We start from the raw sequence: 57,671 nt of genomic DNA on the forward strand, positions 1-57,671 counted from the left end.
GAAGTAATTTCAAAACGTGTGTCGCATGCTTTTGCTTTTCTGTCTGGATTACCTTTACTAGTTAACAACGACATCCACGTGTTAACATCAAGTGCTCCGGTGACTGGAAGCTTGTAGTCTTTCTGGAATTTGGTGAGTTGCTCAGCAAAATCATCATCCCAATTCTCATTTTGAAGACAATCATATCTAATGCAATTAAGTACAGCTTTTGCTAACCATACCCACTTACCATAGGAAGAAGCGTTTTGTCTGCTAATAGTTTTCAAATTACGTCGTGTACCATGTCCAAAATTACCCGTGGCATCATCAGGCGAATAACCTTCTAACGACTGTAAAATTTGGATAAGTGCGGTATTCATTTCTCGACCATACAAACCATCACAAGGAATAATACCCGTATAGTTCTTATAGGTTCGGTTAATAGTTTGTTGAATAATCCTAACAACGCCAGTACCACCGTAACGATTTAGTAAAACAAACTGTTGCATGGAAAGAAGTGCTTTCATTACATCAATTGTTACAGTAGAATCACCACCAATACCCATATCATTCTTCAACTCTTTAACAGCACGCCCTGTTCCACTATAAAAGTGTTGCGTAATATTATTACTTGTCGAATAGCCCTTGCACCATAAAGCACCTTGAATAATCGAGTAAACATTACTTTTCGACTCATCACTATCATCTTGTTGTTTAACACCGTGTGGATAACGTTGATTAAATTTTCGTGTTGTACCCGCACCAAAATTAGCAGCTGTATGCTGAATTCCTAATTCAATTTGCAATGCAACAATCAAACCATTGATAGTGTCCCAGCCAGTATGACCACTCTCTTTTACTTTCGTATAACGAGTATCATCACCATAGGTTTTGTTTAACCATTGCTGTGTTTGCAATACCATCTGATCCATGTTATGTCCTCCTTTTGGGCATGAAAAAAGCCCTGAAAGATTACTCTTTCAAGGCTTAGTATTTATAATTTTTGCTAAGTTTATAATACCATATAGAAGGCTGTAACATCTCGTATCAGAGCGTACCAAACCGTACCATTTTTTCAGATTTGGATTAGATTATCTGGTAAAACCATGTGCTCTAACGCTTTACCATGCCATCTTATAATCGTCATTCTGCTAGCATGGAGTTCGTTACCAATATCCTCCCACGTCATGTTACTCATGTAACGGTAGCGTAAAATCATCTGCTCATCCACGCTTTCAAGTTTAGAAATCACTTCTAAAATCTGCTCTTTCAAACTGATAAGCATCGTAATCTCCATGTTAATCTTGGCTTCTAAATCCATAACCCTTATAAGAGCTTTCACAAACGGAGCTTCCACGCTTCGAGTCGTCTGCACATACTCTCTGTCGTATCTTAATGAAGAAACACTTGTAGCAAGCTCACGCAGTCTTACCACCTCGTCCATATCAGCCTTAATCCGCTTATCAAGAAGATAGGCTTGCCGTAAGTATTCTTTTTTGTTCATTCTTACCTCCATTTTGAGGTAAGTTCTCTCTAGAACCCCTTTCCCTCACTTCATTAATTGATAGTCTTGCCTTAACCGACTCGATTAAAGCATCCTGCACTTTAGCCTTCATGCTTAAAGCCCTCATCACATCCTCATCAATCGTGTCCTTAGTGATAATGTGATGGATTACAACCGTGCTGGTTTGACCCTGACGGTTAAGTCTAGCGTTTGTTTGCTGGTAAAGTTCCAAACTCCAAGTCAGGGAAAACCAGATAAGAGTAGAACCGCCAGCCTGTAGGTTAAGACCATGACCCGCGGAAGCCGGGTGAATCAACGCTACAGGAATCATGCCGGCATTCCAGTCCGCAATATCAGCACTCGTTTTAATCTCACGCACGTTAAAACGTTTCTTAATCCGCTCAAGATCATGCTTAAACCAGTAAGCTACAAGCACCGGTTTACCGTTAGCAGCCTCGATTAAATCCTCTAAAGCATCAAGCTTACGATCATGAATATGAACGCTTTCTTTTTTCTCGTTATAAACCGCGCCGCATGCCATTTGAAGAAGCTTATTTGAAAGAGACGCTGCGTTAATCGCATCAATCTCTTTACCCTCCAACGACACCACCATATCTGCTTTAAGCTCATCGTAGAGTTTTCGCTCCTTACCGGATAACTCTACTTTCACCTCGTTTATCACACACGCTGGCATTTTCAAATAGTCTTTTGACTTCATCGAAATCGTAATATCAGCTATCTGCTTATAGATTAAACTCTCAGCACCATCTTTAGGCTTATAGGAAAAAATCATGTGCTGGTTACGCTTATCAGGATTAAAAAAGTTCTGCCGATAATACGTAATATATCGGCCTAGCCTTTGACCCATATCAAGCAGCCTAAACTCAGCCCACAAATCCATAAGCCCGTTAGAAGAAGGAGTTCCTGTAAGACCAACAATCCTTTTAACTTTCGGCCTAGCCTTCAGTAATGCTTTAAAACGTTTCGCCTGATACGATTTAAAACTTGAAAGCTCATCTATCACAACCATGTCAAAATTAAACGGCAGGCCGCTTTTCATTATCAGCCACTCCACGTTTTCACGGTTAATAATATAAACGTGAGCAGGTGTCTTTAGCGCTTGAATCCGCTCCTTCTCACTACCCGTCACAACAGAATAAGTCAAGTGTTTTAAATGCTCCCACTTTTCTAACTCTAAAGGCCACGTAGTGTTCGCAACCCTAAGAGGAGCAATAACAAGAGTCCTGGAAACATCAAAAGAGTCAAGCATCAGCTCGTTAATCGCTGTAAGACTTATCACACTCTTACCAAGTCCCATTTCAAGCAAAACCGCTGACACCGGGTGTGTGATAATAAAATCAGTCGCATACTTTTGATACTCATGTGGCTCGTATCGCATCAATCACACCTCCAATCTAACTCTTGTCATCAACCACGAAAACCTTAAAACCTAAAGCCTGTAAATCCTTCATCCGTTTCACCTGTAAAACTCTAGGCTTTTTACCTGGTGCTTTAAGCTCAACAAAACCAATCTTCCCGCCGTTAAGTAAAACCAGCCTGTCAGGAAGCCCGTCAACAGAAGGACTCGTAAGCTTTAAACAAAGTCCTCCCACAGCTTTAACATCACGGACGAGTTTTCGCTCAGTTTCCTTTTCTCGTAAAAAGCCCATCAGATACCTCTTTTGCCATCTCAATGATTTTCTTATCAACTTCGTTTCTAGGCTCATCAGAAACATCGCCATAAAACACGTCAATATAGTGATTGCTTAGCTGTGGGTGATCTTTGAACATATTGTCCTCAGCATGCGAAGATACTTCATCAATCATGTTCATGGCTTTTAACAGTCTGTCTTGATCTTTCGCTAAAAGCACCGGGCTGATATCAACCACTAATTGGCTAATCAGACTCTTAGTCAGTCGCATTGCTGCTCCTGCTTGCTTGTAGGTTTCTACTGTTCTCTCTTGTTTGTTAATCATGGTTTATTCCACCTTTCTCAAATCTTATTTTTCATTTATTGAATAGAGTTGTTTCATTCGTTGGTTTTGCCCGTTTACATCAGGCGAATGTTCTTTGTGTAGCCATGTATGCTTTAGACCCATCTTTTACTTTTCTCTATATATACTTATATTTCTTTTATTTTTTTCTCTTATATAAAAAGTAAAGAAAAAGGGTACACTACAATACAAAACCCCTATTTATCAGGCTTTTCTTTCTTGAAAACGTGCATGGTAGCGTGTAGGCAAAGACTATTTTCGTGTATGAAAAAATCCTATAGAACATTTTTCTCTGAACCCAGTTTTTACCATGTAAAACATTTGCCTACACGCCAATACATTTTTCAGGAAGTATCTTTCAGTTTTACCGTGTTTTCCATCAAAGAAAATCCTCCTGTGCCTGCAAATTAGGATTAATGGAAAGCCCACACCACTGATAGCCTTTACCCGTCCGCTTTTTGCTATAACCCGCTAACAGTAAAGCCTTAGAAAAATCCCTATCGTTTCTAACATATTCACCGTTAAGGTTTGCCCACTGGCGGTAAGACAAGTAAAGACTCCTACTCATCTCCGTTTCATTCACGCCCTTAATGCAATAATCAGTGATGAAATGACCTATCCAGTCGTTTTCAGCCCGATAAGCGTCCTTAGCCTGCTCTACCACCTTACAAGTAGGGAATTTATAACTGTTTTGGATATAAAGCTTGGCTCCTTCAATCATCCATTGAAGTATTGCCCCACCTGCTTTTTGCAAAAGTTCATCAACATAGTCTGTTTTCGGATTCTTGATTTCTTTCGTAAACGGTGCAACAAAGATTCTCCGCCACGTTCCCTTATCGTTTGAACCGACCTTCGGTAGATGGTTCGTGTAGAGAATAGTTGAGTGGCTTGGTGTAAACGTAAAAGGAGCATAATATTTCCTCTCAGCTGAAATATCATCCACGCTTGCTATCTGTTTCAGCATGGAAATAGATAGCCTTTGTCCTTCCTCGGTTTCCGAGGCAAGAATAAACCTTTTACCGCAAAGCTCCGCTAAATCCACTTTCACGTTTTTAGCCCGAGTGGTTAAAGACTCTGCAGGTATTTTCCCCGCATAATCTCCAAGCACGTGTGCTTCCGCATTAAACACGGTCGACTTACCGTTACCGCCTGACCCGTACACTAGCAAAAGCGATTCTTCAAACACTTGACCTATAAGCGTACTACCCGCATGGCTTTGAAGAAATGTTTGAAACTCTTTATCACCTGCGGTAACCATATCAAGCGTTGTCTGCCACAATCCCATGTTCTCCTGTGAAGGGCAAACAGCGGTCATTTTCGTGCAGTACAAACACGGATCATGTGCTTTTAGCATGCCTGTCTTTAAATCCACGATTCCGCAAGGCGTGTTTAGAATGAAAGCATCACGGTCCAGTTCTTCGTTTGCAACTTCCAGCATGGATTTAGCAAGTTTCAATATTCCGGACACTTTGCTGTGATCATTCATCTTCTTAGCAAACGAAAGATACTGTTTTGCCTGATTCACTTCACTTTTCGCTTTATCCGCCTGCTCTTTATCACCTGATGATTCGGCTTGAACGAACTCTTCGTAAGCTGTCTTAAACTCGATACCAGCATTTTTCAAAACCTTTTTAGCAATAAGCATGTAAAGTTTCATAACTTTAAGCTCAGACGCTTCCCACTTCTTGCCCGTCCAGTAAAGCCAGCCGGCAGACATCGTATAAACAGCCTTATTCTTGTTATGTTTGGCAAAAACCTCAGCCATCGCAATATCTGTTAAATCATCCGGCTTATACTCCTCATAGCTTTTGCCATACTCGCTAGGCGGAATATAACCTTCTTGACTTGCTACTTTAAGCCCGAACTTTTTAGCCGAATACCAGATTTTAGATAATTCTGCGTCAGGCAAAGGAGGATTACACCGTTCTGCTTCACTCAAAAACTTCTCATGTGCTTCATCTGTCGCCCCATAACGTTTGATGAGTTTTCCGGCAATATGACTAAGCCTAGAGTTTCTCTGCCCTGATGGTATTTCTTCTGTTTCTGCATCAAATTCACTAAAAGCTTCTTCCGAGAGAAAATCAACGACTGTTTTTTCACCCTCATAAAGTTCTACCAGCGGAGTTTTAACACCGTAGAGGAAACGTGCCGCATCAAGAGCGTTACTGTCAAAATACGGGAATACTGATTGAATCCTTGTTTTAAGCTCCACATAAGCTTTAGCATCGCTTACTTCTTCAATTGGAAAATACACGTGGAAACGTGGTCTTGCACACTTCCCATGCTTGTCTTTCATGTGGTTTCTACTATAAGACGCGTAAAAGCACACGTTCGGAAACGCTAAAGCAACATCAAAAGGTGTCACCCAGTCTTTACTAACATCAGAATGGTCGTTATCACAGTCCATCGGAATACAGGTAGATGAAATGAAATTATCTTTAGACCTATAACAGTTAGTAAATTGTGCTGTGACATGATCAAAAGAGATAGCCTTATTAAAACTATCTCGATCACAGACTTTTACTTCGTCAGGATACAAGCAGTTACTACTGTTTCCCACACAGGAAGCTGTATAAATTTTGCATTCAAGCATCAACATTCACCCCCTAAATCCTTATCCGTAAAATACTTAATCGGCTGCCTGCGTTTTTCAGCCAGATTGATTTCTACTTGCATGCCGCCTGTGATTTTTTCTCCAAACACCCACAGCTCGTTGCATTTGCCTAAGAGGATAATGTCCATAAACATCGCATCCCCTCTATGCTTTTGATTCTCATCATCCATGAACGGGAAAAGCAGGTGTGGAGTGATAGGGATTGCCCCGCGTGAATACGCGTAAGCCGCACACCGAATAGCATGTTGCACGTTTTTCTCCTTATCTCCACGGTAGGGAGCACAAATGTAGACGATAGGCTTAAAGTTCGGTGTCGTTTCTAAATGTTTTTTATAAGACTTACTCATCTTTAGCCTCCTTATCTATCTTGGTTAAATACCATTCAAGCTGGCGTTTTCTAGCTTGAAAATCTGGTGTTGAGATAAGAAGACCTGCATCAATTTTCTGCAAACGATCAATTAGATACATTTGCCCTGATGTGAGGTAAGGACGTATGCTTTGCCCTTTTTCAAGGCCGTTTGTTTCTCTTACTTGTTTTGCAGGCATCCCTAAAACAAGACGGTTGATCATGTCGCACTCGTTGCTGTAGTGATAAGCTTTCGGGTGGTCATAAACAAGACTTATATTTTCTGTAAGAACCGGAAACATCTCTCTTGCAGACACAAGGGTTGTTATGAAATCTTCCATCTTATTGAACTGCTTAATATAGAGTTCCTTGAACTTCATTGCTTTAGGACCTGTATAGCCCATTGCTAAAATGGTGAATCCATCTCTCGTTAGCAAGTAACACGGAAGCTTTCTGCCTGTTGAATCCTTATAACTACTGAGCTCAAAGTTGAGTTCAGTAAATTCTTCACTGAGCCCAGATTTGGGCTCAGTTATTGCTTGGATATCACGAATCACATTAGAATGCCTTTTTTCAAAGAACTGTGCGATAAATCGGCTGTCTACTCTGGCGGTGTTGTTCTTGTCAGCCATAATGCCGTAATTATTCATTGGAATCATTGCTTGCATGGTGAACACCTCCCTTTAATCTCTGCGATAGCTCGCTAACTGAATATTGAAGTTCTTTGATTTGCTGATTTTGGATCTTGGCCATCAGCTCTAACTGTTCAATTCTTTTCTTGATTGTCATCTACATGACCTCCTTCGGATTATTGGAGGAGTTGGTTCCTCCTATGAAGTAGCCACGGCGGATGCCAAAATCTGACGCTTTTTTGAAATTCTTTACTAATTTTTTCTCAGCCCGCTTAAGTTTCTGTGTAATGTTGTTAGCCAAGCGATCCACGGCTTTTTTATAATCGACATCCGTTTCAAACGCATCACAGCTAAGCATGGATGCAGCCTTTTCGTTAATCGCCATCTTCCTAATACGGACAGCCATAAAAAGATCCGCCACATCCGGCTTTAAAATCGAGTAAACAAATGACTCAACTGCCCTATATTCTTCTGAAGCTTTAATCTGATTTACTGTTTTGAAAAAGATGCCAGAGTCTCTAACATCACTCATGCAAGACTCATAATCATCAGTTTCCTCACCGTCTTCACAGCTGTAAGGTTTAGTAAAACCTTTATGCCTCTCATATTTATGCAGAGAGTTATACTCGGGACGGTTAAACTCAACATCTACTTTTTCTTGTGCTCTTTTCTCAAACTCTTCTTCGCTTTCATCGGGAAGAAGGTCGATATTAAGCCAGCCTTTAACCTCATCAAGCTTGAGGTCGAATGTTGTAAAATGCTTGTCACAACGAACTCGAATTTTCATAAAAAATCCTCCATCTGATTTCCGATGAAGGAATTTCTTGAATTCAGCTCAAATAAGGCATGACAAAACACCACAAGCTAGAATGAAGAATTCCTTCATCTTGACTTGCAGCTGCCTCATTCAGTAAGACCGCTGACATTATTAAGTTGTTCTACACAAGCTCTGAATAATCCTGTTGATCAAGTAGGCATACTTGTGTAGACGGCTTGAGGCTGATGCCTCGCGTTTAGAAAGAACAAGAATGCTTTTGCATTAAAAGACTTTCAATACGCATCTTTTTCCTTTAGTTCGGTCTATTAAAAACCAAACTTTTTTGATAAAATATGCGTGAAAGACTTTGAATATTTGCATAGCTCGTATCTTTCAATCTCTAACCTATAGTTGACCGCGTTGTATGTGTAGGCTGATTAGAGTTACTAAGGAGGAAGAGAGTTACTATTTTTCAACAAGGGGGTTATTTAAGATGACTTCAATAAAAAACATATCGGTTAATATTCCGTATCTCAGTGGTGGAATCTTATTTAACCTGCTTACTGAATCAACAAAACAAAAAATAACTGCTCGTGCAAAACATAATGGCTATAAAGACTTATACAGTGACACTAATTTGATGGCTTCACTGATTACCTTAACTATTGGGGACTCGTTTATTCCGACGGGGGATACATTTAAGAAAAACACCAGCGACTATAAACGATGCCTTATAAGCAAATCCACATATCTTGACTTTGACAATGTGGCTAAAGTTACCTCATTGCACACTAGAGTTACCTCTAAAGATCCAAATGTTTATGAAAGTATGAAAGATCTAGTAAACAATTTCCTGTCTGAGTCACGACATATTTGGCTTGTTAAAGCTTTAATGGAAACAATTATGCAAGACTCAACAATTGCTTCTGATACCGAGTTTGACATTTCTGTTGAAAAAGCAATAAAAAAAGAGCAACTTAATGAAGTTACTCAAATAAGCATAGATTGCTTTCTAGTTAGCATATGGGATTATATTTTGCAGAAGAGAAAAGATAATACACTTGGACGTTCTACATTTGAAGCTTGGTACAAACAAAGCAGCACCAACGGTAAATGGAAATTGATTAATGAGGATATAGGCACAACAATTACTCAAAATATCGAGATTACAAGGTTTGAAATGCCTGTTTATAATAATGAAAAAGTTGCTGAGTGCAGCAAAACTCTAGACATGAAAGAAGATAATGAATTTTTTAACCCAGAGACAGATATACCTGTCGTTGAGGCTGATGATATAAGTGATGAGGAAGAACAGTCACCTAAACAAATAACTCAGACTATTAACAACCCTAAAATTGTTAATCAGTATGCGGATAAAATCTACAACATCGAACATGTAGATCATTTAGATTAGAGGTGTCTGTATGGGAAATGAATTAGAAAAAATCATCGCTAATCCGTTGCCTGACACAGGCAAAATAAGTCAACATGCAAACAAACTCTACAACATAAATCATGTAGAGCATATAACTATTACACCTTATCCAACAGTTCCCACTCTAGATAAAGGAATAGCTACGCCTACTGATGGTTTAATGTATGATTACTATAATCTTGTTGTAGGCAGTTCTGTTATTGATAGTGTTTTTGTAAAGGTAGATAAGAAAAGAGCCATAGAAGCCTTTTATACAGAAGATGAACTACGAGACAAGTATGCCTATTTATCCGTTGACGCAATTAAAGAGATTCAGCGATTTCCAATTCTTGTAGTACCTGAAGCCAAAGATTATTATGGCAAAGCTTCAGACGATCAATATGGGTACGTTGGAATAATAGAAAAAATTAGAAAAGACTCATGCGAGATTGTTCTGAAATGCAAATTTGAGGATAAAAAACCAATCCCGCTAAAAAAGATTAGTGAAGTTGCTTTTGATTTAGGTATCCAAAGCATGGATGTAGCTATAACTGAACTCAATCACTCTCATTGGGCTATTAAACCTGTCAATCTCATTGAGGAATTAACAGAAGCAAAAATAGATTTTAAGGATTCTATTTTTTAGGAGGTATCTTTATGAAAAAAATACCAGCCAGTATTCAATCTCTACATATTGATGGTGCTACTTACAAACTCAATCCTGTAACGATTACCCCTACTTTTATTAATTTCTTCTACGGGAATAATGGATCTGGTAAATCCACCATTGCTGAAACTTTAAAAAACAGCAGTGGTATTACGTGGTCGAACAATACAGCATCACAAGATTGTAAGCTATATGTTTATAATGCCGATTACATCAAAGCTAATCTTGCAAACTACGATAATCTACCTGGTGTTTTCACTTTCAATGAAGAAAATATTCAGATTCAAAACCAAATTAATGATTTGACCAATCAAAAAGAAAAATTATCAGAAGAAAATTGCCAACTATCCGCCGCTAAAAACAATAAGAAAGATGAATGTATAAAAATACAGGCATCTTTCGAAGAAAACTGTTGGTCTAAAACTCAAACAATTAGAAACGATTTTAAACAAACAATTACGGGAAAACTAAAAAAGAGTACTTTCGCAGAAGAAGTACTCCAAGACTATAATGCAGTTAACCATGATTTGTCTCAGCTTAAAAACCTATACGATACTGCATATTCTAAGAATGCTGTAGCGTTGCAAAAATTCTCTGTTATCAAGGATACTGCTGTATTAGATAATATTGCTAATTTGGATTTGATTGAGAAAAAGATTATAAGTAGCTCAGATACGCCTTTCGCCAATTTCATCAAAGCCATGAACAACACTGCTTGGGTAAAGCAAGGAATGGCTCACTATCATTCTGTTTCTAATGGTAAATGCCCTTTTTGCCAACAACAACTACCTTCTAATTTTGAAGATGATATAAAAGCATGCTTTGATGAACAGTTCGAGAAAGAAACACAAGCAATCACAAACCTACAAGCAGAGTATAAAGACTCGGCAAACACTCTCTTTGTTCCAATATCAAAGATGCCGGAATCCAATATTCCTGACGCTGAAATAGCCATATATAAAGATAAGTTAAGTGCATTAAAAGGTGTCATTGCCAGTAACTTAGAGCTTATTGCTAAAAAACAGCAGGATTATGCCATAGCATACGAACTGGAAGCAACAAAACCTTTACTTGATGAACTAGTAGATATGATTGAAAAGTTCAACCAATCAATCGATGAGCATAACGCTATCGTTTCAACCAAACCGGCTAAACAGCAAGAATGCAAAAAACAAGTATGGGAACTCATATCTTATATGCTAAAAGATGAAATAAAGGCTTATAAAACAAGTCTTGATACGATTACAAAAGAGCTGGGACAAATTGACAGTCAATTGCAGACTAACACTTCAGTAATTAAGAATATAGGTAGCCAAATTTCAATCCTACTTAAAAATACGGTAAACACCAGGGATACCGTTGAAAGTATAAACCAACTATTAAAAGATTCAGGATTCCAAGGATTCTATCTACGAGAAAAAGCTAGTACAGCTAACGTCTATGAGGTGATTCGCAATGACGGCTCTATAGCTTCAAACCTCAGTGAAGGCGAAAAGAACTTCATAGCATTCCTCTACTTCTACCATCAAATTAAAGGCAGTGACACTCCAGACGAGAAAAACACTGACAAAATCGTAATCATTGACGACCCGGTTTCCAGTATGGACAGCAGTACTCTATTTATAGTCAGTGCATTAATCCGCGAAATGATATGCGTCTGCGAAAACAACGTACATCCTACTGACGCGTACTTAAAAGACAGGTATATAAAACAATTATTCATACTCACTCATAACACTTATTTCCATCAAGAAATAACCTACGACAGAGTGAAAGACTACCAGTTTGTAAACTTCTATCTAATATCCAAGAATGACAACAAATCATCAATCCGTCTTTGCGAAAAACAAAACCCTGAGATTCCATCGGAAATGATGAACTACAATCCAGTACAAAACTCCTATGCGGCACTATGGGAAGAGTATAGAATATTAGACGCACCGATTCCTCTTATGAATGTCATAAGAAGAATACTGGAATATTACTTCCTTCAGCTATGTGGTTATGACGGAACAACGCTAAGAGATGTAATTCTCAAACAAAACAAAGAGAAGTTTATCTGCACAGACGAAAACGGTAATAACGACTATTCGGCATACCAGTTGGCATCCGCAATGCTGTCCTACATACAAACGAAATCATCGTTTGGCATAACTGACGGAATCAACTACGTAGACGACTGTGTGGATGTTTCACAAACAAAAGAAACATTTAAGAAGATTTTTACTCTTATGAACCAAAGTCAGCACTACGAAATGATGATGAATAAAAGCTAAATGAGAGGAACAAAAAAATGAAGATAATCTATAACCGACTATGGAAACTACTAATAGATAAAAACATGAACAGAGCTGATTTGCAAAATGTTGCAAAAATCAGCTCATCAACAATTGCCAAACTTGGCAAAGGTGAAAACGTCACCACTGAAGTTCTCATCAAAATTTGCGAAGCATTGGACTGTAAACTGGAAGATATCATGGAAAACGTGGAAGAATAAGGAGATTTTAGATGATTATTAGAACATATGGTTGGGTTCAAAACCCTTCAGATTTTGATAAACTCAAGCTGGTAGTCCAAATTTTTGACCCTAAATCCTTGCACTATGCAAATTTAACACATAATCTTGTTCCAAACTATATTCCATTGCAGAGAATTAAAAATCAACTTTTACAAAAACTAAACAACCACTCTAATGAATTTAGTTATACAGAACTAGTAGGAACATCCAAAAACGCGTCTGGCAATCCCGCCAAAAATCGAAAAGAGGCTATTGCTGATGGTTTAATACAAGTTACCATTCTACCTCAATCATCAAAAACAACAGGAAAAATGTGGACAGATAACTGGACTGCAGATGGATATTTGCGGTGGGCACTTAGCTTAAATTTTGTAAAACATGACAGAGAAACTGATTTGTGTAAAATAACTGATTTAGGTCTAAAATTTTCTGCTTCACCATCGAAAAGCAATACAGAACAAGACATTCTTAGAAAAGCGCTATTGAGTTATCCTCCCGCTTCTCAGGTGCTAAATATTTTAGAAAAGGCAAAAGTACCCGTAACTAAGTTTTATATTGGTAAACAGCTGGGATTTAGTGGCGAGAAAGGATTCACATCATATGATGAAGCTCTAATGAAAGACTGGTTTGTCACTGGATCAATTGAAGAACAAAAGAAAATCAAATCAGACATAGAGGGTACAAGTGACAAATACGCAAGGATGATCTGTAATTGGCTAGAAAAAGTTGGTTATGTTACTAAACAAGCTACTACTGTTAAAACAGATAATGGAGAAAAGGCTGGATTTCAGAATTATTCTATAACAGCTCGGGGAATTCATGCATTAAATCAGGCTAATGGAAGTTCTAAAAACAATCGTGTTAAAAAATTCCTGACGTGGGAATTCCTTGCAGTAGATGGCAAGAATAAGAATTATGTTCGTTCTCGTAGAGCATATATTCTACAATTTCTTAAAACAACAAAATCTTTTAGTTCTCTCATAAATTCGCTAAGAACTTTAGGTTTTAATGATGATATTGAAATAATAAGAAATGATATACACGGTTTAAATAATTTTGGAATAAGAATAGAAGATAACGGTAATGTTGTTAATCTAAAAGATGATTTCTTTGATTTTAGCATTCCTAATCTTGATCTTACAGCTGAACTTAAGGATAAAGCAGCTGATGCTGTAAAGGCTAAGTTCTTGAAGCTAACAGGGCTTTCAATGAAATATATTGAGCTGTTAGATATAGCTTATGACAGTAGTCGAAACAGAGATTTTGAGATACTTACAGCGGATTTATTTAAGAATGTTTATGGGCTGGATGCAATGCATCTAGGTGGAGGAAGAAAACCGGATGCCATTGCACAAACCAGCCATTTTGGAATCATCATCGACACAAAGGCATATGGTAATGGATACAGCAAATCTATATCTCAGGAAGATGAAATGGTTCGTTATATCGAAGACAATCAGCAGCGTAGTATTACTAGAAATTCAGTTGAATGGTGGAAAAATTTTAACTCAAGTATTCCTTCTACCGCGTTTTATTTTCTTTGGGTTTCTAGTAAGTTTGTAGGTAAATTTGATGATCAATTACTTGCAACTTATAACCGAACTAATACGTGTGGCGGTGCTCTTAATGTCGAACAACTTCTTATTGGTGCATATAAAGTAAAAGCTGGATTGCTCGGGATAGGCCAAATTCCTTCATACTTTAAAAATAAGGAAATAGCCTGGTAAAAGGTAAATCCCATACTGCAATAAGTAGTATGGGATTTACCTTTCTAATTAGTTTCCTTAAATGATCGAAAAAGTTGGGATATAGGTCAAAAAGTCTCATTTTTTATAACATTCTATAGGTTAAAGGATCATAGTTAGTTATTAGCACTTCTTCGCTACCAGTTCCCCTAGAATTATAGGAAGAATTGTTATAAGAACACTTTAAATGATTAACACATACATTGTGTGTTTTTATATAGTCCAATAGTAAATTATTAATTTTACCCTTATGCGACAAAACATTACTTAAAGCAAATTTGACACCCTTTTTGCTCAATTTATCCATTAGCTTGTACATCTCTTGTTCCTGCGTATCACTCCAGTTTAAGAAACCTCTATTACCATCGTTGTAATTTCCAGTAGTAATTAAGTAAGGCGGATCTAAATAAACAAAATCTTTTTTTGTAAGCTCAGTAATATTAAAATCTGAGAAATAATCATCTGTAAATGTTGCGTCGATTTGTTTTAGCCTGCCTATGAATCTTTTTAGATTTTCTTCCATATTAGAACTAAATGAACTTCTATTTCTTCCAAATGGATTATTAAATTCCATGGAGTTATTAAATCTTAGTTGGTAATTATAACTAAATGAAGTAAGCACATATAAATCAAGAGGGTTTGGCTCAGAATTATATGCTTTCCTAAAAGAAAGATACCCCAGCTCATTTTCCTTACTAAGTTTATATTCACCTATACGTTTTTTTATAGATAAAATCAAGCTCTCGGGATCCTCTTTGGAAAAATATCTAAACATTTCATTTATCTTATAATTCATGTCATTGAAGAAATACTTTTCCGCTTTTACGTTAATACCGACATTTCCACCTCCGCTAAATAAATCAACAAAGGTTTTAATATCTTTAGGGAATAATGGCATAATTTGATTTAGAATCCTATATTTTCCACCGATATAATTAAGCGGACTTTTAATATACTCTTTTTTGCTGGTTTTCCAGATGCTACAACCCTTCTTTTCCATCTTTACATTTATTGTTTTTTTAGTCTCAATATTTTTCTTCCTAATATAAAAAAGTAACTCACTTACATCAGAATTTTTTGATGCTATTTTAGATACATATTTTCTATATGGAATCCGTTTTGTGACAACTTTACCATCTACAGAGGCATTTTTTAACACATCTTCTAGTTGTTCTTCGCTAATTATTCCGTCTGTATTATAGCTAAGTATTATATGGTTTGTGTCTATATTGTTTATTAAATCCTTCAGTGCAGATAAAGCCTCTGTCTTAATTGCAAACCTACTTTTATTTTTAGACCAATTAAACAATCTGGTTTTACCTTTAAGCTCTGGCTTTTGGTTGAGAGCAACATTTTCTAGCAAATGATAATTAGAAGCATATTGTCTAGTATTGTATGGTGTGTCTATATATGTGATATCTGCAGAAACTTTTTTAATAAGTTGATTTGCATCTTCATTAAAAGACTTATTATCTTTGTTGTTGTTAAGAACCTCAATAGGTTCTAAGTTTAATGAATTAAGAGCTCGTTTATCCCAGTGCTTGAGATAAGCACCATACGTACCTGTTATATTACTTACATACGGAATGGCGTTTATGAGTACCGATATTAAATAATAATATTCTGCCTTATTAATTAAGCTTGATGAATACCAATTATCAATTTCATCTCGAATGAAATCAATCCTTTTGCCATTATCAGCGGTTAAATACATGGCATTGCCAGTAGGTGTGTAATTTGCTTCATAGTAGCCTACTTTATCTGTTAGAGCATATTCTTCAGCACTACTTGAAAGATAATCCAACACAGAGTCAATACCAATTTTTTTTAAACCATTAAACATTAGTTCTTTGTTATTTTCTATGGTTGCCTTTGCGTTAACATAGCTAAAATATAATAAATCGTTGGAATAGACTGTATATCGATCTTTAAAATAACTTCCTACAACATTTGTGCCCGCAAACAGGTCTAAGAACGTAGACGCACCATCGGGAATGTTTTCTAAAATCATATTCTCTATTTCCCCAAGCAATGCTGCTTTAGAACCTATAAAACGCATATTCACATCCCCTTTCATCCTTGTATAGATTAACTAATTTTAATTCTTTTGTCAATAAGTAATTCGAGTATATTAGCAGGTCAAATGAATAAAATAGTTTTAAACATTTGATGAATTACCACGCAACGCGGATTGTTTTAATTTAAATCAAACAGATATTATTCACATGTCAATTCTCAAAAGAACACCCCTAAAAGCAAAAAAAGACACCCCTAAAAAGTAAAAGTCTAGCGTCAATTCACGCCAGACCTTCATTCACGTTCTTCTGCTTAGCCAGCCTACAATAAACCCTTATTTACAGTGTTCTTTTAAGCAACAGCCACTAAACTTTGTATCATTTCCTGTAAAGTCATATCTAGTTTCATTACGTGTTGGATACAATGAAACCTTGACCTTGAACTCTGAAACCTCATCATTAAACTCTGAAACTATTTATAGGAATCCTGAAACTTTAACCTTGGAACTCTGAAACCTTAGCTTGGAGCATCATATTATTTCTTATTGAGAATAAGAAAGCTTACATCTCAAATAACACTTAAAAAATAGCATACAAAAAGATGGCTCTAACATATCGCTAGAGCCATCTGACAATCAACAATGTTAGTTACTTAAAACAAGCAGTGCCTACTTATTTTTATTTTCTTCCATCATTTTCTTCTTACGAAGAATTGCAAGTCCGGCAATCGAGAAACCAAGCGCTGCGAGCAATCCTGCAAACGACGCCGATTCGCCTGTCTTAGGAATCATGCCAATACGCTTTTCAGACTGCGGCTTAGGAGCCGGTGTCTCAGGCTGTGGCTTCAGTTCCGGCGTAGGCGGATTTGGAGTTGGATTCGGTGTAGGTGCTGGTGGATTCGGTGTCGGAGCTGGAGGATTTGGAGTTGGATCCGGTGTCGGCACAGAATCTTTTGTATAAATGGCATATACAGTCATATCGCCATTAACTACGCTTGCTCCCGTAAACGTCTCACCCTTACCATTTTCCTTCGTATTCCACTCCTTGAAAGTATAACCTGCCTTTGTTGGATCCTTCGGCATAGACTCATTAGTCAACGCATCAGTATCAATAGCCTTACCGGTTTCCACTTTCACCGTTGCATGCGTCTTATCGCCGTCCTTGAATGTAACCGTGCTTTGAGCAGGCTTCTTCACTTGGAAAGAATAAGAGATTTGTTTAGGCTTATTTTCTTCACCATTATTATCAAGCCCACTCGCGTCTTGTTCAGCTGCAAAGAAGAAATAATTGCGATTAGCACAGTTATTCTCTCTTGCAGTTGTTGCTTTCACAAAATTCTCTGTGGAAGAATTAGCAAAATCATAGAAACCAGACACCGTTCCACGAATTCTATATTTCTTACCTTCAATAACTGTCTTTTTCACAGATAGACCAGTTACTGAAATCATGATATTGCTAGTATCTACATTCTTAACTTCGTTAATAATGTCTTGCCATTTTTGAGTCGTTGCAGCATTATCTTTCTTCAATGTAACAATGAGTGTTTTACCATCATTTGTTTTTGTTACACTTGGAGAAAACCCCTTAATTCCGCTAATTGTAGCAGATGCATCCTTAGCTACTTCTACACCATCTGGAATATCTAACGTAAAAGCAAACTCTGCATCAACCTTACCGTAGCTATTGTGGAATTTCGCAACATCAGCGTCATTCATGCCACCAAGTCTTGTATAGTTTAGCGTCCAACCATTGAGATAACGCTTAAACCATGGGATACTAACTGAAAAATCAAGATTCAGTTTATCCCCAGGCTGTAGCTCACCAACCGCTTTGGAATCCGTTGCATCCTTGAGCTTTAGATCGCCGTATACTTTAAGGTTATCAACTGGCTTTTTAATTTCAGCTTGAGTTAATAAATCATTTTCCCCAAAACCAAATGGGTTGACACGCTTTTCAATAGGGTTTGTAGGATGTTGTCCTGGTTTCGTATCTCCTTCTGCCGTATCTTGCCCTGCGAGATAACCATATCTTTCTTCAAAGTTCATTCCAGGCAAGAACCAATACGTATTAGAGCTATTCACTATCCCCGCATTTGGAGTACTAGTCATGCCGTCTAAAGAGTTAAATGGAAAATCAGCAATCGCTGTTTTACTTGGAGAGGTTAAATACTTAGGAAATACCCCATAATAAGTTTTCCCTGTAAAACCATCGGTTATCTCTTTCTTTTCCACATCAACCCAATACGTATTCTTTAGCGCACTATCGGTCAAATATTCAGGTGCAGCAGCCGACAAATCCTTAATTAAATATGGAAGCGGTTCGCTATCATCCGCGGCAAACACTGGTGACACAAATGCTGCTGATGCAATCAATGTAGCTGATACTATCGTTACAGCCAAATTTTTTAGTAATTTCATACAAAGCCTCCTACGGTCTCTTGATTTCAAGTGACTTTAATGGGGAGGTAATGTTAACGATTGGATCACTAACTGGGTGATTGCCAAATTTGTATAATTGGCAAATTCCTGAACCAGTTATAGTTCCAAGTAATTCTTCTTTTCCTTCTACGGTATATGGGATATTTACGTTAATTTCATGCCCAGTTTGATTACGTTCACTTTCTACAAGCTTAAAGAATTCTTGATAATCATTCCAATTTCCTAATTGAATAGTGATAACAACTGAATTATCCTTTTCTACATATTCAGCCTCAATACCACTGATAGCAGATGAATTTTCCGTAGCTTTAATTCCCGTCTTATCAACGTGGAAGTTAGAAGGGAATTTTACCGTATACTGAGCAATAGGGAACTTTTCGCCTTCTCTGGACATGATTATATTTTCAAATTTCCAAGGTCCAAAACCTTGTCCTTTTATTTCTTTCTCATATACTTTGTAGGCTCCTTCAAAAAGGTCAGCAGCTTCCACGCTTGCGCTTATAGTACCTGCATAAGAGTCTTTTTGCCCTTCAATTGGAGTGACTGGAGATGCAGTTACAGTCTTACTCACATCAACGGTTCCTGTAATTTTCTTTAAGAAAAAGGATCCGCTTACATTTAATTGACTATCAACTTTATATACAAGTTGTCCTTCAGCCGCAAATGCCTGTGTAGTTCCAGCCATTACACCAAATGCTACTAATGTAGCCATCAATAAACCCATTGTCTTTTTTACTAATGTTTTCATATTTTCCTCCTTATTAATCCAATAATGTTCTTTTTATTGTTTTGAAAAATTGCATAAAAATAGGCAGAAACACATACCTATCCATCAGGTATATATTTCTGCCAATTAAAAAATTCTATGTGAAAAGAGACAGAACTACACTGTCTGTCTGTCTGTCTGTCTGTCTGTCTGTCTGTCTGTCTGTCTGTCTGTCTGTCTGTCTGTCAAGGATTTTGTCAGTCTTTTCATGGCTTGTCAACCTTTTATGCTAATTTTTCTTGTGCTAATTATACAAGAAAAAATCTATATTGACTAGCCTTTATATATTGTATATCCGTTATTTACTTGTCTATTTTCATTACGATCCCATCAAGGAAGGTAAACTCGACCTTTCCTATTGGGCAATTTAATGTAACTTTGATATTTGCAACTGCCATAAAATCCTCCTAAGTAAACTTATTTATACTTTTCTATCTATAGAACTAATTTCTTCCATTTCCTAATCTTAGTCCTAAATGTTCCAAATGGCGCTACTGTATTTACATGAATAAATTTATATACTTCCCAAGTAGCAGTTTTGGTTGCTTCATCTGCCCATTTTCTCATATGTGGTTTAAATAATTCTTCATCTGTTAATTCATCTATCATAAGATAAATTTTTTTTACATTTTCTGTTAGTTGTTCTTTTAGTTCATATAGAGATTTATGGGCATAGGTATCTGTAAACCATTGATATAATTCTCCAAGTTGATTCCACTTGAATTTATCTGATGGTGTTTTAACATCTATACCTTTTTTCTCATCTTCTTCCCATTTTAATACTAAAGTCGTCCAGCCTACTTGATAGGCAAGATTTTCTGCTGGTGTCCTATCAACTTCTTCTAGTCTTTTATCTTTTAGTTCTTCTGGTATATTGTCAAACTCTGAAATATATTTTTCAAAAGTTTTCTTTATCTCATTCTTTAATTCTTCCTTACTTTCATAAGACCTCATATGCCTACCTCCATGGTTTATATATAGATATTATCCTACCATTCTTTATATTGACCCTATTTTCTAATTGATACCTTGCAAGAAAAGAATAATAGTTGTTCCTATACCAAGTAGGAATGTAATAAATGCAGAAAGTCGTATGCTGTCATTCTTTTCTATTCAATCATTTTGAAGTGTCTCAAGGCATTCATAATGGCTTCTTCTTTTTCAGGTGTACACTGTGGAATAATTTGTTTCTCCTTTTTAGACTTGTTGTAATGTTCTCGTAATTCTATTCCACATTTCCTTTTTATCTGTGCAATATATAATGTCGAAACTTTTAATTCAAATTTATTCCAAACATATTCTTTGATTTGAGCATATGTTGCCTTACTCTCAGCACTTGTCAAATCAAACTCATCCAGCTCAATTTCAATATTTATATGCTTATCGACATCAAGTTTGGACAAAAGTGCTACCGTCTCGATGTGGATTGAGAGAACTCCAAGTATAGCTACACTTTTTTGAGTGCACACTATGGATAGTGGGTGCACTTTTTAACGATAGGAAAAGCTATCGTTAAAAGGTTTAAGATTGGCTTAATAGCTTGATTTTAGCATAAAAACAAAAAAACAGCCTAGAGATGATTCCCCCTAGGCTGACTTTTGTAACATTTCAAATGCTCACATTCTTTTGGCTTTTACGATGCCCTTTCAATATCCACACTAATCTCTGATTTAAAAGTTACGCTGAACCTGTCCTCGTAAACTTTTATTTTCTTGATGTACTTTCTTACCAGCTTCTCGTCATATTCACTAATATCATGACGTTCACTTTTCAGAAAATCTTCCATTTCTCTGATTCGTCTTTTAGCATCTTCTTGACCTGCTTTTTCTATAAGAAGCTGCTGTTTCTTACCTTTCAGTTCATCAATCTCATCAGCTATTTTCGTGTAGTCTTTTTTAGCTTTAAGCAAGGTTAGCAGTATCGCTTGTTTGTCTGCGATTTTTTTATCAACCGTTTCAATCTCGCTTAAGTTGTTGCCCGCAATAATTTCTCTAATATTATTCTTCAACGTATCCAATACTTCATCCGGTATACTAAACACCTTGTTTATGGCTTTCACTGTAGCAGACTGCAGCTCTTCCTCTTGTACTGTCGGAGCATCGCAAGCACTAGGACCGTTTTCCACTCTGGTGCAACAACGCCAGACAACAGAATGCACTCCTCGGTTGTTCCAAGCAATTCTTCTGTAAACATCCCCGCATTTAGAACAAACACATAAGCTGGATAGAGCGTACTTACTGGAATAAACTCTTCTTTTTTTGTTCTCCTCACCGCTAAACATGTTGGCTCGTCTTAACATTTCTTCTTGAACTTTAAAGAAAATATCTCTTGGAATAATAGGCGTGTGGCTATCTTTTACATAATACTGTGGTTCTGTTCCATCATTTTTTATACGAACATGGTTAATAAAATCTGTCGTGATGGTTTTTTGTAAAAGAGCATCACCAATATATTTTTCGTTTTGCAAGATGGTTTTAATATTAGACAAGTGCCATTTTAAATGCCCGGCACCGTTTTTAATGCCGTCTTTTTCAAGGCCCTCCGCTATGTCTCTAAGGCTTGCTCCTTCTAAATATTCTCTATAAATTCTTCTTACGACTTTTGCTTCCTGTTCAAGAATTACGAGATTCCCTTCATCGTCTTTTGTGTATCCTAAAAACCAGTTATGGTTGATTTGCACTTTGCCTTCCTGGTAGCGGAACTTAAGTCCAAGCTTCACATTCTGAGAAAGCGACGCGGATTCCTGTTGAGCTAAAGAAGCCATGATAGTAAGCAATAGTTCTCCGCTTGCTTCCATGGTGTTGATGTTTTCTTTTTCAAAAATGATCGGGATGTTTTTGTCTTTCAACTGCCTAACAAACTTTAAACAGTCTATAGTGTTTCTCGCAAAACGGCTAATCGACTTAGTGATAACCATGTCTACTTTGCCACTCATGCAATCGTGGATCATGTCGTTGAAACCGACACGTTTTTTCGTGCTAGTTCCTGAAATACCGTCATCAGCGTAGATACCGGCAAACTCCCAGAGAGGATTTCTTGAAATATAATCCGTATAATGCTGAACTTGCGTGTCATAACTTGTTGCCTGTTCTTCACTGTCAGTACTGACACGACAATACGCTACTACTCTTAACTTCGGCTTATCTTTATGCTTATCTACCGTATTCCCCGCTATTTTTCTTGGTGGAATAATTGTAACGTTGGCATTCATTTTACACCTCCTTGATTTGACTGTACGCGTATACTGCTTGCCGATAAGGATCATCGTATTTCTTTTCTACCTTTTCTAACTGGTAGCTTGTAATAAGCCGAATTTCCTTTATTGACTTAGGCTCTTTATAACGATGATTCCTGATAGCATTCTCATGCCTTATTTGTTGCACTTGTCTAAACATATCCTCATCGATAATCTGAGGATAAAACTCTGTTCCTAAATACAATTTCTTGCTAAGAATTTTGCCCGTGACTGGCCAAGCCCTTTTTATACCTGATTTTTTAGCAGCTTGAGAAATATTTTTAAATTCAAGATAAAAACGAAAAAACTCTCTTACTTCTTGAGCTTTTACTTCATCTATAACCGCTTTACCGTCTACTATTCGGTAACCATATGGGATGCGTGTCATGTTTCTTTCACCTCTTCTTCTAATTCCAATCCGCATTTCAAAATAAAAAGAAATCTTGTTCTGCTTTTTACTACTATGCCGTCTACAAAATCCAGAAAATCCTCATCCTTAAACTCACTAAATACTTCTGTGATGCTTACGAACCGTTGAAGTTTTTGCGCCTCGTTTAAGTGCGTTAAGTTACCGTTTAAACTGTTAGAAAGCTGAAGTTTTTCCTTAAGACAAGTATCTATTTCCGTTTTAAGCTGATTGCTTTCCAGATAGTAGGAATCCATCTCAATGTAGCCACTGGCGAAAAGCTTACTGAGTACTTGCTCTTGTTCTTGCAATTTAGCTATTTTTTCTTCGAGTTCGATAACTTTGTTCAAACCGTCTTTATTATTCACACCTCTCAAACTTTCTACGAGAGGAGTCAACATTTGAACGTATCCTGCTTTTAACTTGTTTAACATTTGCAGGAAGGAAATTTTAAGATAACTTTCCATAACAGACTTTTGTGAACAAGCATGAATATCTTCAAGATGCGTTATACAAACCCATATGCCATACGCCTTATTATGTTGATAAATTATTCGTCTTTTACACTTGCTTCCACACTCACCACAACGAATTTTAGCTGAAAACGCATAAAGCTTATTGTACTTACCACTACCACATACTATGTTATTTTCACTTCTTCTCCACGCGATAATCTCTTTTACAAGATTAAAAGTTTCATGACTGATGATAGCCTCGTGATGGTTTTCAATAACATACTGTTGTTTCTCGCCACAGTTTTTATGACGGTTAAAATTATCGTCTGTAAATGTCTTTTGAAAAATCACATCCCCTGTGTATGTTTTATTGTTCAAAATAGCATTCACGGTACTTGAAGTCCAACTTCCGCCCTTTTTAGTTGGAATCTTTTTATCGGTCAATACTCGTGCTATTGCTTCTCCACCCATGCCGGAAAGAGCCATGTTGAAAATTTCTTTTACTACCCTGGCTTGCTCGGGAACTATAATCATTTTCTTATTCTCGTTTTTATACCCATACGCAGGGCAAGAAATGACGAAGGTTCCGTTTTCGAACCGTTTTTGAATTGCCCACGTGTTGTTTTCCGAGATGGATCTTGACTCGCTTTGCGCAATAGAACTCAGGATAGAAAGCATAAGCTCTGAACTCATATGCTCGGTATCAATGTTTTCTTTCTCAAAATACAAATAAATACCGAGACCGGTAAGTTTTCTAACTATTTCAAGACAGTCAACCGTGTTTCTTGCAAGCCTACTAATAGACTTTGTAATAATCCTGTCTATCTGACCGCTCTGACAGTCTTTAAGCAGTTGTTTAAGACTTTCACGCTTACCGATTTTCGTGCCGCTAATACCCTCGTCAAAGTAAAGCCCCGCATACTCCCAGCAGGGATTAGACTTAATATAGTTTTCGTAATGCTCCTTCTGCACTTCTAAGCTGAGAAGCTGCTCATCACTATCACTAGAAACTCTCGCATACGCTGCAACCCGCGTCTTTTTCTCAAAACCAGTTTTTCGCATTGTAGAGTCTATTTTTATTATTTCTTTCACTATTTCCCCTCACTTTCAGCTAATACTATTCATCACTCTAAAAGCAGTGTTTATCAAGCTTTTAACCCAATAATTCCTTGTAAAACGGGTGAAATTTTTCCCTGTTAAGACGGCTTATTTTTTCTTTTTCTTGCTCGCTGATAAGCCCTTTTTTAAAGAGTGAAACGGTAAGTTTTTCGGCTATTTCAAAACGAAAATCCGCCTGCATACTCTCTTTTGTCCAAGCTCTCGCTTTAACATCCTTTAGCCCGTGAGCATCATTACTTATTTGCATGATGCTCACCTCCAAAACGATGTTCTATATAGCAGGCGTGGCAGCAGTATTTTCTGGTTTTATTACCGTAAGAGATAAAAGAATTTTTGCAGTTAAGACAAGCACACTCATAGTTTGCCTGTCTTTTTACCAACTGTGTATGCTTGTTCCACCACGTGTTTCTACACGCGTCAGAGCAGAAACGTTTAACTTTTCTTCCTGTGTTTTGCTTAATTGGTTTTGAACAAGATTCACATAATTCCGTCTGTGTTTTCATAGACTGGATTACGCCTAGACTATTACGTTTGCAGTAGCTTTTAATCGTATTAACGGAAACATCCATACGGTTTGCAATCTGCGTATAGCTAAGGCCTTCATCTCTTAGTAATTTGACTTGCTGTTTTTCTTTTATATTCATTTGCCTGTGCCTCCTTACATCACAGGCAAAGAAAAAACAGTGTTTTTTAACCTATTGACTTGACAATTTAACCTTAAAAAATAAAAAAAAGCCCGAGGATTGCTCCAATGTAGGAACAAGCCTCGGGCTTTACATGTTTCAAACTGTTTTACAAGAGTTCGTTTACTCGTTTTTGTACCGTATCATAATCGTATCCGGCAGAAGTTAAACGCTGTTTACGCGTGCTACCGTTACCCCACGCGCCTCGGATTGCTTCACGTGCAAGCTCATCAACCGACTTTCTACAGGCTTTAACACCGAGAAGCTCATTAACCTTATTTTGCACGCTCGCATAATCGTATCCGGCAGAAGTTAAACGCTGTTTACGCGTGCTGCCGTTACCCCACGCGCCGTTAATAACTTCTCGCGCCACCTCATCAATACTTGACGTGCGCGCAGCTTGGTCAGAGCCGCCGTTTTTACACCCGTTTAATCCAGCGTTTTTAATAATGCTCGGATAATCCACGTAAGCATAATCCATGTCAACTCTGCCGGCTACTCCAGGCACACTGCCACTTGACGAGTATTGCCAAAGACCATACGAACCCTGATAATCACAGTGCGTGTTCCACTGTGCAATCCACAAAGCGTAACGGTTTCTAACATGAGATGACACAAGATTATTAGCAGTTGAAAGCGAAGTGTAAAAACCTGCATAATACCCGCAAGCTTCCAGCTTATTGCAAAAACTGGTAATCAGCGAATCGCAGAAAACTCGCCCACGGTTAAGCTGGCTTTTCTCTTCCAAATCAAAGTAAACAGGATACTCAAAACTCTTACCTGAAAGCATGTTCACACAGCTTTGAGCTTCCTCAGCCGCCTCAAAACCAGAGTTTGCGTACGAATACCAGTAGGCTCCAACATCAAGACCGCATGTTTTTGCTTTACGATAGTTCTGTTCAAACCACTTGTCTTTGCATCCGATACCGTATCCTGCTCGAATGATCACAAACTCAACACCGGATGCTTTCACCGCGTTGAAATCAATGTCACCCTGCCATTCTGACACGTCTATTCCTTTTTTACTCATGAGTATTGTCCTTCCTGTTCTTGTCGTGTAATTGTTCTAAAACGTTTTTTAATTTCTCAGGCACGGGAAGCCCCAGGTGAGCCGCGTTTTCGGTTAAAGATAATCCTTCGTTAGATAGGTAGAAGAAAATTACTGCGGTTCTAATCACGCTTCCTTGCTTCAAAACATGAAAATCTATAATGTTTGCTATACCAACAAGCATAAAAATGAGCACCTTTCTAAAAATGCCCTTAAAACCAATGCTGCTAGACAGTTTCTTATCCGTAACAGCACACATCACGCCTGTAATATAATCCGCAACCACAAATAAAACGAGCGCGAGGATCAGCCCGTCGCACCCGCCTAAAAAGTATCCCAGCCAGCCGCCTACTAGTGTGAAAGCCAGTTGAGCAATATTCCAAAATCCTCTCATAATTCTCCTTACAAGTTTTCCTAACATTTGCCAGTACTCTTATAAAAACAAAAAACAAAAAGTAGAAAGTAATAAAAAAGGGCAGGCATGGTTTAAACCACACCTGCCCTAACATTTCAACATTTCAGCATTTCAACTGATATTATTTTTCAACACATGACTACTCCTTACCATCTTTTTCACCTTCATCAACCATTTCATCTTTTACACTTTTCCCAGCCGCTTCATCTTTTTCATCTTTTTCATCTTTTTCGTCTTTTTCGGCTTTTTCGGCTTTTATTTTCAAAATTTCGTCGTTAAGTTCGCGTTCTCTAGAGTTAAAATAGTCTTCTAACTGTTTCACATACGCTTCATATTCCATCGAGTTTTCCGCGATCACCGCCGAACGCATATCAGATAATACGCTTGCAACAATGCCTTCTATCATGTAAGTAGGTATTGGTATTTGCTTATTCAACTCGACTATTTTTTCGTTTAACTCAGCCTTATATTTTTGCACAGCTACCGCGTAGCTAATTGTCGGTTTTACCACTACTCTCCTCCAATCTTTTTAGAATAATATCCAGCTTGTGGCTGATTTCGCATAAAATTTTCGTATTATCAACTACAGGTGTTGTAATACTTTCTGTCACGTCTTTTAAGCGCGTGCCTTTATTAGCCACTATTTTGTTTGTGGGAATAATAAGTTTCTCCATAACAAATTCTCCTCCATTTCCATCCGGCTTCCGCTCAAGTTCACTTCCACGCTTCACTCGCTTCCATCAACGCTTCCACCAACGTTCACTTCCGCGTTTTTAATAGTATTTAACTTTCATGAGTATCCCGTTTTTAAACACCATGTGAGCGTTAGAACCCCATTTTGAAGCTTTCCCATCCTGGTTCATTTCAATAATCTGCACATAGTTAATATCCGCGTCTACTCCTGCACCGTCTTCCCAAACAGGATCTATAATCTTGTTACCATGCATGTAAAAGTTGCATCCAGCGTGAATACCATACTCTTTATAAATGCTTTGCGAACGTGAAAAACACAGCATAGTAGCGTATGTTTCTTCATCAGCTGATTTACGCTGCGCGAAAGCCATATACTTTCCGTCGCTAGTAAGATGAAAAACTAGACCCTTGTGAGAATTATCTTCTTCCCACTCGCCGGTTCCAACATAGCCAATATACACGCCGTTACGGTAGAAGTTGTTCCCATTTTTATCAAAAACAGCTCTTTTATGATCCTCATCAACTTCACCATCGTAAAGTTCTATCTGCCCGGGTGTTATTTGCACGTATTTACTCGAATGGTTAAACCCGAGAAGGAAACTGTTATAGTTTTGCTGCATGAAACTACCAAAATCACCTTTTTTAACCATTGAAGATATGGAATCTTCTACTATGGTTAGTTTAGAAATAGCCTTATCAGCCGTGGATTTAGCAGCCTCAATGTCTTTATCTTTAACTCTGATCCAATCGAACGTTCTAAAACTACTTATACTGTCAGCTGAAACGTAATGCCATAGTTTGCTTGTCCCAGCTTTATACGGGTGTTCAGACTCAGGATAATTTTCACCTTTAACCTCAATAATGTTAATATCTTCAGGCAGTTTAGACACGTATCCTGAAATTTCTCCTGAATACTCTTTTTTAATGCTATCAATCTTAAAACCATAATTGTCAAACGGAGACCAGTTAGTTCTAAAATGTAGCCAAAACTCGACTGATGGAACAAACACTGTCGCGCCAGAAATTTTTTCACCAGTTAAACCCGGTATAGCGTAAATTTTATCCTCATGCTTGTAAAAAATGTCTACAAAATCGTCAAAAGCTGATTCCGTGTGCGACTTCTCATTAAATTTTACGGCTAAACTTTCCTGCTTAACAATAAACCTGTAAGCGTAGCCGGTTGACGTGTCGTAGAAAAAATCACCAACATGCTGCATTTTTTCACTATCAGTCAGCCACAAGCTCATAGGAGCGTTAAAATGGCTTGGAGTATACGAACCGTAATAGTTACCGTTTTTCTGTTTAAGACTATGGTTAACGCTTTCAACACCAGCCTCAATCTTACCGTCTGTAACATTCAGTTTCGTGTTGATTTCACTTATCGTGTAATAGTTTTCAAGCCGCCTACCAGTGTCTTTTATAGCCTCGTTTTTTGCTTTACTAATCTGCTTTTCTACCTGGGAAGTGTAAGAAACTGAAAGTTTTTCCGCGTCAATCGAATGTCCGATAATCCTGTCACCATACACCATGCCGTCAAGAGTCATCGCAGTATTGTAAGGGCCTGAAAAACCGTTATGGCTTCCAGCAATACCATTCATGTTAACCTGTAACACTTTCGTAGCAGTGTTCTTATCAGGCGTATCCATGTAAAGGTCACGAACCCACATGCCTTTACTATCGTATTCGCTTATCTTATAGCCGCTTTGAGAATTACCCATTTGCGCTTTAATATTATCGATCGCAGCTTTAACACGCTCGTTATCAATTTTTCTAGCTTCAACCGTTTCTTCTTTTAACGTTTGAACAGCATGCGACACGTTTTGCACATACCCTTTAGAAATCCTGCTCGCAAGCACGATTCTAACTTCGCCTGGTTTTTGAATCGGTATAGTCTGTTTTACTACAGGAAACACACGGTCCATGCCAAATTGTGGAGCTAGACAACGAACCCTATCCCCACACTTAATCGTCGCATAATATAAACCTAACTCGGATAAGTCAACCGCGCTAAGGCTTATTTCTACCCTTTCAAACTGGTTATCCTGTAACCATTTAACAGCTTTACGCATAAGATTAGTTGGAACTGTCACATTATTGAAATTAACAACTTTACAAACCCAGCCGAATGTTTTTTGCGCTTCACGAGATACTATATAGTTTTTCCCATTGTTTATTGAAGTAATATCAACATGCTTTTTAAGAACCTCGTTTTCACTATTCTCGTTTTCCAACTCTTTTCCGAGAGGAATAACCGCTGTAGTAACATCCTCTGCTGAAAGGTTTTCCGCGTATTCAAGCAGGTTCAAGCCGAAACTAATATGCTGGCTTGTAGCTTTACCCATTTCCTCCAAACGTAGGTAATCTAAGTAAAGTTTCCCGTCTTCTTTTCTAAGACGCACATATCCGCCAAGCTTTTCAACCATTTTACCCATGATCGCTTCAAGCGTGGTTTCAAAATTAGTAAACCTGTAGAGTGAATCATTCGAGTCAGATACGGTTACGAAACCAATTCTTATTTTCTTATAATCATCTACTTGACTGTTATGAGCTTGTAAAAGTTTTTCTAAAAGCTGGTAGGAACTCTGATCATGGTATTCTTTCTGAGGTTGAATACTATCCGCTAAGTAAGTTAACAACCCTACGCAAGTTACTTTCTTACTACCATACAAGTTTTTTACTTGCTCTCTAACCTCGCCGAAGAAAATCTCCTCATCGTCACGCCACACGCTTACTATTGATTTCCGGTTTTTAATAAGCTCATAGCAAGGGTTTTGACTCGGGCAAGTAAACGTTAACGTTCCCGCAGTGTTAAGCTCCAAGTTTAACGTAATATCATCAAGTACTGCTTTGTCATCATTTGGATAGTAAATCGTATTACCGTCAAGCATGATCCTGTACACTCACAACCACCCCCTTTTATAGGAAATATTTACCATCCCGTTTCCAACGAATGTTAAACTCATGTTTATTTTTGAACGAAGCTGTGGGAAACGGTTAACACCTGTTTTAATCTCATAGTTTTTACCATTAGAATCCAGTAGCATACTGTTAGACGACAGGTTGTTAAATTCTGGAATCAGCGTCATGTCAAAATCGTGAACGAGTGTTATTTCACGCTTATCATCTACTTGCACACCCCATATTGTGTGAACCCCATCCGAATCATCTACACTATACTTATACGGTTGCAGCTTATAGTTGAGTGTGAGAGTTGAATAGTTTTTATCCGATTTAAAATCACTAACCCACATTCGACCCTGATAGTAGAACAATGGTTCATCATCAAGAGACAGTTTCACACTCTTGCCGTGGATTAACGTTTTAACACTATGGCATGTTTCACTCCACTTGTTTTTGTTTGCAACAATGAATTCAAAACAGCCTTCACGCATCTCGTATAACACTTCACCGGCAAGACTTTCACTAATATCAATACTTTCCTGCCTGCCTGGTATTTGCAAATACTCTAATTTGGGTTCTGGAAGTTGAACTAGTGGACGGCTTGTAGCAACAAGCCCTAGATCGTTAAAACTATGCAACCCGTTTATTAGCATCCCATACACTTTTACCACCCCCTTGCTTTTCTTGTTTGAAGCTTAAAAAGCTCACTGTCCATCCTGTGCGCGATACCACCCACTAGTTCGCCAGTGTCGAGCACAATACTCTGGTTGGAAAACTGTGGGAAATACGCGTCCATAATCGCTAGAATCTGGTTCATAACACTAAGCATTTGCGTGTTCGCTCCCGCGCTCATATTCTGCAAAGTATCAAGCCCCATAATCACTTCCGGACCTTTTTCACCGCCGCCAAGCATACGCCCGTTTTTCTCACCGAAAATAGTCGCCCCGTTTAACAGCATTGGCTTGTTCATTGCTTTCTTATACCAGTCGATAGCAAGATACGGTACAGACGGTGGCGTAAGAGAGAATTGTCCTTTAATACTAAAATGCGGCAGTTTAATATGAGGAAGACTAAGTTTTATGCCAGAGAAAAACCCTGTTATAGCGTCGATTACTGCTTTAACCTTGTTTTTCGCAGCTTCAATCGGAGTGATGATAGCGTTTTTAATACCATTCCAAACTGACACAACCGTGTTTTTAATACCGTTAAACACAGACTTAACCATGTTTGCTACTGAATTAAACACTGTTGAAATGCTTGTTTTAATACCGTTTACCACGCTCATGATCGCAGTTTTAATACCATTCCAAACACTTGTTGCCGTGTTTTTAATACCGTTTAAAACGTTAGTGAAAAACGATACGATACCATTCCAAACATTCATGAAAAAGTTTTTCACACTCGACCACAGTTTGTTCCAACTAGTGCCAAAGAAAGACAAAAACACGTTAAAAACGTTTTTTAACGTGTTAAATACCGTTATGAACGTGTTTTTAACCGCGTTCCAAACAGCGGTAAAAATTTCTTTTACACCATTCCAAAGCTGAGACCAGTTACCGGTAAACAAGCCTATAAAAACGTCTAAAACGCCTGTGATTAAATCAAGAACGGTTTTGAAACTAGTAAAACTTAAATTTAAAGCGCCTTCAAACAGTGGAGCTAGAATAGCACACAAACCATTCCACACTGTTTTAAGCCCTTCAACAATACTCGTGAAATCAATACCAAGGCTTGACAGTTTTTCTTTAACACTATTAACAAAACCGGTGAAAGTTTCCTTGATTTTCTCCCAAACAGCAATAACACTGTTTCTAAACTCTTCGTTAGTGTTCCATAAGGTTACAAAAGCTGCTACCAGAACACCAATAACCGCAACAACCGCGAGTATTGGCGCGGATACTCCACCTAAAACAGCGCCTAACCCTTCAAGAATACTAGAGCCGGAAGTAAAACTTGCGAACATTTTACCTATAAACAAAGCTAGTTTAGAAAACCCTTGTATAGCAACACCTATTTTAGAAATACACGTTCCAAGAACCACTAAAAAAGGGCCGACTGCCGCAGCAATCAGCCCAAGTGTCACTATAAGTTTTTGGCTTTCTGGAGAAAGCTGTTTAAATTTAGAAAGCCATGCTGATATTTTCTGCATTAATGGTGTTATGACGGGAAGTAAAACATTACCAATAGTCGCAGCAATATTCTGCAACTCTGTTTTTAGAATCTTCATAGAACCCGAAGCGCCCGCAGCTTCACGCCCAGCCTGCCCTTGAGCGTCAGCAGTCTGCTCCATAATAAGAGCCAAAGTAGCAGCCTGTTTCGCTTGCAAGCTCATCGCGCCTCTACCATCATGCAAACCCATGGCAAGAGCTTTAGCTTTAATAGTCGCCTCGTTAACACCCATACCATAATTGTCAAGCATCGCATTATTACCTTTAAGCGCGCCCGTTAAAGCAAGAACAGCAGACTCGGTTGTGCCACCAAACATAGCAGACAAGTCGCCTGCAAGAGCAACCAGCTTCTGACTCATCTCGGCTGCTTCAGCATCACTTTTCCCACCAATATTTTTCAACATCGCGCCCATAGTATTCGCATACTCTAAAGCTTGACCTTGAGCAATACCATAATAGGATTTCAAACTTCCTGACCATTTAAGCATCTTGTTAGCAGACTTACCGTAAATCTGCTCTGTAGCCCCCATAGCATCCTGTAAGTCTGCTGCAGCAGTAAAACCAGCAGTACCAATAGCAGCAATCGGCAGCGTAACTTTCGTGCTTAAACTTTGACCAAGAGATGACATACCATCTCCTAGTTTCTTTATCTTTTTACTCGTACTATCAAACTGGCTACTAAGCTTGGTTAAACTAACACTACCTACCTGTTTTAATTTTTCTTTTAAACTATCAAGATTATTTTCTGTCTCAACAATCTCACGCTGCAACGCATCATACTTGTCTTTACCAAGCTCCCCGTTTTCCAACTGTACTTTAGCCTGCTTATCCGCCTGTTTCAAAACGTTAAGCTTATTAGACGTTTCTTGGATTTCTTTCTGCAAAAAAGCCTGCTTTTGGCTTAAAAGCTGCGTGCTAGTCGGATCAAGTTTCAAAAGCCTATTAACATCACGAAGCGACTGCTCGGTTGAGCGAATAGTCGAATTCACCTGTTGTAAAGACTTATCTAAGCCTGTAGTATCCCCACCAATTTCAACAGTAATACCTTTAATCCTGTTTGCCATAACTTCACCTCCTTTTTCCATTAATTTAGGTATGAAAAAAGCACCTACAATTCAGCAGGTGCCTTATATCAACATCTTAATTAGTTAACTAATTAGTCTCTTTCAAAGAATCTGTACGCGTTCTTGAGGATGTCACGAGCTGTGTCATAGGAGCTTTCCCAAACATCTTTTTGACCATCATCCCATTCTCGTTGAAGATTCTTATCAATATGAATTCCTTCTTCGTCGTTATGGAAAGTGTATGTTTCTTCCTCATATACGCGATATGTGCCTTCAGAATCAAATGATTTATATGATGAACCATATGTTTTAGTTGCTCCATCAAATTTTTCTCTGTTTTCAACCAGATATTCTAAATCCTCAATTTCTTGATCCTTAAATTTACCATTCCCGAAATTGACATACTTACTTAATTTTTCTTTTCTTTCTTTCTTTTCTTTTTTATCCATTGCTAATGACCCTTTAATACATGTAAGAATATGACGGTATTCGTTTATAACTTTCGCAACCATTGTACCTCTAGAACCTATCAAATTCTGTTTGGCTTGCGAGCTTATCGTATTTCACACTATCGTTTGCTTTCTCCGTCCACATGTCTAAAATCATGCCGATGGTTAAAAGATCCAGTTCGCAAATACTAATCCCAATTTCGGTGCATCTAAGAAGAAACAACGCGGTTGTCATTTGCCGTGTTGTTGCTTTAAATTTTTTTTAGATTTTACTTCAGTTTCCAAGTTTGCTCCCCAAAGTTCTAGAATTTCAGGAAGAATCTCGTAGATAGAAAACATTTCAAACTCGTCAAGCCACTCATCAATACTTGCTGGAATACTATTATCCGCGTGATAAGCCATGATATAGGCTACGTTTTCAAAAATTTCAAGATCTGCTATTTCAAAAACACCCTCGTTGTTTTTGAAAGACTGCTCTAATTTTGATAGGTCTTTGAAAATATCACGCTTGAATTTAATACGATACAGTCTTGGAATAGTGGCGGAAGAACGAAACTTCACGTCTTTACCATTTACTTTTACTGTTTTTTCTAACACTTTTACCCCTTTAAAACTTATTTGATTTCCGTGTTAACTTGCGGAACGTACACGCTCTTATACCATTTCTCATAGGTTTCTTTTGAAGTAGTGTCACCACTCCTAGATTTCACTAAACCATCTTCTCTAGGATCAGCCGTGAGCGATAAAGTTTCCGTACCCGGTTCTATAGTGTCTTCCTTAGTTTCTGACTCGATAGACGGTCGTGTTGCTGAACAGTTATATAAAACGTGTCTGATCGCGTTCACGTCACCATCAAACTCAAACAGGAGCGCGAATTTTTCTGTTTCGCTAATCTTCGCGTTTTCTACCAGCACACCGTTTTTATCTAGTTCTTCTCGTAGTATTTCCGTTCTAAACCATTCAGGTATAAGAGCAATTTCCAAGTCGCCACTGTAACCGTTGTTCGCAGTCGACCTGAAGTAAACAATCCCGTCAGCGTAAAACGGTGAGGATTCACCCTCAGCCTCAAGGCTTATACTCACCGCTCCCGGAATAGGTTTAGGCTCATCGTAGGAGAAACCACTCGAATCTTTTTTAAGTTTTGCCGCGTACACGTTTTTAAGATTGTATTTAACCTTGTTTCCCATTTTCTGTTACCTCCATTTCAAAAATGTAGAGTGTTTCATAAAGCTGTTCCGACTCTATGAATGTTTCTGTTTTGTTATAAAAAATGCCGTGCCTGTCAAGCACGGCTTCAACTTGTTCTTCCAGCACGGGGTTCTTATAGTCTGCGTATAGTTCAATATGAACTTCGTTTGCTTTAAAATACGCTTTCCCGTCTGCAGAAAAATTACTGCTCGCAGGCGTAAGAAACAGGAGGAAAGGCGGATTAGGGGATTCTCCTTCAGCAAAATGGTGATATGCGAAAGGAAAACCTATCTCCCTCATAATGTTTAAAAGATTACCCATTTTTAACCGCCTCCTCTATTTCTTTTTCAAAACTTCGTACTGCTTTACTTTCAGCCTCAGCAATGTGTGCTCTTGCTTCCACGCGTCCGCCGCCTCGTTTAGCATGACCGTACTCTAACAAGTGTGTAAGCTGATACTTGTTTCTAGAATGCACTACGAGAACTAGTCTGCTGCCTGTTTCGTTTAATGTTTTAACCGCCCAACTTTTCGCATACGCTCCAGTTCGTTTAGGAGCTGTCATGTTAATTTCTTCTTTTGCTGTTTTACCAGCGTTTTTTACTGCTTCTTTTACTTTCCCGGTTGTAACTTTCGCGTAAGTTTTAAGCTCTCTAATAACTTCTTTAGAGAGGCTGCCAATACTTACTTTGCTCACTTTTTACACCTCTTACAGTGAAGTTTCAGGCTTTTCTTCCTGTAATTCATGTGGTCAACACCTAAAATCTCATAAACCGTATCACGGAAAATAATCCTGTAACCAATAGATGAGACTACGGCTGTTTCTTTCGAATAGCGGATAGTAAAATCTATTTTTGACTCATCCCACACGTTTCCCGCCGAAGTCTGCTCCATTGGGCTTTCAGCACTCACCGTAGCGTAACACTCGTAATATTTACTCCACTTAATCTTATGGTTACCAACCTCATCAATTTCAACACTGTTTTTAAGCAGCATAATACGCTCGTTTAATAAACTTATTCTCATTTAAAACCCCGTTTTTCTAACAGTAAAAAGCATCGAACGTAAAGTGAGAGTTAGCGTGTGATGGTCTGCTTCTTCCCGATGCTCATACAAGTAGCCTGTAGCGTATAAGACTGCGAGCCGATACTCGTCAAAGTTTTCACTAATCAAACTCCTATCGTTTTTACGAGCTACTCCCTGGCAGAGTTTTTCAGCAGAACGAATAAGGGTGTTGATAAGCTCATCATCTTCTCGACTATCCACCCTAAGATAGTTTTTTGCTTCCTCGACTGTAACTATCATCAACACCCCTCCTTAACTTTTAAGCTGCTACGCTTGTTTTAACAGGCAGAATCTGTACTGCTTCTTTAAGCACGAGTTTGCCGTCTACACGCTCTTTTGCAACGAAACCTATCATGCCGTTTCCAGCGAAAAGTTCGGTAAGCTCTTTAAACGAGCGTGAACCACGGTCGCCAATGTTGTAGTACGAGTAGTCTCCAAAAGCCACCATGTTTTCAGGCGCGTAAGCAGACGTGTATACCGGGTATCCGAGAATCCTGTTCGGCTCATCATCCTGGTATGAAGGCTGCCAAACGTACGCGCCATTATTGTCTTTAAGTTTTCGTATGCTCGCGACTGTTTTATCGTTCATAATAAAACTCGCGTTTTTACGGTATGGTCGCCTCAAAGCGTGAACAAGATCAATCAGATCATCAGTTTTAATACCGGTAGTTTCTTTAAGGAACGTGCCGCCGTCTTTCTTGTTGAAAATACCAGTCGGTTTTCCAACGCCATCCCCGTTAAGAAAAGCGTCTTCCTCCGCGTTAGCCAACGCCATGCCGAAGGATGTGAGAAGATGATTCTCGAGGTTAAACGCATTATCATACAAGAGTTCTTCAGTAACTTTTACCGCAACGTGAAGCTTATGAGCGTCAAGCAGGATTTGAGCAAACTTGGAATCACCAAAGTTAAGGCTTGCGCCTTCTTCAATCCAAGCCGCTGCAGGATCACTCATCGCAACATTAATCTTATGCTCTCCACTAGTGGTAATCGTGGTAGCAAGAGAGCGAATAATGTTTTCTTCTTTCAACGTTTCAATCAGACGATTATCGTATTCTTCCGGCACAAGATACCCGCCGTCAGTGTCCACGCCTTCCTGCAACACGTTATCGACTCGTTTAAAATTACTTCTAAGAGCTGTAAGCATCGCCTGCTTATACTCGTCACGCGCACGACCTTGTTTTTCAGAGTTCACACCTGTTTTCATAGGTTTTGCAACAATCGCCTCAGATGTTGGTTTTGAAAGCTCCTTATCCATTACTTCCATCTGCTCCAAGCGATCAATTTCCATACTGTAAGCTTTCACTTTCGCTTCCATCTCATCATAGGTTTTCGCGTCTTCTTCTGAAATAAGCCCGTCCTTGTCACGTTTAGACTCAAGGAAAGCTTTTGCACCCTGCCAGGCCTTGTTACGTTTCTCAACCATGTTTGAAATAGTGTTCATCATGTTTACCTCCAATTTTTGATTAAAAAAAGACGATCCATAAGATCGTCTGCACTAATATTGTTTGTTTCCTTACCGCTTATCCGGCAGGCTTTAGATATTTTTTCCAATAACGTGTTTTGCACGCTTGCTTTCGAATACAATGTTGAAACTTGTGGTATGCCAATATCAGTGGTTTCACCTCTAGTTAAAACACCGTCCGCGAACCCGAGTTCTACCGCCTTGTTAGCATCCATCCACGTTTCCGAATCCATTAAATGCGACAGTTTCACACGGTTAAGCCCTGTTTTAATCTCGTAAGCGTTAATAATGGACTCTTTGACCTCATCAAGCATTGATATTGCTTTTTCCATTTCGTTTCTGTTGCCAAAAGCAACCGTCATAGGATTATGGATCATAAGCATTGACACCGGGCTCATATAAACCTTTGTCCCGGCCATCGCAATCACTGATGCAGCCGATGCTGCAATACCGTCAATTTTGACCGTCACACAACCCTTGTAATCCATGAGCATGTTATAGATTTGTGCCGCAGCCACACAATCGCCGCCAGGCGAGTTAATCCACACTGTAATATTCCCACTACCAGCGTTTAACTCGTCTTTAAAAAGTTGTGGTGTAATATCATCATCAAACCATGATTCTTCAGCAATCGTACCGTTAAGAAACAGTGTCCTCTCAAAAATCTCATTATTCTCACTGTTGACCGCCTGGTTTTTCCACTGCCAAAACTTCCTCATCACCTTTTTCCTCCTTTCCGCTACTGTTTGCGAACGCTCCTGCACGGTTAAGCGGGAGCATGTTGCCGTTAATCAAATACAAGTCGCCACCTTCACAGGCTGGAATCTTATCCAAGTTTTCTAACTGTCTAATATCGTTCGCGCTCATCCAACCGTTTTGACGAGCGGTAGCATAACCATTCATACGACTCTGATAGTCTCCTCGAAGAAGACCATCCACGTTAAACTTCACATAATAGGTTTCTTTCTCCTTATCAGTAAAAAGCCGTCTCGTAATAGACTGTTCAAACCGTGCCACCCAAGGATCAAGCGTGTATTTCACAAACTCCAGCGACTGCTGTTCAATATTAGAAAAACTTGATTTTTCCAGATCACCAACCATGTGTGGTGGGACTCTGAAAATACGAGCGATCTCGTTAATCTGAAACTTACGAGTTTCAAGAAACTGTGCTTCGTTAGGCGAAATAGAAATAGGCGTATACTTCATGCCTTCCTCTAAAATCGCTATCTTATGCGAGTTAGAACCCGAGAACCCCTTATTCCAACTATCCCTCATACCAGACGGATCTTTTACTGTACCGGGGTATTCCAAGATTCCGCTTGGTGTAGCACCGTTAGCGAAAAACGATGCACCATACTCTTCCGTAGCTATCGCCATACCGATAGCGTTTTTTGCCATCGCAATAGGCGAATAGCCAACAAGACCGTCAAAACCAAGACCGGGAATATGAAGCACGTCAAAAGGTTTAAGTTTCACACTCGTTTCTTTACCCGCTAAAACATCACTATCATTTAACGTATACTCGTAAAAAATTTGGCCACTCTCATCCCGGTCAACTCTCATACGATCAGGCATTAAAGGGTATAAGCCTAAAACCTCGCCTTTACCGTTTCGAATAATCTGCGCGTAAGCATTACCCCATAACAGTAGATGCGTCATCAGTGTTTCTCTAAACACGAAGCTTGTCATTTCAAGATTCGGCTCATCATGAAGCACCTTATACAAAGGATGTTTAACCGCTTTAGCCGTACCCGTACTCGTCCGCTCATACACGTGAAGCGGCAGACTCGCCACCGCTTCAGACAAGATACGCACACACGAGTAGACAGCCGTCATCTGCATCGCCGAACGCTCATTCACCCTCTTACCCGAAGAAGACATGCCACTAATAAACCTTTGAGCATTCAAGTTAAAACGATTCTCAGGCTTATCTCTACTCTTAAAAATTTTACTAAAAATATTCATGACCCACCTCCTTACATGAATAGGATTCCTCGAGCGTCATACACGCTTTGAGTGTTCGCGTTACCGCATCTGATAGCACGGTCAAGTGCCATGATGGTTGCGATAGCACCATCAATTTTCTCGGTTGATTTTTCCTTATCTGCCTTAATGTTTCCTGCAGGATCTGTCCTAATAAATATGTTGTCCATGTTCCAGCGAAGCACCGGATGCCCAGAGTGTGCGATTTTCTGCTCGAGCACAAGCTTCATGAGCTCCTTGGTAGGCGGACTCATATCCTTGAATCCTTGTCCGAACGGGACCACGGTAAACCCCATGTTTTCAAGGTTTTGCACCATTTGCACCGCGCCCCAACGGTCGAAAGCAATCTCACGAATATTGAAACGTTCACCTAATGTTTCGATGAATTTTTCAATAAACCCGTAGTGAACAACGTTTCCTTCCGTAGTTTTAATAAACCCTTGTTTTTCCCACACGTCATACGGCACATGGTCCCGTTTCACGCGCATATCCAAGGTTTCTTCAGGCACCCAAAAATATGGTAGGATACGAAACTTATCCGACTCATCTAAAGGCGGAAACACAAGCGAAAAAGCCGTAAGATCAGTGGTGCTTGAAAGGTCAAGACCCCCGTAGCAGACCCTGCCCTCGAGTTCTTCCTCATTCACCTGAAAACCGCAAGCATCCCACTTTTCCATCAGCATCCAACGAATAGACTGTTTCACCCACTGGTTAAGACGAAGCTGACGGAAAGCATTCTCTTCACCAGGATTTTGCCGAGCGGACTCGAAAGCAGCCTTAACTTTCTCCATTTGAACCGTCACTCCAAGAGAAGGATTAGCTTTCTTCCACACCTTCGGATCAGTCCAATCATCCGAATCTTTTGCACCATAAATCACTGGGTAAAAAGTTGGATCAATTTTCCTACCCTCGAGAATATCCACTGCTTTCTGATGAGTCTCATAGCAGATAGAATGTGTATCCGTACCGGCTGTGGTAATCAGAAAATATAGTGGCTGCATGCGAGCATCCCCGGAGCCTTTAGTCATCACGTCAAAAAGTTTACGGTTTGGCTGCGTGTGAAGCTCATCAAACACGACACCGTGAATGTTAAACCCGTGTTTAGAGTAAGCTTCAGCCGACAACACTTGGTAGAAACTGTTAGTTGGTAGGAAAATAATACGTTTTTGCGAAGCTAAAATTTTAACCCTACGATTAAGAGCCGGACACATTCTAACCATGTCCGCGGCCACGTCAAACACGATTGTTGCCTGCTGACGGTCCGCCGCACAACCATAAACTTCCGCTCGCTCCTCATTATCCCCACAGCATAAAAGCAAGGCTACTGCCGCGGCAAGCTCACTTTTACCCATTTTCTTAGGTATCTCAATATAAGCAGTATTAAACTGACGGTAACCATTCGGTTTCACCACGCCAAACAAGTCCCTGATAATCTGTTCCTGCCAGGCTAGGAGCTTAAAAGGCTTACCAGCCCACGTGCCTTTCGTGTGTGTTAAACATTCGATAAAACTCACGGCATAATCCGCAAGCTCTTTACTATAGGTTGAATCTTCTTTTTTAAACTTAGTAACCTCGTATTTTTGCAACTTAAGCTCCTCCTTTCTTTAGGCATAAAAAAAGACGCTTACTTGCGTCCACATCATTTCTTATCTTTCCTACGAGAAACAGGGCCTTAAAAAGCCCTGCTGCTTTTAACTAGACTTAAAGTTTTTAGTTTCTTGCGTCAAGGATCATTTCTAAAGCCTCGTTTGCAAGCTTGCCTGTTGGCATAATATCCCAGCCTCTATCATAGTTTGCGATAACCTTGTTATTGTTTTTCAAAGTAAGCTTGGAAATTCGCCCCTGGTTAATCCCATATTCGCTTGGCTCTTCAAAAACCTTCATACTGTAGCTTACAACCTGATCTTCAACCCTAAGCGTATCTTGTTCCCACATGATTTTTCTCCTTTTTCTGTGTTTTTTGTTAGTACTATATATCACTCTAAAAGCACATAATAGCAAGCCGTAAACGAGAAAAAATCGCGGATAATTCCACGATTTTTCTCCAGCCTTCCAACCCTATGGCTGACTATCCCCCTTTCTTTTAGCTTCTTGCTTGTTGAATCGCTTGATAAGCTTTTTGAATATCCTTGTCCAAGGTTTCAGCATCCGCAAACAGTTCAAACTCCGTATCGTTGAGTTTTCCTCCGCTTACCTTCCAAAGCTCCTCGTGAGCTTTACTGGCGCAGGTTTTTGCTGTTTGTGCAATGTCGAGCATGCTGATAGCCGAACTAATTTTCCCTTCTTCAGCTTTTTTGATTGCGTTTAGCGCGTAGCGTCTGCATGTTTTAACTTCGTTTGTAAGGTTTTGTAAGATTTCTTTTTTCATAAGGTTTCTCCTTTGTTTCTGTGCTTTTTGCTGATACTATATATCACTCTAAAAGCGCGCAATAGCAAGCTTTTAAGCCAAGAAACACCGGGTATTTACACGTTTTTCCCCACCAGTTTTCGCTAATTTTTTTACTCTTAAAAACCGTTAAAATGTTTCTAAAATCATGCTGAAATAATAATCACCCAAAAATCATCTACTACAGTAAAACATGCTTTTACAAAAACCTCGTTCTCTTGCTCTAAATTCGCGAAAATTTCTTCAACCAAAGAGCCTGTAGTACAGTCTTCACTCAACTCGTACGCCTGGTCTTCACTCGCATACAGCATTACGCTCACCCCCGTTTCTAAAAGCGCAGGAGCCTTCTAAACGGGAAAGCATAATTTTCCTGTCTTGTTTAAACTCGTCTCCTATAAACCCGAGTCTAAGAAGGAAACATCTGAAAGCATACTTATCGTTAACTGTCTCACGCTTACTATTATTTACGCGTTTAATTTCCACGCTCATTTTACAAAGACTGTTTATAAACTTCGCATAGGATGCCAAGCCTGGTTGGTTAGCCTGCTCAAACCAAGGAAAAATAAGCTTATCATCTTCTTCCTTAATATTAAGACTGTTCACTCCTAACGCTTTTTTAATAAGATCGCCCTTATTATCAAGTATTTTCTTAAGCTTTACCACATCAGCCTTATCTTTAGGAAACTCAACACTAAAATATTGCGTACCATCACACGCGCAGACTGGAAGACTTATACCATAGTCAGCGTCTAACATGTTTTTTAAATCATCTAAATTTTCTTCACTACTACACGTGACCGTACCATCTTTACTAATGTTGAAAACACCTATCTTGTAAGACATACTTGGAGTTTTTAAGTAAACAGCCTTTACTCCTGTAGAATCCTCTATAGCTTTAATAAGCGGCTGCCTATCTTTTCCTTTTAACCCGTATTTTAATTCCATTTTGCCTCCTTTAGGTTTTTTCGGGTACATATATAAATCACTCTAAAGAAGGTTTTTATCAAGCGGTCGTAAACTATTTTTCATATAAAATACGAGTCTTACTTGTTAGTAAATACTTCAGTAAACGAGTATTCTTTACCGCCTCTTAAAACTTTCACACTCTTATCATTTCCAATCTGCTCAATATAACGTTTCACAATCACGTCACAATATTTCTCGTCAAGCTCGATAGCGTAGCAGATTCTACCAGTCTGCTCGCAGGCTATAAGCGTGCTACCACTTCCAGCAAACGGATCTAACACAAGCGAGTTCGTCATACTCGAGTTTTTAATCGGATACGCTAAAAGAGCTATTGGTTTCATGGTTGGATGATCAGCGTTTTTCTTAGGCTTTTCAAACTCCCAAACTGAAGTTTCTTTCCTACCCGCGTACCACTTGTGTTTACCTTTTTTCTTCCACCCATACAAACATGGTTCATGCTGCCACTGGTAAGGGCTTCTACCCAACACCAGCGACGGTTTCTTCCAAATACAACAACCTGAAAGATAAAACCCCGCGTCCTGGAATGCTTTTCTAAAATTCAATCCCTCCGTGTCAGCATGAAACATGTAGATAGATGCATCATCTGCCATCGCCTGCTCCATGTTCACGAACGAGTTGAAAAGAAACTGGTAAAACTTATCATCCTCCATATTATCGTTTTTGATTTTCCCAGCAGAACCCTCATAGTTCACGTTATAAGGCGGATCAGTAACCACCAGATTCACTTTAGTATTCTCAAGAAGCGTCTTATATGTTTCTAACTTAGTAGCATCACCGCAAATAACACGATGCCTGCCAAGCGTCCATATGTCACCTGTTTTAGAAAAACATGGTTCTTCCAGCTCTTTTTCAACATCAAAATCATCATCGTTTACGTCTTTATCAGCATCAAAAATACTGGAAAGCTCCGCCTCATCAAACCCGAGAAGATCAAGGTTAAAATCAGCTCCTTCAAGCTCCGATAACTCGACTGCTAAAAGCTCATTATCCCAGCCGGCGTTAAGTGAAAGCTTATTATCCGCGATAATATAAGCACGCTTTTGTGTTTCAGTTAAATGGTTTTCTTTCACGCACGGAACTTTTTTAAGACCCAGTTTTAGTGCCGCGGCAAGCCTACCATGCCCTGCGAGAATCGTATTATCCTCAGCCACCAGAATCGGGGATAGAAAACCAAACTCACGAATACTTGCCGCTATCTGAGCTACTTGCGCCTCAGAGTGCGTGCGAGCGTTTCTCACATACGGGATAAGCTCACTTACGTCAGCCAAATAATACTGCATTTCTTTTTCCATAAGCTTTCCTCCCGTTAGAAAAGACCCCAGCAAGCCAGCTTTTCAAAACCACCCACCGAGTCAATATAATCTTTCGCAATTTTCACAATCTGCGAATACGGTTTACCATCAACCATCTCGTCCCCGATAGCGCAAGAAAACTCAACCACCCGGCCGGTTTCCTGTGCTTTCAAAAACGCGTAAATGTTAACCGACACGTCAGCTTTCGTAAGATCTTTACCATGAAGGCCGCCGCCTGTAACAGAATCAGCCATGTCTGACCCGAGTTTTCGGTTAACCGCTCCCGTATCAACGCTGATACCGCCCGTCCAGTCGCCTAAAGGATTAACAAACGCATTCGGATAGTCTTTCAATAAGTCTTCTCGTTTAGCGTGAGACTGGCAGATGATAAGCTTTTCACCATCAAGAACATACTTGCCGTCATACGGATACTTTTCATAAACCTTTCGAACAATAGCCGAGAGTTTCTTCTGTTCGTCTGTTAGCGGTACGCCTTTAAAAATCCCGTTATCGCCACAGCGAACCATGCCGTTTTGGTTTTGGCTTAAATGCTTATCCTGCGGCACGACCGTAATATCAATCTTTACTTTCCCAGGGCTTAAACGGTGGATAATATTTTTAATATCCTTAAACTTAAACATCACCGTGCTTTCAATAAACACGGCACACTTACCATGCCCGAGCATCACTTCAACAGCAATCTTCGGGTTCTCATCAATCTTGTAAGCCAGATCAACAATTGCTCCGGCAATACGATCCGCAATCTTGTCCGGGTGACTTGGATTTACTTTTTCTATCATAATTTTTTCTCCTAAATGTTTTTACGTGTTAAAAGCAGGCGTTCCATTAAATCGTTTTGAGGTGAAACACCATCAAACTCAGTCGAACAGTTTTCTTTCACAATCTGGAAAATCTCATTCCAAAGCCTGACCGCCTGATTCATGTAGTTAATACCAATATTGATAAAAGGCGATGGTATCGGTTTACCCGTGGTTGGATGCTTGGAAAGAAACCCGAGTTTACTGGTTACTTCCTCGCATTGAATCCAACGAGCACAGCTCATCGCATACCGTTCAATAAGAGGAGATGGCACTTTACTGCTCACACCAATGTCTTTTAGCCACTTCCACGTTTCTTCAAAAATTTCTCTAGCCTGAAGCTGAGTACCGTCTTTTTGCGTGGCGGATAAAAACTCGTGAGGCTGAGGCATTTCAGCACCTTCAAGCTCCGGAATATCAAGAACGCTTAAAGGCCTGCCACCGGGGTTTCCTTCACTAGCTTTTTCAACAACCGCTTTCCTTTTACGCCCGGCACCTACGCGTCTGCCGCCACGACCGCCGATATTATTTGATTTTGTAGGCAAACTTTTCGCCTCCTTCCCACGCGAGTTTTAACTATTAAAAAATTTTTGTGTCTGATTTTGCCTATTACCCTTTTGAATACGCTGTTTTTGCACGCGAGACCCTGCGCCCGTTCCCCAGGGAATAGGTTTTTAGAGATTTTGACCGCCCCTGGGGTGGTTTTTATCTGTTATGCCAGCGATCTCCACGCTTAGCGTGAATTTTAGAGTGACAGGATTTGCATAGAGAAATAAGATTATTCCTCTCATTCGTTCCGCCTTCAGCAATCGGTTTAATATGATGAACCTGCTCAACAGGAACAAGCACACGATTCTTAAAGCAAAGCTCACAGAAAGGATGCTCTTTCACATAAGAATCCCTTACTTTCTGCCATGCTCTACCGTAACGCTTGTGAGCATCATAAGGACGCTCGTATTTTTCGTATCGTCTGTTCTCTTGTTTTAAGTGTTCTTCACAAAACCTGCCGTCAGTTAGGTTCGGACAGCCTTGATAAGAACACGGTCTTTTAGGTTTTCTTGGCAAGACTTATCCTCCCTTCGGGCATGAAAAAAGCCCTTTGAGATAATCTCAAAGAGCTTTTAACAAAATCATTTACAAAACTATATCACTATTTTCCAATTACATCGTTTAATACTTTCCAGCCTTTTTCACAAAAATTTATGTTTTCATTACATATAGTTTTTCCATTTTTCTCAATGATGATACTCGCCGCAAGGATACTATCACTATCTTGCTCAATAACATCACCATTTGCGGTTTTCCACTTTACTAGAATATCACTTTTACTTAATTTACCTTCAAATGGAACAACAATCCGATTTGGTTCGTCAAACTTACTATCAGAATAGGTGTTGATAATTATTTTATCTTTTTGCTTATATACATCTATGTAGTTATAGTTAGCCCTATATGAAGCTATTTTCTCTTTACTATCAATTTGAGCATTAAATGCATTATTATCAATACGATGCAAGAATAAGGTGATAAAACAAACGATAGCCACAACTATTGAAATACAAAATATCAGCACTTTCGCTTTTTTACTTATCTTATTCATACTCCACCAAATTCTAATATCTAACTTTACCTTATCATAAAGCAGATCCTATTCTCTTTCATGCATTCTATGCATCAGCAGCAACAACCAACCCTAATGTTACTAAGAATCCCAAAATACCTGTAATTAATACTGGAACAAAAGCACAAATAGCAACTACTCCCGCTACTGCTACACCTATTTCAACAACATCTTCAGGAATTTCAGGAACCTTTATTGTAAAATCACGAAATGTAATTAAGTATTTTACAATCACCGTTATATGTTCATCAACATCATCTAATGTTGGTAATAGATTTTCTGACATTACCTCAATAGCTAACTCCACTTGATTTGGAGAAATAACTTTTCCAGTGAATGCAATATCACCCGATTTTACTGATGCTGCAATATTTGCTATAGATTTTTGAATCATGTCTCCGCCCTTCATAATTCTAATATCTTTAGCAATTTTAGAAATTTTATTTTCACATGCAGCACTTAGAGAACCATCACTATTTAGTTCTATCGAAACGTTGTAGGAATTATTAGGCACTGTCATCAATTCTGTTACTGCTTCTACCGAGGTTTGAATACTAATAGTAGGCAGTTCAGTATAACTAAGAATAATTTCTTTATTATATGAAAGACCAAAACTAGTAAGCTGATTTAGCAGATGTAGAGGCTCTACTACATCATACACAAACTGTGTTCTTGCAATATTTACTTTGTCTTTTATATTTTCCTTTTCTAGTTCGCCTTTCGTCATTTTTGTTACACTATCAAATTTTGCGATACCTTTATCTCTTCCAGAATATGCATCTTTATCAAGAGCAAAAGTCGGTCTAGATTGGAAAGAGAATTCATTAAATTGGTCGAACGCCCAATTGTTAGGAATTGCATAACCTAAATTCCCACTAAAACCAGTAGACATATCCGCTACAAACGAATATTTAGCATATCCTGCTTTGCTTACTTTTGAGCAGATTAATCTTGGGCCATATACACCAACTTGGTATTTCTTAATATTTTCACAACTGTTGAATAGTAAACTTATCTTCTTGAAATACGGTAAAATCATGCTGTCCAGCTGATATCCATAAGCATCAAAATCAACAGCAAAGTATATTGTACTACCAGAAGGAATACCAATCCTTTTTGCAGCGGAAATAGCAACCTGTGCATCAACAGTTCCCTGGTTAGGATTCGCAAAATATTCAGGATAATATCCTCCATCTTGATAAATTGGAAATACGGAAAGACCAGCGTTTTTTATGTTTTTAATTTCATCTAAAGTTAGAGCTTTAGATGTTGACTTTCCAACATACCCAGTCAAATATCTTCCAACAATCTGGTATCCTGCCGCTTTTAAATCTTTAGCTTGTTGAGCATTTAGTACCGTTGCACAGTCACACGCCTTGGCAGCTCTGTCTGGATTGCCTTTACTAGTTAACAACGACATCCACGTGTTAACATCAAGTGCTCCGCTGACTGGAAGCTTATAGTCTTTCTGGAATTTAGTGAGTTGCTCAGCAAAATCATCATCCCAATTCTCATTTTGAAGACAATCATATCTAATACAATTAAGTACAGCTTTTGCTAGCCATACCCACTTACCATAGGAAGAAGCGTTTTGCCTGCTAATAGTTTTCAAATTACCTCGTGTACCATGTCCAAAATTACCCGTGGCATCATCAGGCGAATAGCCTTCTAACGACTGTAAAATTTGGATAAGTGCGGTATTCATTTCTCGACCATACAAGCCGTCACAAGGAATGATACCTGTATAATCCTTATAGGTTCGGTTAATAGTTTGTTGAATAATCCTAATAACGTCAATACCACCGTAACGCTTTAGTAAAACGAACTGCTGCATAGAAAGAAGAGCTTTCATTACATCAATTGTGACAGTAGAATCACCACCAATGCCCATATCATTCTTCAACTCTTTAATAGCATTCCCAGTACCACCATAAAAGTTTTGTGTAATATCATTACCAGTAGAGTAACCCTTGCACCATAAAGCACCTTGAATAATCGAGTAAACATTACTTTGCGACTTATCACTATCGGATTGTTGCTTAACACCATGTGGATAACGTTGATTAAATTTACGTGTTGTACCAGCACCAAAATTATTTGCTGTTGCTGTTATACCAAGCTCAATCTGCAAAGCACGAATAAGCCCATTAATTGTATCCCAACCAGTATTCCCATCAGTAATAACTGAACCAAACCCAGGCTTATCACCATAGGTTTTGTTTAACCATTGCTGTGTTAGTAATACCATCTGATCCATGTTGTGCCCTCCTTTTAGGCATGAAAAAAGCCCTGAAAGATTACTCTTCCAAGGCTTAGTATTTATAATTTTTGCTAACTATATAATACCATATAGAAGGCAGTGTCATCTCGTATCAGAGCGTACCAAACCGTACCATTTTTTCAGATTTGGATTAGATTATCCGGTAAAACCATGTGCTCTAACGCTTTACCATGCCACCTTATAATCGTCATTCTGCTAGCATGGAGTTCTTTACCAATATCCTCCCACGTCATGTTACTCATGTAACGGTAGCGTAAAATCATCTGCTCATCCACGCTTTCAAGTTTAGAAATCACATCCAAAATCTGCTCTTTCAAACTGATAAGCATCGTAATCTCCATGTTAATCTTTGCTTCTAAATCCATAACCCTTATAAGAGCTTTCACAAACGGAGCTTCCACGCTTCGAGTCGTCTGCACATACTCCCTGTCGTATCTTAATGAAGAAACACTTGTAGCAAGCTCACGCAGTCTTACTACCTCATCCATGTCAGCCTTAATCCGCTTATCAAGAAGATAGGCTTGCCGTAAGTATTCTTTTTTGTTCATTCTTACCTCCATTTTGAGGTAAGTTCTCTCTAGAACCCCTTTCCCTCACTTCGTTAATTGATAGTCTTGCTTTAACCGACTCGATTAAAGCATCCTGCACTTTAGCCTTCATGCTTAAAGCCCTCATCACATCCTCATCAATCGTGTCCTTAGTGATGATGTGATGGATTACAACCATATCGGTTTGCCCCTGACGGTTAAGCCTAGCGTTCGTCTGCTGGTAAAGTTCCAAACTCCAAGTCAGGGAAAACCAGATAAGAGTTGAACCGCCAGCCTGTAGGTTAAGACCATGACCTGCAGAAGCCGGGTGAATCAACGCTACAGGAATCATGCCGGCATTCCAGTCAGCAATATCAGCACCCGTTTTAATCTCACGCACGTTAAAACGATTCTTAATCCGCTCAAGATCATGCTTAAACCAGTAAGCTACAAGCACCGGTTTACCGTTAGCAGCCTCGATTAAATCCTCTAACACGTCCAGCTTACGATCATGAATATGAACGCTTTCTTTTTTCTCGTTATAAACCGCGCCGCCTGCCATTTGAAGAAGCTTATTTGAAAGAGACGCTGCGTTAATCACATCAATCTCTTTACCCTCCAACGACACCACCATATCCTGTTTCAGCTCATCATAGAGTTTTCGCTCCTTAACGGATAACTCTACTTTCACCTCGTTTATCACACACGCCGGCATTTTCAAATAGTCTTTTGACTTCATCGAAATCGTAATATCAGATATCTGCTTATAGATTAAACTCTCAGCACCATCTTTAGGCTTATAAGAAAAAATCATGTGCTGGTTACGCTTATCAGGATTAAAAAAGTTCTGCCGATAATACGTAATATAGCGACCTAGCCTTTGACCCATATCAAGCAGCCTAAACTCAGCCCACAAATCCATAAGCCCGTTAGAAGAAGGCGTGCCTGTAAGACCAACAATCCTTTTAACTTTCGGCCTAGCCTTCAATAATGCTTTAAAACGTTTCGCCTGATACGATTTAAAACTTGAAAGCTCATCTATCACAACCATGTCAAAATTAAACGGCAGGCCGCTTTTCATTATCAGCCACTCCACGTTTTCACGGTTAATAATATAAACGTGAGCAGGCGTTTTTAGTGCTTGAATCCGCTCCTTCTCACTACCCGTCACAACAGAATAAGTCAAGTGTTTTAAATGCTCCCACTTTTCTAACTCTAAAGGCCACGTAGTATTCGCAACCCTAAGAGGAGCAATAACAAGAGTCCTGGAAACATCAAAAAAGTCAAGCATCAAGTCGTTAACCGCTGTAAGACTTATAACACTCTTACCAAGTCCCATTTCAAGCAAAACCGCTGAAACCGGATGTGTGATAATAAAATCAGTCGCATACTTTTGATACTCATGTGGCTCGTATCGCATCAATCACACCTCCAATCTGACTCTTGCCATCAACCACGAAAACCTTAAAACCTAAAGCCTGTAAATCCTTCATCCGTTTCACCTGTAAAACTCTAGGCTTTTTACCTGGTGCTTTAAGCTCCACAAAACCAATCTTTCCGCCATGAAGTAAAACCAGCCTGTCAGGAAGCCCGTCAACAGAAGGACTCGTAAGCTTTAAACAAAGCCCTCCCATTGCTTTGACTTCATGAACGAGTTTTCGCTCAACCTCTCGTTCTCTTACTACTATTTTTTGTTTTCTTATCACTGCTTCTTATCCTTTATGCTGTGACAAGGACGGACAAGTGACTAAAAATCCCTTTACGCGCGAATACACGTGTTACGTGTACGCTATAAGTAATAAATAAAGATTTTATTTAATATAGAATTTCATCTCTTGTCCGTCACAAGTTGTCTAAACTCAGTAACATCAGGCGTGACAACTATCAGATGATGTGACAAGCCTTAACAGCTTGTCACTAAACAACCTAAGTTGTCACACATCTTGTCTTTCATAGACTCGTTGTAAGCCATAAATTCCCACATGCTTTCGCAAGCCTGTCTTCTGCCAGTCTTTCAAACGTTTCATAATCGCCGATATTGCGTAACTGTCGATAGGCTTAATATCTTCTTTGGCTTTCCCGAAGCATTCGCACCATATTTCAATGTTGGATACTTCCATGCGTTTAATCGTGCCTTTAGGTCGTGTCGGATCCTCCACGTCACGGAAGTAATCTCGCCGCCTGTAAATATCCATTTCATCCCAAGTATCAGGTAGAAGCATGTTAAGATACTCTCTGACAATGCCTTCACGGTCGTCTTGCTGCATGGCTTCACGCTGTTCTTCTTTAGCAAAAGCCTCCAAGCTCGCATCAAGGAACAATTCTTCACCAGCCTTGGAAATAACCATGGTTTCCGCCCATATTTGGTCAACCAATTCTCGCGTCATTTCCCAAGGCTTATACTTACCGTTTCCCGACACTTTCACATTCCAAAAACGCCGGTTACCCGTAACATCCCTTAAATAACCGTTTTCACTATTCGTTGTACCAAAGAACACGCACTGCCTCGGGTGTGGCGCTACACGTTTACCAAAAGAAGCACGATACTTATCATCTCGTCTTGACACAAAAGCCTTTACCTTATCAAGATCAGCTTTTTTCATGCCCGCAAGCTCGCTGATCTCATGAATCCAATACCCTTGGAGTTTTTCAGCCGCAGTCTTATCGTTCATGTCTGAAAGCGTGAGACTGTCTGAAAACCATTCCATGCCAAGGTTTGCAATAAACGTTGACTTGCCGATACCTTGCGCACCGTTAAAAACAGGAAGGTAGTCAAATTTAATACCGGGATGGTAGATACGCATGTATGCTGCACACAGTGTTTTTCTACACACTGCACGAATATACTCATTGTCTTCAGCACCAAGATAGTCAATAAAAAGCGTGTCTACACGTTTCACACCATCCCATTGAGGAAGACTCTCAAAATAGCGTCTTATCGGATGATAACTTCTATCATCCGATACTTTCGTTACAGCAATATCATAGTTTCTTTGAGAAAACGAGCCATAATGGTCGTCCACATAACAGATAAGCTGCGCATCGTCCGCGTCCCTCCAAAACTTCGCAGGATGCTGCCAAGGCACATCGCCTTTAATTTCAAGACCATCAGCCAGCTGGTTAAAAACGATTCCTTTAAGCAAAGGATCATGTTTAATAATGAGTTTCGCATTATAAAGCGAGTTTTCTAAAACCGCTCCTTTAGACGTGTAGCGTAATTTTTTCTTCCAATCATCACTGTAAGCAAAATCATCTTCCGCTTCCGAGAGCCTCTCGTTTGCCGCTTGAAGTTTTACCTCATCAAGACTCATAGCAAACTCGCTCATTTTCTTAAACGACTCTTTCTCGTCCAAGCTAGCGAATTTGTGCGTGCGAACAATATCAAAAGCGTTACACAGTTTCAAATACGCCGGGTCTTTAGCATGATGAGAGTAAACAAACTTGTCTTCGATAATCTCAACTCCTGCCATACTGTGTGAGGCTATAAGATGCCAGCGGTTTTCATTATCCGTCGACTCATACACGTCGCTTAAAAACTTTTCCAAAGCAAGAGTTATCGGATAGAATACTCGGTTAAACAATCCAACCACGCCATTTTTCGCGAGTGGATCTTGCACTTTCTGCTTCTGCACCTGATTCGCTTTACTCTCACGAGACGAGGTCGGAAGCCTGGTTGGATCCACCCACTCTGGGTGAGCGGATAAAATATCATCAGGATTAAGCCAGTCTTTTTCAACCTCTTTATACTCGTACACGCCGTTTCGTGGCGTGGACGGCCAGTACATGAGCTGATTAGGCAAGTAAGAGCATTCATCAAACTGGTCAATACCCAGCATGTCAGCTAAATACCTTGATACTGCTACAAACTCGTCAGGTGTTACATTCCTCGTTAAAGGAAAAACAATTCTCACCCTCGGATTATCAGGCGTGTGGCTGTGTGTCGTGTACAGAAAAGACGTGTATGGAGCAACACTCTCGTAAAGTGCAATAAAGTCTTTAGCAACATGATCCCCGTCTAAGGCAAGCATGGAGCGAAACTCAACACTGTCGACTTTTCGCCTACCATAAGCCAACGCTCCCGCAACGAAACCACCGTGGTCTTTTGCAAGATCACGGTCTGCTTTTTTCATTTTCGCGTACTCTTCCGCTGACTCTGAGGTGCGAATTGTCACTTTAAGACGGTCTTTCAGCTCATCATAGGTGATGGTCTTATTAACCCAAGTTTTAGCTTGACAACTATTTCCGTAAGCGATAGCTAAACTACGCATCAATATTCACCTCCAAATCCTTATCCGTAAAATACTTAATCGGCTGCCTGCGTTTTTCTGCCAGATTGATTTCTACTTGCATGCCGCCTGTGATTTTTTCTCCGAACACCCATAGTTCGTTGCACTTGCCTAAGAGGATAATGTCCATAAACATCGCATCCCCTCTATGCTTTTGATTCTCATCATCCATGAACGGGAAAAGCAGGTGTGGAGTGATAGGGATTGCTCCGCGTGAATACGCGTAAGCCGCACACCGAATAGCGTGTTGCACGTTTCTTTCTTTATCTCCACGGTAGGGAGCACAAATGTAGACGATAGGCTTAAAATTCGGTGTCGTTTCTAAATGCTTTTTATAAGACTTACCCACTTTTAGTCTCCTTTAACGCCACGTTTTTGCTTACTAATATTGTTTTTAATAGTCATTCGCGTATCCTTTTACGTTCTTTCTGAAGGCGGGATTACCTTCTAAATCACAGGCAAAGAAAAAGAGCAGGTTTTTAACCCTGCTCCTAAAAATTTTTTAATCTTTTTTGTAAAACTCGCACTCGTAGCCATCAGCTCGTAAAACAAGCCCTTCCGCCCAGGGTGGTGTTCTTCCCATGAGCTCACACACGCTTTGAACACTCACGCTTTTATCGGTTTCGATAATGGCTTCATCATGCACGTGCGCGACGATGCGATATTCTTTCAGCGTTTGCATGGCGTAAAGTAGAATGTCACGAGCTATAGCTTGCGTAATGTTTTCCACGAATTTAGGACCATAACTTTCCAGCCGCTCCCATTTTTTAGTAGACCCCACACCCTCATAGGTGACTGATTCACCACCATACTTGTTTTCTTCCACGCGTGGCTTCACATAGTAAAGGCATCTTTTAGACGGCAGTTCGATGATAAGAAACCCACTCTTGTAAGTGAACACAATATTGTGTGTTCGAACAGATACATGTTCGTGTACACACTGTTTTACCGCTCTGTCTACATCCCACCACAGTGTGGTCACCATCGGGTTAGATGATCTCCATGCGTCAACAAGTGGCTGCAGCTCATCCTCACGAACCCCCATGTCGAGTGCACCCATGGCTTTTAACGCACCAACAGAGCCGCCATATCCAAGAGCGAGTTCCGCGATCTTCCCTTTCTGCCGCAGGTGCCCGTTTACTCCGTGTTTTTCAACGGGTACGCTAAACATTTGAGAGGCTGACGAGCAGTAAATGTCTTTGCCTTCCTCGAATACTCGCATACGCCATTTTTCACCTGCAAGCCAAGCCAAGACTCTCGCTTCGATTGCTGAAAAGTCTGCGACAATAAACTTAAATCCCGTGCGTGGAATAAAAGCAGTGCGGATAAGCTGGGATAAAGTATCCGGAATATCCTCATAAAGCATTTCCAACGCTTCAACATTTCCCTGTTTTACAAGACTTCTAGCCTCCTCCAAATCAGGCAAATGATTCTGTGGTAGATTTTGTAATTGCACGAGTCTTCCTGCGAATCTTCCTGTTCGGTTTGCACCATAGAAGCGAAACATGCCACGCTCCCGATAATCCATGCAGGCAGCGTTTTTCATCGCCGTATACTTTTTCACAGAGGATTTAGCAAGCTGCTGGCGAAGCCGTAAAACTTCCGCCAACTCTTTACTCACTGTTTTAAGTTCTTTAGCGACTTCTTTTTTACCAAGCGACTCCATTTCAAGACCATGCTTTTTAAGCCAAGAGCGCATTTGTAAAACGGAGTTCGGGTTTTCTAAACCCGTAATATGCTTAAGCTCATCCACGAGATGTGTTTTCACCTCCTGGTCGAGTTTTATGGCTGATTCAACGAAAAGAGGATCTATTCCTATCCCACGATCGTTTATGGTTTGGTCGAGATAAAACTCCTGCCATAAAAAGTCTGGTACGGGAAAGCGTGAGAGTTTTTCTTGAATACTCATTTCAACTTCCACATCACGCTTGTTATACGATTTAAACAGATCCCACTTTTCCTTATCGTGAAAATACTTGTTTCTTGTTCTTCCACCGTTTACTTTCGTAGGATTACACGGCAGGCAGAAGTATTTAATAAGATTCTTACCCTCAGTGAGTTTCTGCTTATCAAGGCCCAGTACTGTTCCCACGTTTTCAAGCGACATGGGTAGCCCCAGGGTGGCTGACCAGATCATTGTGCAATGCCAGGAGCTTGGGTTTAAAAATAGGCCTTCACTTTTTCCTGTCTGACCAGGGTTAACATTGATGCCTTTATCTCGCAGGTAGCGTGATAAGCAGATTCTTTCAAACTGAGCGTTAAACGCCCACTTGGTCACTGTTTCATCTGTTAAAGCAGAAAGCACGGTATCCGGTATGGTTTCACCTTGTGCTAAATCAACGACTTGAACTTCACTACCGTCCACACTGTAGCCAAAGAACAGTATCTCAAAATCCTCTGATTCTGCGTACTTGTAAACACCACATTTACCAAGATTTACACTCGAAAACGTTTCCAAATCCACACTCAAATTTTCCAAATTACATCACCTCCAAGCTTATAAAAGAGGTGACAGAAAACCTGCCACCCCGCTTATAGAATCTTCTAAATCCTGTTTTTCAGGAATCTTCTAATTCCTATTTAGAATGTGTTTAATATCAACGTAAAGACTCACGAGTTTCTTTACCGTGAAATCAAGAAGTAATACTCCTATAAACACTGAAATAAAAACCGCTATAACAATTTCCATAATTAACTCACACTCCTTATGCTAGAAAGTCATCATCTTCTAAAGTCGTAAAATCATCGGTTGCGAGGCTACGTCCGCCGAGTGGCTCACCGTCTCGGATTTTTTGAATGTTGCCAAGACCGCAAGCGATACCCTTATTACCGTTAGAGTTAAACGCGTAGAAGTTGATGGAAACTCTCGCATAGCAGCCTGAATACACTTCACTGCGATCCATGATTGGTTTTACCTGCTTGTCTACAATCTGCGGAGCCGTGGTTGAGTTCGCGTTAATGAAGTAGTGTCCTTTATACGCTTCATCATCACGCTCAATATCCCCGTCCCTGAGTGGTGTTTTAAGAGCAGCCTTGTTTGGTTTCTTACCACCGAACTTGCCAACACCTTCCTCAATCGCAGCATCAATAGCTTTCTCAATAGCGTTTACTGTTTCAACATCACTTTTAGGGATAAGCAGTGAAACACTATATTTTTCAGGGCCGCCGTTAATAGACTTTGGCTCCCAACCATTGAAATAGGAAAGACGCGTGTTCTTACCAGTGATAACCTTCGTGTTATTTAATTTAGACATAATACTAATTCTCCTTTTTGAATTCTTGGTTTACATTTGTTACGTTAACTTTTGCCCGCTTATCAGAGTCTGGTACGAGCGTAAGTTTTCCGGACGGTTTTATAATGAGGTCGCCCAGAATATCCTCAAATTTTTTCTTGCCCATCAGCTTTTGCATTTCTGTTAAACCAATAAGACTAGTTTTGAAAATGTTGGTAAAGCCTGCGGCTTTTGCTTTCTCAATAACAGCTGTCTCGTCCTTAAACTTGCGAACTGATCTGCCTTCTACGAGTTTGAAACCACTCCACTCTTTACCATGGTTTATCGCGGAATCTGTGGCGTACGCTAGAACATCATCAGCCCACTTCGTGAGCTTAGGTATAAGCGTGAGCACTTCTTCAATCTCACTATCTGTTAAAACAGATGGCTCTTTGAACTCAAATTCTGCAAGTTTAAGGTTTTCTTCCGCACGTTTACGGCACGTGGCTTTTGCCCTGCAAAACCTGCACCAGTCACCGG

General features: G+C 39.4%; 61 protein-coding genes (2 of these 61 running past the window's edge). 5 read left to right on the plus strand and 56 right to left on the minus strand.

Annotated features, from left to right (window positions below; all coding sequences use genetic code 11):
• From HXT40_RS04765 to HXT40_RS04810, 10 genes are all read right to left on the minus strand, one after another.
• Window positions 1-911: the start of a glycoside hydrolase domain-containing protein gene (locus HXT40_RS04765; protein ID WP_101888631.1), read on the minus strand. 1,495 nt of this gene lie to the left of the window's left edge; the window shows 911 of its 2,406 coding nt (coding positions 1-911); the start codon lies at window positions 909-911; its stop codon lies beyond the left edge, outside the window.
• Between the two features lie 143 nt (window positions 912-1,054).
• Complete coding sequence (locus HXT40_RS04770; protein ID WP_065189592.1) at window positions 1,055-1,483, minus strand: sigma factor-like helix-turn-helix DNA-binding protein; 429 nt, start codon at window positions 1,481-1,483, stop codon at window positions 1,055-1,057.
• On the minus strand, window positions 1,443-2,882 hold the full coding sequence (locus HXT40_RS04775; protein WP_065189593.1) for an SNF2-related protein: 1,440 nt from the start codon (window positions 2,880-2,882) through the stop codon (window positions 1,443-1,445). The genes HXT40_RS04770 and HXT40_RS04775 overlap by 41 nt, the downstream gene beginning before the upstream one ends.
• Window positions 2,883-2,898: 16 nt before the next feature.
• Window positions 2,899-3,153 carry a VRR-NUC domain-containing protein gene (locus tag HXT40_RS04780; protein ID WP_421777182.1) on the minus strand — a complete coding sequence of 85 codons (255 nt, stop codon included), beginning with the start codon at window positions 3,151-3,153 and terminating at the stop codon, window positions 2,899-2,901.
• Window positions 3,125-3,406, minus strand: a complete 282-nt coding sequence (locus HXT40_RS04785; protein ID WP_231108433.1) for a hypothetical protein — start codon at window positions 3,404-3,406, stop codon at window positions 3,125-3,127. Before HXT40_RS04785 ends, HXT40_RS04780 begins: the two co-directional genes overlap by 29 nt.
• A gap of 451 nt (window positions 3,407-3,857) precedes the next feature.
• Window positions 3,858-6,077, minus strand: coding sequence for a phage/plasmid primase, P4 family (locus HXT40_RS04790; protein ID WP_231108426.1), 2,220 nt, complete (start codon window positions 6,075-6,077; stop codon window positions 3,858-3,860).
• The gene (locus HXT40_RS04795; RefSeq protein ID WP_065189563.1) at window positions 6,071-6,439 is read right to left on the minus strand and encodes a DUF4406 domain-containing protein; all 369 of its coding nucleotides are present in this window, start codon (window positions 6,437-6,439) and stop codon (window positions 6,071-6,073) included. The genes HXT40_RS04790 and HXT40_RS04795 overlap by 7 nt, the downstream gene beginning before the upstream one ends.
• The gene (locus HXT40_RS04800; protein WP_065189564.1) at window positions 6,432-7,106 is read right to left on the minus strand and encodes a Rha family transcriptional regulator; all 675 of its coding nucleotides are present in this window, start codon (window positions 7,104-7,106) and stop codon (window positions 6,432-6,434) included. The genes HXT40_RS04795 and HXT40_RS04800 overlap by 8 nt, the downstream gene beginning before the upstream one ends.
• The gene (locus HXT40_RS04805) at window positions 7,081-7,227 is read right to left on the minus strand and encodes a hypothetical protein (protein ID WP_180946766.1); all 147 of its coding nucleotides are present in this window, start codon (window positions 7,225-7,227) and stop codon (window positions 7,081-7,083) included. Before HXT40_RS04805 ends, HXT40_RS04800 begins: the two co-directional genes overlap by 26 nt.
• Window positions 7,228-7,857 carry a hypothetical protein gene (locus HXT40_RS04810; RefSeq protein ID WP_065189565.1) on the minus strand — a complete coding sequence of 210 codons (630 nt, stop codon included), beginning with the start codon at window positions 7,855-7,857 and terminating at the stop codon, window positions 7,228-7,230.
• Window positions 7,858-8,320: 463 nt separating this feature from the next.
• Between HXT40_RS04810 and HXT40_RS04815 the strand changes: the two genes are divergently transcribed.
• The 5 genes from HXT40_RS04815 to HXT40_RS04835 are packed head-to-tail and all read left to right on the plus strand — an operon-like array spanning window position 8,321 to window position 14,153.
• The gene (locus HXT40_RS04815) at window positions 8,321-9,241 is read left to right on the plus strand and encodes a hypothetical protein (protein WP_065189566.1); all 921 of its coding nucleotides are present in this window, start codon (window positions 8,321-8,323) and stop codon (window positions 9,239-9,241) included.
• Between the two features lie 10 nt (window positions 9,242-9,251).
• Window positions 9,252-9,887 carry a hypothetical protein gene (locus tag HXT40_RS04820; RefSeq protein WP_065189567.1) on the plus strand — a complete coding sequence of 212 codons (636 nt, stop codon included), beginning with the start codon at window positions 9,252-9,254 and terminating at the stop codon, window positions 9,885-9,887.
• A gap of 11 nt (window positions 9,888-9,898) precedes the next feature.
• Window positions 9,899-12,184 carry an AAA family ATPase gene (locus HXT40_RS04825; protein WP_101888630.1) on the plus strand — a complete coding sequence of 762 codons (2,286 nt, stop codon included), beginning with the start codon at window positions 9,899-9,901 and terminating at the stop codon, window positions 12,182-12,184.
• A gap of 17 nt (window positions 12,185-12,201) precedes the next feature.
• Window positions 12,202-12,405, plus strand: coding sequence for a helix-turn-helix domain-containing protein (locus HXT40_RS04830; RefSeq protein ID WP_101888629.1), 204 nt, complete (start codon window positions 12,202-12,204; stop codon window positions 12,403-12,405).
• 11 nt (window positions 12,406-12,416) lie between these two features.
• Window positions 12,417-14,153 (plus strand): restriction endonuclease FokI C-terminal domain-containing protein, encoded by a 1,737-nt coding sequence (locus tag HXT40_RS04835; RefSeq protein ID WP_101888628.1) that lies wholly within the window; start codon window positions 12,417-12,419, stop codon window positions 14,151-14,153.
• A 103-nt stretch (window positions 14,154-14,256) separates the two neighbouring features.
• Here the strand turns inward: HXT40_RS04835 and HXT40_RS04840 are convergent, their stop codons facing one another.
• From HXT40_RS04840 to HXT40_RS05065, 46 genes are all read right to left on the minus strand, one after another.
• Window positions 14,257-16,230, minus strand: a complete 1,974-nt coding sequence (locus HXT40_RS04840; RefSeq protein ID WP_421777340.1) for a Dam family site-specific DNA-(adenine-N6)-methyltransferase — start codon at window positions 16,228-16,230, stop codon at window positions 14,257-14,259.
• 624 nt (window positions 16,231-16,854) lie between these two features.
• Complete coding sequence (locus HXT40_RS04845; protein WP_416083527.1) at window positions 16,855-18,603, minus strand: InlB B-repeat-containing protein; 1,749 nt, start codon at window positions 18,601-18,603, stop codon at window positions 16,855-16,857.
• A 10-nt stretch (window positions 18,604-18,613) separates the two neighbouring features.
• Window positions 18,614-19,372, minus strand: a complete 759-nt coding sequence (locus HXT40_RS04850) for a hypothetical protein (RefSeq protein WP_064340703.1) — start codon at window positions 19,370-19,372, stop codon at window positions 18,614-18,616.
• A gap of 453 nt (window positions 19,373-19,825) precedes the next feature.
• Window positions 19,826-20,344 (minus strand): ClbS/DfsB family four-helix bundle protein, encoded by a 519-nt coding sequence (locus tag HXT40_RS04855; protein ID WP_010248268.1) that lies wholly within the window; start codon window positions 20,342-20,344, stop codon window positions 19,826-19,828.
• A 155-nt stretch (window positions 20,345-20,499) separates the two neighbouring features.
• A complete protein-coding gene (locus tag HXT40_RS04860) occupies window positions 20,500-20,793 on the minus strand; it encodes a hypothetical protein (protein WP_219620829.1) in 294 nt (97 codons plus the stop codon).
• 230 nt (window positions 20,794-21,023) lie between these two features.
• Entirely contained in the window at window positions 21,024-22,601 is a 1,578-nt protein-coding gene (locus HXT40_RS04865; protein ID WP_421777183.1) for a recombinase family protein, read from the minus strand.
• A gap of 1 nt (window position 22,602) precedes the next feature.
• Window positions 22,603-23,013 carry a DNA recombinase gene (locus tag HXT40_RS04870; protein WP_421777184.1) on the minus strand — a complete coding sequence of 137 codons (411 nt, stop codon included), beginning with the start codon at window positions 23,011-23,013 and terminating at the stop codon, window positions 22,603-22,605.
• Complete coding sequence (locus tag HXT40_RS04875) at window positions 23,010-24,578, minus strand: recombinase family protein (protein WP_421777185.1); 1,569 nt, start codon at window positions 24,576-24,578, stop codon at window positions 23,010-23,012. The genes HXT40_RS04870 and HXT40_RS04875 overlap by 4 nt, the downstream gene beginning before the upstream one ends.
• A gap of 61 nt (window positions 24,579-24,639) precedes the next feature.
• Window positions 24,640-24,852, minus strand: a complete 213-nt coding sequence (locus tag HXT40_RS04880; RefSeq protein ID WP_004117908.1) for an SHOCT domain-containing protein — start codon at window positions 24,850-24,852, stop codon at window positions 24,640-24,642.
• Complete coding sequence (locus HXT40_RS04885) at window positions 24,839-25,249, minus strand: helix-turn-helix domain-containing protein (RefSeq protein WP_004117910.1); 411 nt, start codon at window positions 25,247-25,249, stop codon at window positions 24,839-24,841. The genes HXT40_RS04880 and HXT40_RS04885 overlap by 14 nt, the downstream gene beginning before the upstream one ends.
• 148 nt (window positions 25,250-25,397) lie before the next feature.
• Window positions 25,398-26,318, minus strand: a complete 921-nt coding sequence (locus HXT40_RS04890) for a GH25 family lysozyme (protein ID WP_421777186.1) — start codon at window positions 26,316-26,318, stop codon at window positions 25,398-25,400.
• On the minus strand, window positions 26,311-26,730 hold the full coding sequence (locus tag HXT40_RS04895) for a phage holin family protein (RefSeq protein ID WP_004118368.1): 420 nt from the start codon (window positions 26,728-26,730) through the stop codon (window positions 26,311-26,313). The genes HXT40_RS04890 and HXT40_RS04895 overlap by 8 nt, the downstream gene beginning before the upstream one ends.
• A 160-nt stretch (window positions 26,731-26,890) precedes the next feature.
• Entirely contained in the window at window positions 26,891-27,262 is a 372-nt protein-coding gene (locus HXT40_RS04900; protein WP_016815990.1) for a hypothetical protein, read from the minus strand.
• Entirely contained in the window at window positions 27,243-27,482 is a 240-nt protein-coding gene (locus tag HXT40_RS04905) for a hypothetical protein (RefSeq protein ID WP_410294680.1), read from the minus strand. The genes HXT40_RS04900 and HXT40_RS04905 overlap by 20 nt, the downstream gene beginning before the upstream one ends.
• Window positions 27,483-27,524: 42 nt before the next feature.
• Window positions 27,525-30,332 carry a phage tail spike protein gene (locus HXT40_RS04910; protein WP_421777341.1) on the minus strand — a complete coding sequence of 936 codons (2,808 nt, stop codon included), beginning with the start codon at window positions 30,330-30,332 and terminating at the stop codon, window positions 27,525-27,527.
• 12 nt (window positions 30,333-30,344) lie between these two features.
• Complete coding sequence (locus tag HXT40_RS04915; protein WP_421777187.1) at window positions 30,345-30,998, minus strand: hypothetical protein; 654 nt, start codon at window positions 30,996-30,998, stop codon at window positions 30,345-30,347.
• Window positions 30,999-31,009: 11 nt separating this feature from the next.
• Window positions 31,010-33,577: a hypothetical protein gene (locus HXT40_RS04920; protein ID WP_004117054.1), complete on the minus strand. Its 2,568-nt coding sequence runs from the start codon at window positions 33,575-33,577 to the stop codon at window positions 31,010-31,012.
• A gap of 92 nt (window positions 33,578-33,669) precedes the next feature.
• Window positions 33,670-34,026, minus strand: coding sequence for a hypothetical protein (locus HXT40_RS04925; RefSeq protein WP_155115407.1), 357 nt, complete (start codon window positions 34,024-34,026; stop codon window positions 33,670-33,672).
• Window positions 34,027-34,257: 231 nt separating this feature from the next.
• A complete protein-coding gene (locus HXT40_RS04930) occupies window positions 34,258-34,623 on the minus strand; it encodes a hypothetical protein (RefSeq protein ID WP_004117064.1) in 366 nt (121 codons plus the stop codon).
• 17 nt (window positions 34,624-34,640) lie between these two features.
• Entirely contained in the window at window positions 34,641-35,213 is a 573-nt protein-coding gene (locus HXT40_RS04935; RefSeq protein ID WP_014554473.1) for a major tail protein, read from the minus strand.
• On the minus strand, window positions 35,197-35,535 hold the full coding sequence (locus HXT40_RS04940; protein WP_421777188.1) for a hypothetical protein: 339 nt from the start codon (window positions 35,533-35,535) through the stop codon (window positions 35,197-35,199). Before HXT40_RS04940 ends, HXT40_RS04935 begins: the two co-directional genes overlap by 17 nt.
• Window positions 35,528-35,908, minus strand: coding sequence for an HK97 gp10 family phage protein (locus HXT40_RS04945; RefSeq protein ID WP_004104983.1), 381 nt, complete (start codon window positions 35,906-35,908; stop codon window positions 35,528-35,530). Before HXT40_RS04945 ends, HXT40_RS04940 begins: the two co-directional genes overlap by 8 nt.
• On the minus strand, window positions 35,905-36,237 hold the full coding sequence (locus HXT40_RS04950; protein ID WP_421777189.1) for a phage head closure protein: 333 nt from the start codon (window positions 36,235-36,237) through the stop codon (window positions 35,905-35,907). The genes HXT40_RS04945 and HXT40_RS04950 overlap by 4 nt, the downstream gene beginning before the upstream one ends.
• Window positions 36,238-36,516, minus strand: a complete 279-nt coding sequence (locus tag HXT40_RS04955) for a head-tail connector protein (protein ID WP_415682663.1) — start codon at window positions 36,514-36,516, stop codon at window positions 36,238-36,240.
• A 19-nt stretch (window positions 36,517-36,535) separates the two neighbouring features.
• Complete coding sequence (locus tag HXT40_RS04960; RefSeq protein ID WP_415682665.1) at window positions 36,536-37,720, minus strand: phage major capsid protein; 1,185 nt, start codon at window positions 37,718-37,720, stop codon at window positions 36,536-36,538.
• 2 nt (window positions 37,721-37,722) lie between these two features.
• Window positions 37,723-38,457 (minus strand): head maturation protease, ClpP-related, encoded by a 735-nt coding sequence (locus HXT40_RS04965; protein WP_415682754.1) that lies wholly within the window; start codon window positions 38,455-38,457, stop codon window positions 37,723-37,725.
• Window positions 38,414-39,703: a phage portal protein gene (locus HXT40_RS04970; protein WP_415704842.1), complete on the minus strand. Its 1,290-nt coding sequence runs from the start codon at window positions 39,701-39,703 to the stop codon at window positions 38,414-38,416. The genes HXT40_RS04965 and HXT40_RS04970 overlap by 44 nt, the downstream gene beginning before the upstream one ends.
• An 11-nt stretch (window positions 39,704-39,714) precedes the next feature.
• Complete coding sequence (locus HXT40_RS04975; RefSeq protein WP_421777190.1) at window positions 39,715-41,307, minus strand: terminase large subunit; 1,593 nt, start codon at window positions 41,305-41,307, stop codon at window positions 39,715-39,717.
• 124 nt (window positions 41,308-41,431) lie between these two features.
• Window positions 41,432-41,656, minus strand: coding sequence for a DUF7678 domain-containing protein (locus HXT40_RS04980; protein WP_065189402.1), 225 nt, complete (start codon window positions 41,654-41,656; stop codon window positions 41,432-41,434).
• Window positions 41,657-41,804: 148 nt separating this feature from the next.
• Window positions 41,805-42,089 carry a transcriptional regulator gene (locus HXT40_RS04985; protein WP_065189401.1) on the minus strand — a complete coding sequence of 95 codons (285 nt, stop codon included), beginning with the start codon at window positions 42,087-42,089 and terminating at the stop codon, window positions 41,805-41,807.
• A gap of 164 nt (window positions 42,090-42,253) precedes the next feature.
• A complete protein-coding gene (locus HXT40_RS04990; RefSeq protein ID WP_180946780.1) occupies window positions 42,254-42,418 on the minus strand; it encodes a hypothetical protein in 165 nt (54 codons plus the stop codon).
• Window positions 42,402-43,052 (minus strand): virulence protein, encoded by a 651-nt coding sequence (locus HXT40_RS04995; RefSeq protein ID WP_065189400.1) that lies wholly within the window; start codon window positions 43,050-43,052, stop codon window positions 42,402-42,404. Before HXT40_RS04995 ends, HXT40_RS04990 begins: the two co-directional genes overlap by 17 nt.
• 98 nt (window positions 43,053-43,150) lie before the next feature.
• The gene (locus HXT40_RS05000) at window positions 43,151-44,386 is read right to left on the minus strand and encodes a site-specific DNA-methyltransferase (RefSeq protein ID WP_421777191.1); all 1,236 of its coding nucleotides are present in this window, start codon (window positions 44,384-44,386) and stop codon (window positions 43,151-43,153) included.
• Window positions 44,387-44,400: 14 nt separating this feature from the next.
• Window positions 44,401-45,186 carry an S-adenosylmethionine synthetase N-terminal domain-containing protein gene (locus tag HXT40_RS05005; protein ID WP_421777192.1) on the minus strand — a complete coding sequence of 262 codons (786 nt, stop codon included), beginning with the start codon at window positions 45,184-45,186 and terminating at the stop codon, window positions 44,401-44,403.
• Between the two features lie 11 nt (window positions 45,187-45,197).
• Complete coding sequence (locus HXT40_RS05010) at window positions 45,198-45,749, minus strand: P27 family phage terminase small subunit (protein WP_421777193.1); 552 nt, start codon at window positions 45,747-45,749, stop codon at window positions 45,198-45,200.
• Window positions 45,750-45,909: 160 nt separating this feature from the next.
• Window positions 45,910-46,269, minus strand: a complete 360-nt coding sequence (locus tag HXT40_RS05015) for an HNH endonuclease (protein WP_029600105.1) — start codon at window positions 46,267-46,269, stop codon at window positions 45,910-45,912.
• A gap of 85 nt (window positions 46,270-46,354) precedes the next feature.
• On the minus strand, window positions 46,355-46,804 hold the full coding sequence (locus tag HXT40_RS05020; protein ID WP_019260869.1) for a hypothetical protein: 450 nt from the start codon (window positions 46,802-46,804) through the stop codon (window positions 46,355-46,357).
• A 67-nt stretch (window positions 46,805-46,871) separates the two neighbouring features.
• On the minus strand, window positions 46,872-49,082 hold the full coding sequence (locus HXT40_RS05025) for a glycoside hydrolase domain-containing protein (RefSeq protein ID WP_019260868.1): 2,211 nt from the start codon (window positions 49,080-49,082) through the stop codon (window positions 46,872-46,874).
• 143 nt (window positions 49,083-49,225) lie between these two features.
• A complete protein-coding gene (locus HXT40_RS05030) occupies window positions 49,226-49,654 on the minus strand; it encodes a sigma factor-like helix-turn-helix DNA-binding protein (RefSeq protein WP_410312578.1) in 429 nt (142 codons plus the stop codon).
• Complete coding sequence (locus tag HXT40_RS05035; protein WP_421777194.1) at window positions 49,614-51,053, minus strand: SNF2-related protein; 1,440 nt, start codon at window positions 51,051-51,053, stop codon at window positions 49,614-49,616. The genes HXT40_RS05030 and HXT40_RS05035 overlap by 41 nt, the downstream gene beginning before the upstream one ends.
• Window positions 51,034-51,267 (minus strand): VRR-NUC domain-containing protein, encoded by a 234-nt coding sequence (locus tag HXT40_RS05040; protein ID WP_421777195.1) that lies wholly within the window; start codon window positions 51,265-51,267, stop codon window positions 51,034-51,036. The genes HXT40_RS05035 and HXT40_RS05040 overlap by 20 nt, the downstream gene beginning before the upstream one ends.
• A 300-nt stretch (window positions 51,268-51,567) precedes the next feature.
• Window positions 51,568-53,901 carry a VapE domain-containing protein gene (locus HXT40_RS05045; RefSeq protein ID WP_421777196.1) on the minus strand — a complete coding sequence of 778 codons (2,334 nt, stop codon included), beginning with the start codon at window positions 53,899-53,901 and terminating at the stop codon, window positions 51,568-51,570.
• Window positions 53,894-54,268, minus strand: a complete 375-nt coding sequence (locus HXT40_RS05050; protein ID WP_421777197.1) for a hypothetical protein — start codon at window positions 54,266-54,268, stop codon at window positions 53,894-53,896. The genes HXT40_RS05045 and HXT40_RS05050 overlap by 8 nt, the downstream gene beginning before the upstream one ends.
• A 153-nt stretch (window positions 54,269-54,421) precedes the next feature.
• Complete coding sequence (locus HXT40_RS05055) at window positions 54,422-56,398, minus strand: DNA polymerase (protein WP_421777198.1); 1,977 nt, start codon at window positions 56,396-56,398, stop codon at window positions 54,422-54,424.
• Window positions 56,399-56,624: 226 nt separating this feature from the next.
• Window positions 56,625-57,173, minus strand: a complete 549-nt coding sequence (locus HXT40_RS05060) for a DUF2815 family protein (protein ID WP_004117141.1) — start codon at window positions 57,171-57,173, stop codon at window positions 56,625-56,627.
• 4 nt (window positions 57,174-57,177) lie between these two features.
• A protein-coding gene (locus HXT40_RS05065) for a DUF2800 domain-containing protein (protein WP_421777199.1) crosses the window boundary here: on the minus strand, window positions 57,178-57,671 show its final stretch. 637 nt of this gene lie beyond the right edge of the window; the window shows 494 of its 1,131 coding nt (coding positions 638-1,131); its start codon lies off the right edge, out of view; its stop codon occupies window positions 57,178-57,180.

The organism is Gardnerella sp. DNF01180P (assembly GCF_049244205.1).
In the GTDB taxonomy this organism is placed as follows: domain Bacteria; phylum Actinomycetota; class Actinomycetes; order Actinomycetales; family Bifidobacteriaceae; genus Bifidobacterium; species Bifidobacterium swidsinskii.

Bases quoted from the DNA above. Each gene is read 5' to 3' on its own strand.
- HXT40_RS04970 (WP_415704842.1), bottom strand. From the start codon at position 39,703: ATGAATATTTTTAGTAAAATTTTTAAGAGTAGAGATAAGCCTGAGAAT.
- HXT40_RS04920 (WP_004117054.1), bottom strand. From the start codon at position 33,577: ATGGCAAACAGGATTAAAGGTATTACTGTTGAAATTGGTGGGGATACT.
- HXT40_RS04855 (WP_010248268.1), bottom strand. From the start codon at position 20,344: ATGAGGTCTTATGAAAGTAAGGAAGAATTAAAGAATGAGATAAAGAAA.
- HXT40_RS04885 (WP_004117910.1), bottom strand. From the start codon at position 25,249: ATGAATATAAAAGAAAAACAGCAAGTCAAATTACTAAGAGATGAAGGC.
- HXT40_RS04810 (WP_065189565.1), bottom strand. From the start codon at position 7,857: ATGAAAATTCGAGTTCGTTGTGACAAGCATTTTACAACATTCGACCTC.
- HXT40_RS04825 (WP_101888630.1), top strand. From the start codon at position 9,899: ATGAAAAAAATACCAGCCAGTATTCAATCTCTACATATTGATGGTGCT.
- HXT40_RS05040 (WP_421777195.1), bottom strand. From the start codon at position 51,267: ATGGGAGGGCTTTGTTTAAAGCTTACGAGTCCTTCTGTTGACGGGCTT.
- HXT40_RS04995 (WP_065189400.1), bottom strand. From the start codon at position 43,052: ATGGAATTAAAATACGGGTTAAAAGGAAAAGATAGGCAGCCGCTTATT.
- HXT40_RS04830 (WP_101888629.1), top strand. From the start codon at position 12,202: ATGAAGATAATCTATAACCGACTATGGAAACTACTAATAGATAAAAAC.
- HXT40_RS04955 (WP_415682663.1), bottom strand. From the start codon at position 36,516: ATGATAGTTACAGTCGAGGAAGCAAAAAACTATCTTAGGGTGGATAGT.
- HXT40_RS04910 (WP_421777341.1), bottom strand. From the start codon at position 30,332: ATGCTTGACGGTAATACGATTTACTATCCAAATGATGACAAAGCAGTA.
- HXT40_RS04800 (WP_065189564.1), bottom strand. From the start codon at position 7,106: ATGCAAGCAATGATTCCAATGAATAATTACGGCATTATGGCTGACAAG.
- HXT40_RS04820 (WP_065189567.1), top strand. From the start codon at position 9,252: ATGGGAAATGAATTAGAAAAAATCATCGCTAATCCGTTGCCTGACACA.
- HXT40_RS04935 (WP_014554473.1), bottom strand. From the start codon at position 35,213: ATGGGAAACAAGGTTAAATACAATCTTAAAAACGTGTACGCGGCAAAA.
- HXT40_RS04980 (WP_065189402.1), bottom strand. From the start codon at position 41,656: ATGTGGGAACAAGATACGCTTAGGGTTGAAGATCAGGTTGTAAGCTAC.
- HXT40_RS04805 (WP_180946766.1), bottom strand. From the start codon at position 7,227: ATGACAATCAAGAAAAGAATTGAACAGTTAGAGCTGATGGCCAAGATC.
- HXT40_RS04835 (WP_101888628.1), top strand. From the start codon at position 12,417: ATGATTATTAGAACATATGGTTGGGTTCAAAACCCTTCAGATTTTGAT.
- HXT40_RS05020 (WP_019260869.1), bottom strand. From the start codon at position 46,804: ATGAATAAGATAAGTAAAAAAGCGAAAGTGCTGATATTTTGTATTTCA.
- HXT40_RS04775 (WP_065189593.1), bottom strand. From the start codon at position 2,882: ATGCGATACGAGCCACATGAGTATCAAAAGTATGCGACTGATTTTATT.
- HXT40_RS05060 (WP_004117141.1), bottom strand. From the start codon at position 57,173: ATGTCTAAATTAAATAACACGAAGGTTATCACTGGTAAGAACACGCGT.
- HXT40_RS04780 (WP_421777182.1), bottom strand. From the start codon at position 3,153: ATGGGCTTTTTACGAGAAAAGGAAACTGAGCGAAAACTCGTCCGTGAT.
- HXT40_RS04845 (WP_416083527.1), bottom strand. From the start codon at position 18,603: ATGAAATTACTAAAAAATTTGGCTGTAACGATAGTATCAGCTACATTG.
- HXT40_RS04985 (WP_065189401.1), bottom strand. From the start codon at position 42,089: ATGAAAAAAGAAATCTTACAAAACCTTACAAACGAAGTTAAAACATGC.
- HXT40_RS05030 (WP_410312578.1), bottom strand. From the start codon at position 49,654: ATGAACAAAAAAGAATACTTACGGCAAGCCTATCTTCTTGATAAGCGG.
- HXT40_RS04915 (WP_421777187.1), bottom strand. From the start codon at position 30,998: ATGCTAATAAACGGGTTGCATAGTTTTAACGATCTAGGGCTTGTTGCT.
- HXT40_RS04870 (WP_421777184.1), bottom strand. From the start codon at position 23,013: ATGACACGCATCCCATATGGTTACCGAATAGTAGACGGTAAAGCGGTT.
- HXT40_RS04890 (WP_421777186.1), bottom strand. From the start codon at position 26,318: ATGAGTAAAAAAGGAATAGACGTGTCAGAATGGCAGGGTGACATTGAT.
- HXT40_RS04795 (WP_065189563.1), bottom strand. From the start codon at position 6,439: ATGAGTAAGTCTTATAAAAAACATTTAGAAACGACACCGAACTTTAAG.
- HXT40_RS04840 (WP_421777340.1), bottom strand. From the start codon at position 16,230: ATGCGTTTTATAGGTTCTAAAGCAGCATTGCTTGGGGAAATAGAGAAT.
- HXT40_RS04815 (WP_065189566.1), top strand. From the start codon at position 8,321: ATGACTTCAATAAAAAACATATCGGTTAATATTCCGTATCTCAGTGGT.
- HXT40_RS05025 (WP_019260868.1), bottom strand. From the start codon at position 49,082: ATGGATCAGATGGTATTACTAACACAGCAATGGTTAAACAAAACCTAT.
- HXT40_RS05045 (WP_421777196.1), bottom strand. From the start codon at position 53,901: ATGCGTAGTTTAGCTATCGCTTACGGAAATAGTTGTCAAGCTAAAACT.
- HXT40_RS04790 (WP_231108426.1), bottom strand. From the start codon at position 6,077: ATGTTGATGCTTGAATGCAAAATTTATACAGCTTCCTGTGTGGGAAAC.
- HXT40_RS04865 (WP_421777183.1), bottom strand. From the start codon at position 22,601: ATGAATGCCAACGTTACAATTATTCCACCAAGAAAAATAGCGGGGAAT.
- HXT40_RS04960 (WP_415682665.1), bottom strand. From the start codon at position 37,720: ATGATGAACACTATTTCAAACATGGTTGAGAAACGTAACAAGGCCTGG.
- HXT40_RS04895 (WP_004118368.1), bottom strand. From the start codon at position 26,730: ATGAGAGGATTTTGGAATATTGCTCAACTGGCTTTCACACTAGTAGGC.
- HXT40_RS04850 (WP_064340703.1), bottom strand. From the start codon at position 19,372: ATGAAAACATTAGTAAAAAAGACAATGGGTTTATTGATGGCTACATTA.
- HXT40_RS05035 (WP_421777194.1), bottom strand. From the start codon at position 51,053: ATGCGATACGAGCCACATGAGTATCAAAAGTATGCGACTGATTTTATT.
- HXT40_RS04925 (WP_155115407.1), bottom strand. From the start codon at position 34,026: ATGGATAAAAAAGAAAAGAAAGAAAGAAAAGAAAAATTAAGTAAGTAT.
- HXT40_RS04990 (WP_180946780.1), bottom strand. From the start codon at position 42,418: ATGCTGTATGCGAGTGAAGACCAGGCGTACGAGTTGAGTGAAGACTGT.
- HXT40_RS04770 (WP_065189592.1), bottom strand. From the start codon at position 1,483: ATGAACAAAAAAGAATACTTACGGCAAGCCTATCTTCTTGATAAGCGG.
- HXT40_RS05000 (WP_421777191.1), bottom strand. From the start codon at position 44,386: ATGGAAAAAGAAATGCAGTATTATTTGGCTGACGTAAGTGAGCTTATC.
- HXT40_RS04880 (WP_004117908.1), bottom strand. From the start codon at position 24,852: ATGCAAATAAGTAATGATGCTCACGGGCTAAAGGATGTTAAAGCGAGA.
- HXT40_RS05005 (WP_421777192.1), bottom strand. From the start codon at position 45,186: ATGATAGAAAAAGTAAATCCAAGTCACCCGGACAAGATTGCGGATCGT.
- HXT40_RS04965 (WP_415682754.1), bottom strand. From the start codon at position 38,457: ATGAGGAAGTTTTGGCAGTGGAAAAACCAGGCGGTCAACAGTGAGAAT.
- HXT40_RS04940 (WP_421777188.1), bottom strand. From the start codon at position 35,535: ATGGGTAATCTTTTAAACATTATGAGGGAGATAGGTTTTCCTTTCGCA.
- HXT40_RS04950 (WP_421777189.1), bottom strand. From the start codon at position 36,237: ATGAGAATAAGTTTATTAAACGAGCGTATTATGCTGCTTAAAAACAGT.
- HXT40_RS04785 (WP_231108433.1), bottom strand. From the start codon at position 3,406: ATGCGACTGACTAAGAGTCTGATTAGCCAATTAGTGGTTGATATCAGC.